The organism is Streptomyces rectiviolaceus, from assembly GCF_039533825.1.
Classification (GTDB): Bacteria; Actinomycetota; Actinomycetes; order Streptomycetales; family Streptomycetaceae; genus Streptomyces; species Streptomyces rectiviolaceus.
Window position 1 is genome coordinate 1 of the sequence record NZ_BAAAUG010000138.1, and the last position, 49530, is coordinate 49530.

Here is a 49530-nt window from a genome sequence, read left to right on the forward strand (position 1 = left end):
CCTGCTCGGCCCGGCTCCCGCCGCGCGCAGCTGGCCGTCCCTGTTCACCGCGGTAGGGCTCGCGGCGTGGGCGGCGGCAGCCGGGGCGGCGGCTTCCGCCATGTCGTCGGCGAACTCCGCGGTGACGATGGTCCTCATCCTGCACGCGGCCACCCCACTCTGACGGATTCGGTTTGCCGTTCCTTTACAGTGGCTGTAGAAGCACTACCGCTTCCACGCCACCGCCCTCGTACGACACTTCGTACGAGTACGAGAAGGAGCCACGGACCCGCAATGGGTGAGCCTCCCAGTACGAACCGTGCCATTTCCGGCCCGCTGTCCAAGCGTGAGGGAACGGGGGTGGCACGGTGACCGAGATCCTGCTTCTGCTCCTTGCCCTGCTCCTCACGCTCGCCTGCGCGCTGTTCGTGGCGGCCGAGTTCTCCCTCACCACCGTCGAGCGCGGTGACCTGGAGCGCGCCGCCGATGCGGGGGAGCGGGGTGCCGAGGGGGCCCTGAAGGCGGTCCGGCGGCTGACCTTCCAGCTGTCCGGCGCCCAGCTCGGCATCACCGTCACCTCGCTGGTGATCGGCATGCTCGCCGAACCGTCCCTCGCGGCGCTCCTGCGCGGCCCGCTGGAGGCCGCCGGACTCGGCGGCGCCGCCCCCACCACCGCCACGCTGCTCGGTGTCGCCCTCTCCACCGTGATCCTGATGGTCGTCGGCGAGCTGGTGCCGAAGAACTGGGCGATCTCCCGGCCCCTCGCCGTCGCCAAGGTGGTGGCGGCGCCGCAGCGCGGCTTCACCGCCGCCTTCGGTCCCTTCATCCGGCATCTGAACAACACCGCGAACCATGTCGTACGCCGCTTCGGCCTGGAGCCCGCCGAGGAGCTGGCCTCCGCGCGCACCCCCGAGGAGCTGGTCGCCCTGGCCCGGCGCTCGGCCGCGGAGGGCGCCCTGGAGGCGGACTCCGCCGAACTGTTCGTCCGCACCCTGCACCTGAGCGAGCTGACGGCGGAGAACGTGATGACCCCGCGCGTGGACGTACGCGCCCTGGAGGCGCACGCCACGGCCGCCGACGCCGCGAACCTGACGCACGCCACGGGCCTGTCCCGCTTCCCCGTCTTCCGCGACAGCCTGGACGAGGTCATCGGCACCGTGCACATCCGCGACGTGCTCGCCCTGCCCCCCGAGAAGCGGCAGTTCACCCCGGTCACCGATCTCGCCGCCGAACCCTTGCTCGTGCCCGACACCCTGCCCGCCGACCGGCTCCTCGAGCGGATGCGGGAGACCCGCACGATGGCCGTGGTCATCGACGAGTACGGCGGCACGGCCGGTGTGGCGACGGTGGAGGACATCGTCGAGGAAGTCGTCGGCGAGGTCCGCGACGAGCACGACCCCGTCGAGGTCCCCGACCTGCTGCCCGCGCAGGCCGCCCCGGACGGCCGCACCGTGTGGGAGGCCGACGGCGGCGTCCGCATCGACCAGCTCGCCGCGATAGGGCTCACCGCGCCCGAAGGACCGTACGAGACCGTGGCCGGTCTGATCGCCACCCGGCTCACCCGCATCCCGGCCAAGGGCGACGCACTCGACCTCGACGGATGGCAGCTGGCCGTCCTGACGGTCGAGCACCACCGTGCCGACCGGGTCCGCATCACCGAACCGGCGCTCCAGGTGCCACGCCAGGCCGTGGAGGAGGCGCGATGACCACGCTCCAGCTCGCCATCGGCGCCCTGACCCTGCTCACCAACGCGTTCTTCGTCGGCGCCGAGTTCGCCATGATCTCCGTACGGCGGAGCCAGATCGAACCCCGCGCCCAAGCGGGCGACAAGCGCGCCCGCATCACCCTGTGGGGCCTGCAGCACATCTCCGCGATGATGGCCACCGCACAACTCGGCATCACCGTCTCCTCGTTGGTGCTCGGCGCGGTCGCGGAACCCGCCATCGCACACCTCCTGGAGCCCGGCTTCGAGGCGATCCACATCCCGCACGCGCTCGTGCACCCGATCGCCTTCGTCATCGCCCTGAGCGTGGCGACGTATCTGCACATGCTGATCGGCGAGATGGTCCCCAAGAACATCGCGCTCGCCGCGCCCGCCAGGACCGCCCTGCTGCTCGGCCCGCCGCTCGTGGCCCTCACCCGCGCCCTCAAGCCGGTCGTCTTCGGCATCAACGCCTTCGCCAACACCCTGCTGAAGCTGCTCAAGGTCGACCCGAAGGACGAGGTCGATTCCGTCTACACGGACGACCAGCTGGCCCGCATGGTCGTCGACTCCAGCGCGGCCGGGCTCCTGTCGGCGGCCGACGGCGAGCGGCTGCGCGACGCGCTGGAACTGGGCACCCGGCCCGTCGGCGAGATCCTCGTGCCGACGGCCAAGATGCGCACCGTCGAGCACTCCGTCACCCCGGCGCGCCTGGAGCGGGTGGCGGCCGACGCGGGCTTCTCCCGCTTCCCGGTGACCGGACCCGACGGCACCCTGCTCGGCTACCACCACATCAAGGACACCCTGGGCATCGCCGAGCGGGACCGGCCCTTCCCGCGCAGTTCCCTGCACGTGGTCACGCGGGTGCACATCGACACCCCGCTCGACGACACCCTCACCGCGCTGCGAGCCGCGGGCAGCCACCTGGCCGCGGTCACCGGCGAGAGCGGCACGGTGCTCGGGTTCGTCACCATGGAGGACGTCCTGTCCGAGCTGGTCGGCCCTTCACCGGCGGCGCTCAGCTGATTCACAGGTGGCGTGGCTGTACGCGCGGGGGCTCCGATGGCTAGGGTGCCGGTGATGTTCTACACAGGTGTAGCAACCGCAGGGGACGTGAGACGGACGATGGCGGGCCCGAGTTCACCCGGGAGGTCCCGTGAGTGAGCCTGTCCGCTCGATGGACCGGGCCGGGGCACTGCGGGCGCCGCAGCCCGCCGCGCGCAGTGCCCCGGCGGCGGCGCCGTCGGCCCCCACCGTGGCGCCGAAGCCTCTGGTCAAGCGCCGGGACTCGTTCTTCGACAACGCCAAGTACCTGGCGATCGTGCTGGTCGCGATGGGCCACGCGTGGGAGCCGCTGCGCGGCGACAGCCGGGCGGCGGCCGCGCTCTACATCACCGTCTACACCTTCCACATGCCGGCGTTCATCGTCATCTCCGGCTACTTCTCCCGGAGTTTCGACGCGAGCCCCGGCCGCCTCAAGCGCCTGGTGACGGGCATCGCGGTGCCGTACGTGATCTTCGAGGTCGCGTACACCTTCTTCAAGCGCTGGGCGGGCGACGACCCGGCGTACCCGATCAGTCTGCTCGACCCCTGGTACCTCACCTGGTTCCTGGTCGCGCTCTTCGTCTGGCGGCTCACCACCCCGCTGTGGAAGCTGGTCCGCTGGCCCCTGCCGATCGCGCTCGCCATCGCGGTGCTCGCCTCCGTCTCGCCGGACATCGGTGACGACCTGGACCTGCAACGGGTGCTGCAGTTCCTGCCGTTCTTCGTCCTCGGCCTGTGCCTGAAGCCCGAGCACTTCCAGATCGTGCGCCGCCGGGAGGCGAGGCTCCTCGCCCTGCCCGTCTTCGCGGGAGCCCTGCTGTTCGCCTACTGGGCGGCGCCGCGCATGAACGCCGCGTGGTTCTACCGCCGGGACAGCGCACAGGAGTTGGCCGCGCCCGGCTGGTCCGGGGGAGTGATGACGCTTGCGATGTTCGGCTGCTCGGCGATCCTCGTGGCGTGCTTCTTCGCCTGGGTCCCCGGCCGCAGGCTCTGGTTCACCGCGCTCGGCGCGGGCACGCTCTACGGCTACCTGCTGCACGGCTTCATCGCCAAGGGCTCCCGCTTCTGGGACTGGTACGACCTCAACTGGCTGCACACACCGCTCGGCGAGATCACGGTCACGCTCGGCGCCGCGGCCCTCATCACCGTGCTGTGCACCCCGCCGGTGCAGCGGCTCTTCCGGTTCGCGATGGAGCCCGACATGGAGTGGGCGTTCAAGAAGGACGCGAAGGCGGTGGCGCGGGGCCGGGGAGCGCACCGGCGGCGCTGACGGGTCGTGCCTCTGCTCCCGGCGGCCGGACTGCCGCCGGGAGCAGAGCAGTTGTCGGTGCCGTGGATCAGGCGGTGGTCAGCTCGTAGAACCCCCTGCCGAACGTCGCGGCGACCAGGCGATGGTTCCCGGCGTCGTACTCGATGTCGTCCACCGGCACCGCGGGCATCCCACGGCCCAGGCGCGACCAGTGGCCTCCCTTGGCGCCGGAGGTGAACACCCCCTGGTCGGTGCCGATGTGGAGCTTGCCGCCCCGTGCGATGACGAGGTCGTTGACGGGCGCGTCCGGCAGGTTGCCCGACAGGTTCCTCCAGTGCTCTCCGCCGTCCGTGCTGCCGTATACGTGCGGTGTGTCGGAGCCGGAGCGGTAGGCGGAGTGGGTGGTGTAGACGCGGTCGGCGTCGCGCGGGTCGACGACGACGCGCGTCACCCAGGGGAGCCCTTCGGCGAGCTTGGTCCAGTGCGCGCCCAGGTCCTTCGTGACCCATACGCGGCCGTCGTCCGTGCCGGCGTAGATGGTGCGGCCGTCCGCGGCCGGGGCGATCGAGGTGATCGTGCCGTAGTTGGTGTAGATCGGGTCGGGGCCCGGGCCGCCCGACAGGTCGGGGCTGATGGCCTGCCAGGTGGCGCCGCCGTCCGTGGAGCGGTTGAGGACCTCGGAGCCGTAGTAGAGGACCTTCGGGTCGCGGGGGTCGAAGGCGACCGGCGTGAACCAGTTGCGGCGCTTGAATGTGGTCTTGTCCGCGAAGTACGTCAGGGTGTCGCCGCCGTCGGTGGAGCTGAAGCAGTTTCCGTACTGGTAGCAGGCGTAGACGTTGTTCACGTCGGTCGGGTTGATCAGGTTCTCCTCGCCGTCCCCGCCGAGGTACTCGTTGAAGCGGTCGCCGCCCCAGGAACGTATCGAGCCGTTGTCCTGCGCGCCCCCGGAGATCCGCGAGGTGTCCTGCGGGGATATCGCCGCGCTGTAGAGCTGGGTGTACGGCTCGTGGCGTGCCTTGACCCAGCCGCCGTCGCCGTTCGCGTCGGAGCGGTAGACGCCGCCGTCGTTGCCCAGGTAGACGCGGCCGGGGTGGCGCGGGTCCCAGACCATCGCGTGCTGGTCGACGTGGATGCTGGTGTCGTCGGCCGTCCAGGTGGCCGCGCCGTCCTTCGAGGTCATCAGCGGGACTCCGGCGACCTGCACGTGCTCGGCGTCGCGGGGGTCGGTCCAGATCTTCCCGAACCACCAGCCGAACGTGGACTGCGAGTCGGTGAGCTTCTTGTCGACGGGGGTCCGCTGCCAGGTGTCGCCCGCGTCCGTGGAGGCGTAGAAGCCCTCGAAGGGGCCGTCCGTCTTGTTGACGACGGCGTAGGCGCGCTCACCCGCGACGGCGAGACCGATCCGTCCCACGTCCGGGCCCTGCGCGGGCAGGCCACCGCCGAGCCGCTTCCAGGTCTTGCCGTCGTCACCGGAGCGGAAGACACCGGAGCCCTCGCCGCCGTAGGTGCGGCGCTCGGGCGTGCGGCGGTGGTCCCACAGCACGGCGTACAGCTTCTTGCCCTGGACGACGATCTCGGTGGCGCCGGTGAACTCATTGGCGCCGGTGAGGATGCGCTGCCACGTCTTGCCGCCGTTCTCCGAGCGGTAGACGCCGCGGTCGCCGCCGCCGTTGTAGAGCGATCCTGCCGCGGCCACGTAGATGCGGCGCGGATTGCCGGGGTCCACGGTAATGGCGCTGATCGCGCCCGAGTCGCGCAGTCCTGACGGCTTCCAGTGCTTGCCGCCGTCGGTGCTGCGGTAGAGGCCCGTTCCTTCGTACGTGATGCTGCCGCCGCCGGGATTGGGCTCCCCGGTCCCGGCGTACAAGGTGCCGTCGGGTCCGGTGGCGACCGCGCCCATCGCCTGCGTCCAGTCGTCGGGCCACGCGGACTTGAAGGTCTGTCCGGCGTCCGTGCTGCGCCAGATGCCGCCGCTGGCCGCGGCGGCGTAGAGGGTGTCCGCGCGCTTCGGGTCGAGCGCGAGGGAGACGATGCGCCCGCCGACGTTGGTCGGTCCGACGGACTTCCACCGGCCGCCGGTGGTGGGGAGCCCGCGGGCCTGCGCGGCGGCGTCCTCATGGGCGTGGCGCGGAATCGACTCCCCGGGGACGGTCTTTTGCAGGTAGCGGTACTCGGCGGGCGCGGCAGGACCGCGTACGGGGCGGTACACGTCCCCCGGTGGCGTGGGCGCCGCGGAAGCCGGCGCCGTGACCATCAGGACCCCCGCGAGCGGGGCGAGGACCAGGTGAAGCAGACGTCTGCGCATGGGCTCCCTCTTCTTCTTCGTCGTCCTTCTTCGTCATGGCCATTTCAAGCCGTGACCTTAGGAGACGGGATGGGGGAGCAGTAGGCCGCAAGTCGGCCGTTGTGGCGGGGCGGGACCGGTTCAGTCCGGCGCGGGACCGAACCGGCGTTGGTACGCCGAAGGCGTCAGTCCCGTCTCCCGGCGCATCAGGGCGCGCAGATTGGCGGTCGTGCCGAGCCCGCTGCGACGGGCGACCGTCTCGAACGGGCCCACCCCCCGCTCGATCAACCGGCAGGCCAGCGCGATCCGTTCGCCCGTGAGCCAGGCCAGGGGCGTGGTGCCGAGCTGGGCCTGGAACCGGCGGTGCAGGGTCGCGGGGCTGAGCGCGGCGCGCGCCGCGAGACCCGGTACGGAAAGGGGCGAGTCGAGCCGCTCCTGGGCCCAGGCGAGGACCGGGGCCAGGGACTCGTCCGGCACGTCAGGCACCGGCCGCTCCACGAACTGCCGCTGCCCGCCGTCCCGGTGGGCGGCGAAGACGAGCCGGCGCGTCACCGCGGTGGCGACCTCGGCGCCGTGGTCGCGGCGGACCAGGTGCAGTCCGAGGTCGAGCGCGGCAGCGCTGCCCGCGGCGGTGAGGATGTCGCCGTCGTCGACGAAGAGCACGTCCGGTTCGAGCTGTACGCGGGGGAAGCGGGCCCGGAAGTCGTCCGCCCACTGCCAGTGCGCCGTGGCCCGGCGCCCGTCGAGCACCCCGGCCTCGGCGAGCGTGAAGGCACCGCTGCAGAACCCGACGAGCCGGGCCCCTCGGGCGTGCGCCCGGCGGACGGCGTCCAGGACGGCCGGGCGCCGCGGAACCTCGATGTCGGGCCGATTGGGCACGATCAGGGTGTCCGCCGAATCGGCGGCGTCCAGCCCGGCAACGCCCGTGAGCGTGAAGAACCCGTCCCGCATCAGGGTGCGGGGCTCGGGCGAGCAGAGGCTGAACTCGTAGATCTCACGCCCGAGTTCGGGCCTGCGCAGGCCGAAGACTTCGGTGGCGCAGCCGAGCTCGAAGGGATTGGAGTTCGCGTCGACGATGACGACGACGCGGTGCAGAGCCTGCTCCTCGGCGGCCTGAGAGGATTCTTGCGGCATACGCTATTTCTACCACTCACGGAGGGGGCGGCGACCGTCGGAAGCTGGTCACATGAGCAACGAACCGATCGCCCTCAGCAAGGCCCTGGCCTCCTTCGACGCCCTGTGGAGCCCCCGTATCGTCACCCGCGTCAACGACTACGACGTACGCGTGGCCAAGGTCGAGGGCGACCACCTCTGGCACGTCCACGACGACACCGACGAGTTCTTCCTGGTCCTCGAAGGCGAACTGCGCATCGCCCTGCGCGAGCCGACCGGCGAACGCACGGTCACCCTCCCCAAGGACTCGGTCTTCACGGTCCCGCGCGGCACGGAGCACAAGCCGTCGGCCCCGTCCGGGGCCAAGATCCTCGTCATCGAGCCCACCGGCACCCCGACGGTCGGCGACCGCCATGACGAGATCCCGGCCCACGTCGACGCGACGACGGGACACAGGCTCGATCTCTGAGAGCGGCCCGTCCACCTCCTGGGCAGCGGCACGCGACAGCGGTATGCCATGGGGTGACTGTGTTGACCCGTCAACCACGAGAGGGTGGGCCAGACATGTGGACCGCTGGATTCTGGAAGGCCACCGCGGAGCGCGCACTCCGTACCTTCGCGCAGTCGCTCGGCGCCATCCTGGTCGCCGGGGCGACCACCCTCCTGGACGTCGACTGGAAGGCGGCGCTCGCCACCGCGGGGATGGCGACGCTGCTCGCCGTGCTCACGGCGGTCGGCGCCGCGAACGCCGGGGCGCGCGGGCCCGGCATCACGGAGACGCCCACCGCCCGCGGTCGTCAGGCCACACCGTGACCGGCCCGGGCTAGGGCCGGACCACTCGGCCGGCCTCCACCGAGACCCGTTCGCCCCGGAACCGCTCCCGCAGCCTCCGGTCGTGCGACACCACGACCAGCGTGCCCCGGTACCCGGCCAGCGCCTCGTCGAGCTCCTCGACCAGCGCGGGCGAAAGGTGGTTCGTCGGCTCGTCGAGCAGGAGGAGGTCGGCGGGGCGCGTCACCAGGCGTGCGAGCGCCAAGCGGCGGCGCTGCCCCACGGAGAGCCCCTTCACCGGCACCACCAGGTCCTCCTCGCGGAAGAGGCCGAGGGACAGGAGGGTCTGGGAGTGCTCATCGGGGAGCCCCGCCAGACCCGCCGCGAAGGCGTCGAGCAGCGGCCTCGCCGTGTCCTCGTAGGTGATGTACTCGATCTCCTGCGGCAAGTAGCCGACGCGGGCCGGCAGTTGGGCCTCCCCGCGGTCCGGGGTGAGCACCCCCGCAAGGACACCGAGCAGCGTCGACTTTCCCGCGCCGTTCACCCCGGTCACCAGCGTGCGCGACCCCGGATCGAGGGTCAGGCGGTCGACGGTGAGGCGCCCGCCCACTGCGATGTCGGTCAGCGCGACCGGGCGTACGAAGGGGTGGTCGCCGCCCTCGATGCCCTCACCCGGCGTGAAGTGCAGCGGGTCGGGCGGGCGTGGCACCGGATCCGCGTGCAGCCTGCGCAGCCGCTCGCGCGCGTTGCGCACGAGACCGGAGAGCTGGCCCTCCACGGACCGCTGGTGGCCCGCGAAACGAGGTCTTTCGCTCATCCGCCAGCCCACCGAGAGCCGGTTGGCACCGCCATCGGCGAGCCGCTCCTGACGCTCGACCTCGTCGCTCCACTCCCGGTAGCGCTCCTCCCAGCGGCGCCGGGCCGTGGCGCGCTGCTCCAGGTAGCCGTGCCAGCCGCCACCGAAGCGGGCCACGGACCTGCGGTCGCCGTCGGCCTCGACGATCACCTCGGCGACCCGGTCGAGGAAGACCCGGTCATGGGTGACGGCGACGACCGTCCCCCGGTGGGCGCGCAGGCGCTCCTCCAGCCAGCCGAGCGCCTGGTCGTCCAGGTGGTTCGTCGGCTCGTCGAGGAGGAGCAGTTCGGGCTGCGGGGCCAGGACGCAGGCGAGTGCCAGGCGCGCGGCCTCACCGCCGGAGAGGGAGCCCAGCGTGCGGGAGCGCTCCAGGTGCGGGACGCCCAGGCCGTGCAGCGCCGCGTCGATGCGCGCGTCGGCGCGGTAGCCGTCACGGGCCTCGAAGGCGGCGATGAGGTCGCCGTACGCGGCGAGCCCGTCGGGGCCCGCCGAGCCGAGTGCGTCCTCCGCCTCCCTGAGCCGCCGCTCCAGGTCCCGCAGTTCGGCGAGCGCGTCGTCCACCGCGTCCTGCACGGTGGCGTGCGGCGGAAGGCGCGGGGTCTGCGCGAGATAGCCGGTGCCGCCCGCCGAGACGACGGCCACCTCACCGTCGGCGGGCGCGAACTCGCCCGCCATCAGGCGCAGGAGCGTCGACTTGCCCGAGCCGTTCTCACCGATGACACACGCCTTCTCGCCGGGCCGCACCGACAGGGAGACCCGTTCGAGGACAGGCCGCTCCGGATATCCGTACGACACGTCGCGCAGGACGAGTTGACTCACGGTGCGCATCCCCCTCGGTTCACACGGGCTGACCGAACAGCTCCCGCAGTACGTCCTCCATCGTGACCATGCCGGCCAGCCTGCCGTCGGAGCCGAGCACCGCCGCCACATGCGTGCGGCTGCCGCGCATCGCGGTCAGCACGTCGTCAAGCGGCGTGGTCTCGCGGACCTGGGCGATCTTCCGCATGTCCGGCACCCGGAACGGCAGATCGCGCGGCATCCGGTCGAGCGCGTCCTTGACGTGGAGATAGCCGACGATGCGACGGCCGTCGTCCACGACGGGGAAGCGCGAGAAACCGGACTCCGCCGAGAGCCGCTCCAGCTCCTCGGGCGTCACGCCCACACGGGCGTAGACCACGCTCTCCAGCGGGAGCACGACATCCCTGACGGGACGGCGTCCCAGCTCCAGGGCATCGTGAAGCCGCTCCTGGGCGCGGTCGTCGATCAGACCCGCGTCACTGGAGTCCTTGACCATGCGGGCCAGCTCGTCGTCCGAGAAGGACGCGCTCACCTCGTCCTTCGTCTCGACCCTGAGCAGCTTCAGGAGGCCGTTGGCGAACGCGTTGATCGCGAAGATGACCGGGCGCAGCGCCCGCGCGATCGCGACCAGCGGCGGACCGAGCAGCAGAGCCGTGCGCACCGGCTCGGCCAGCGAGATGTTCTTGGGGATCATCTCGCCGAGCAGCATGTGCAGATACGTCGCGAGGGCCAGGGCGATCACGAACGAGATCGGGTGGACCAGACCGTGCGGCACCCCGACCCCGTCGAACAGCGGCTCCAGGATGTGCGCGATCGCGGGCTCGGCGACGATGCCGAGCACCAGCGTGCACAGCGTGATGCCGAGCTGCGCCGCGGCGAGCAGCGCGGAGACGTGCTGCAGACCCCACAGCACGCTCTTGGCGCGCCGGTCGTCTTCCTCGGCGTACGGCTCGATCTGGCTCCTCCGTACGGAGATGAGGGCGAACTCGGCGCCCACGAAGAAGGCGTTGACGACGAGCGTCGCCAGGCCGATCAGCAACTGGATGGCGGTCATCGCTCCTCCTCCTGGTGGTCGTCGTGCAGCGGCGCGTGCAGCAGGACGCGGGCCGCGCGGCGGCCGCGGGCGTCCACGACGTCGAGCCGCCAGCGGCCCACCTGGACGCTGTCGCCCTCGGCCGGGATGCGGCCCAGCTCGGTCGCCACGAGTCCGGCGAGCGTCTCGTACGGCCCGTCCGGCGCGCGCAGGCCGACGCGGGCCAGCTGGTCGATGCGGGCCGAGCCGTCGGCGGAGTACTGCGTCCTGCCGTCCTCGTCCGTGCCCGCGGGGGCGATGTCGGGTGTCTCGTGCGGGTCGTGCTCGTCCCGCACCTCGCCGACGACCTCCTCGACGATGTCCTCCAGGGTCGCGACGCCGGCCGTGCCGCCGTACTCGTCGATGACCACGGCCATCGTGCGCTTGCCGGAGAGCCGGTCGAGCAGGCGGTCGACGGTCAGGGACTCCGGTACAAGGAGGGGCTCGCGCATCAGCTCGGCGACGGGGAAGCGGGCCCTGCGCTCGGCCGGTATGGCCAGGACGTCCTTGATGTGCGCGACGCCGACGACCGAGTCGAGGTTGCCGCGGTAGACGGGGAAGCGGGACAGGCCCGTCGCCCGGGTGGCGTTCGCGACGTCCTCGCAGGTGGCCATCACGTCCAGTGCCATGACCTGGACGCGCGGCGTCATCACGTTCTCCGCGGAGAGGTCGGCGAGGTTCAGCGTGCGGACGAACAGCTCGGCGGTGTCCGCCTCCAGGGAGCCCTGCTTGGCTGAGTGCCGGGCGAGCGCCACCAGCTCCTTGGGGCTGCGCGCGGAGGCCAGCTCCTCGGTGGGCTGGATGCCGAAGCGGCGTACGGAGCGGTTCGCGGTGTTGTTCAGATGCGCGATGAAGGGGCGGAACAGGGAGCTGAACAGGCGCTGCGGTGTCGCCACCCGCTTGGCGACGGCGAGCGGCGAGGAGATCGCCCAGTTCTTGGGGACCAGCTCGCCGACGACCATCAGGAAGACCGTCGACAGGGCCGTGCCGATGACCAGGGCGATCGACGAGGACGCCGATGAGGGGATGCCCATGGCGCGCAGCGGGCCCGCGATCAGCTTGGCGATGGAGGACTCGGAGAGCATGCCGACGACCAGGTTGGTGACGGTGATGCCCAGCTGGGCCCCGGAGAGCTGGAAGGTGAGGTTCTTGACCGCCTTGAGGGCGCCGGCGGCGCCGCGCTCGCCGCGTTCGGCGGCTCGCTCCAGTTCGCTGCGCTCGACCGTGGTGAGGGAGAACTCCGCCGCGACGAAGACGCCGCAGGCCAGCGAGAGCAGCACCGCCACGAGGAGCAGGAGCACTTCGGTCATCGGGTCACCTCCGTCCCATGATCGGGCAGGGACCGGGGGAATGCGCGATGTCGGGTACTGGGAGGCTCGCCCATGGGCGGACGCTCACACCTTTCGTTGGCGTTCGAGTGGTCCGTCCATTTTAAAGGACCGGAAAAGCCACTCCGGCGGGCTGTCCGCGGGTACCCGCGGCCCGGCCGCTCAGTCGGTGAGGTGCTTGACCCAGCGGCTCCACTGCGGCTGGGGCGCGTAGCCGGCAGCGTGCCACGCGGGGTGGGCCTGCTCGTTGCGGTCCAGGACCATGGCGTCGCCGCGGCGCCCGCCGAGCCCCACGAAACGCTCCTCCGCCGCGGCGAGCAGCGCCGAGCCGATGCCCTGGCGGCGGTGGTCCGGGTGCACGGCGAGGCGGTAGAGGTGGCAGCGCCAGCCGTCGAAGCCGGCTATCGCGGTCCCGGCGATGTGGCCGTCGCGCTCGGCGAGCAGCAGGGCGTCGGGGTCCCGTGCGACGAGGCGGGCCACTCCGTCGTGGTCGTCGCTGATGCTCGTGCCTTCTGCGGCTTCGCGCCAGAACCTCAGCACGGTCTCGATGTCCGAAGGGGTCGCGGGGCGGATGTGGAGATCGCTCATGGGGCGATGTAAGCAGTGCGGCAGCCTGTCTGGCGAACGGTAAAAAGTTTTTCTAGAAAATAGCTCTAGAATGAGCGATGAGTGGTACAGAATCTCGTTCATGGTCAATCGTGAGTCCGAGCCGGTGCATCAGCCCGTGCCCGGCAACCCCTACGTGGAGCCGGTGCCCCCTACCGGCAGCAAGCGCAGATTCGGCGTCGCCCTCGGCGCCGGCGCCGTCGCCCTGATCCTGATCGGCGTGGGCTTCTACGCCGTCACGCAGAGAGATGGGGGCGGGAGCGGGAACGGTTCCCGCAAGCCTGCGGCGGGGCCGACACGGGAGTCGGCCGACCCGGACCCGGACCCGGACGCGGACGCCGAGGCCGACGCGAAGGACGACGGGTCGGCCGCCGTGATCGACGTCAACGCGGGACGCAAGCCCGGTGAGGCCAAGGCCTGGCTCGCCATGAACGACATCAAGCTGCCGGGCAAGGGCGCGCAACTCCTCGACCTCTGGCGCGTGCCCGGAATCGTGGCGCAGGCCGAGTACAACGAGGTCACCGGATACCGGACCGCCGACGGCTCGAAGGAATGGTCGGTGCAGCTGCCCGGCACCGTGTGCGACACCCCGGTGAACCCCACGCCCGACGGCAAGGTCGTGGTCGTCTACACGAAGCGGAAGTCCGAGGGGAACTCGCAGTGCGACCAGCTGCGGATGATCGACCTGAAGACCGGTGAGAAGGGCTGGCACAAGGAGCTCGTCGACGGCGGCTTCTGGGACGACACCAGCATGACGCACGTCTCCATCACGGGCAGCACCGTCATGGTCGACCAGAGCGCCACCATGCGCGCTTACCGGATCAGCGACGGCAAGCGACTGTTCACGACCGGGCGGGAAAAGAAGGGCGGCTGCTCCCTCGACGGTGTCGCGGGCGGCTCACGGCTGCTCCAGGTGGAGTCCTGCCAGCTGGGGAGCCCCAGCACGCACGGTCGGCTCAAGAAACTCGACCCCCGCACCGGCGACGTCAAGTGGAGCTACCGGACGAAGAAGGGCTGGAGCATCCAGAAGGTCTACTCCGTCGACCCCGCCGTGATCGCCGTCCAGAACCGCGAAGAGATGGACAAGTGGGCCGTCGTCGCCGTCGACGACAAGGGGGATCAGCGCTCCTGGATCAGCGTCGACAAGGGCCCGCACGCGTTCGCGATGTGCGCGGGGGCGGGAGACTCCGGCGAGGGCGTGCAGAACTGCCCGGGGGCCGCCGTCAGCGCGGACACGCTCTATCTGGCGAGTGAACCCAAGGACGGCATCCTCGGACCCAACAAGATCGTCGCCTTCGACCTCCGCACGGGGAAGTCCAAGTGGACCGGTTCGGCCGAGGGCGGACGGCAGATCACGCCCGTCGCCGTGGCCGGAGGCGACCGGCCCGGGGTGATCGCCTACGCGCGGGCGCAGGACGGCAAGAACGGGCAGACCCTGCGGTTCGCCCCGGGTGGCGGCAAGCCGGACGTGCTGCTGCGGCACACCTCGTCGGCCCAGAGCATGGAATCCGGGATGTTCGCGGGCAACACCTTGTACGCCGACGGGCGGTTCTTCGTGACCCCGACGCGCCTGGACGGCAAGGCGCACGGCGGCAAGGGCGAGGAGGGCAGCGCCCGCATGCTCTCCTTCGCCCGGTGAGGCCTCCGATCGAGCCGTACGCCCCCATATCCTCACCAGCAGTGGAGCCACGATGACGCAGCCGCCCCCCGAGCAGTCCCCGCAGCACCCGCAGGGCCCCATGCCTCCGCAGGGCTCCTTCGGCCCGCCCCCGCAAGGCGGCTTCGGCCCGCCTCCGCAGGCGCAGACCCCGGGCTTCGGCCCGCCCGTCGCCCCGCCGCCCAGTGGCTTCGGCCCCCATCAGGCCTACCAGCCGATACCGGCACCCGTCCCGCCACCGGGCGCAGGGGGCAGACGGCCGGGCCGCCGCACCGCGATCGTCGTCTCCGTCGTCGCCGCGATCGCCCTGATCGTCGGAGGCGGAGTCTGGTACGCCACCTCGGCAGGCGGCGGCTCGAAGGACAAGACGGCGGCCAAACCGGGCGGCGACGGCGCGGCGCCCACGTATGAGAAGCCCAAGGAGAAGGTACCGGCGGACCCCAAGGCCTTCTTCTCGACCAAGGCCGTGCAGCCCAAGTTGCCGAAGGGGGAGACCACTTGGAAGGCGCAGGGGTCCTGGCTCACCGACAAGGTGTACGCGAAGGCCTCGGTCGAGGCGATCGTCGGGGTCGACGCCACGTCGGGGAAGGGGCTCTGGCGCCTGCCGAAGCCGGGGGAGTCGTGCGCGGGCTCCCCCGACCTCGGCAAGGACAACATCGCCGTCGTCGTCACGGGGGCGAAAGTGCACGACGACAAGGGCTTCAAGGACGCGTGCACCGAGGTCACCGCCTTCGACGTGGACACCGGCAAGAAGCTCTGGACGAAGTCGATCACCGTCGGCTACCAGAAGGAGAAGACCGCGTTCAACCAGGTCACCATCAGCGGTGACACCGCGGCGGTCGGCGGTCTGTACGGCGGCGCGGCGTTCGACCTGCGCAGCGGGAAGATCCTGTGGGAACCGAAGCAGGGGGAGAAGTGCCGCGATGTCGGCTACGGCGGCGGCAAGCGGCTGGTGGCGGTCCGCTCCTGCGGTGAGTTCGGCTCGGAGCGCTACCGGGTCGAGGTCCTGGACCCGCGGACGGGCGCTTCGAAGGTGAGCCACAAGCTCCCCGACGGCGTCACCTCTCCCAGCGTGATCTCCGCCGATCCGGTGGTCGTCGCCGTCGACTCCGGAAAGATCAGCGGATCGGGTGCGACGGACGTCTTCGCCTTCGACGAGCGCACCGAGCGGCGTACGAGGATCGCGCTGCCCGACGACAAGTACCTGCACGAGTGCGGCACCGCGTCCATCGTCCAGGACTGCCGGGGCATCACGGTGGGCAACGGCAAGCTGTACGCCCCCACCGAGCAACGCGACGGGGCGAAGGAGTACTCCTCGACGAACGACATCGTGGTCTTCTCCCTGGCCACCGGCAAGACCACGGGGGAGCGGGTTTCGGGGGGCGACAACTCGCCGATCTTCCCGATCCGCATGGACGGCGGGAACGTCCTCGTCTACAAGAGCACCCCGGTCACGCAGGTGGTCTCCCTCGACGGCAGGACGCTGAAGCAGGAGAAGGTGCTGCTGGACGCCAAGACCCGGCCCAGCACGCTGTCGCCCCTGCGGTCCGAAATCGTCTTCACCCACAACAAGCTGTTCCTCAGCTCCGATCTGCTCGCCCAGTACTCCGGGAGCAAGGAAACGATCATGATGTACGGCTTCGCAGCCAAGTAGGCCGACGGGGCCTAGGCGCCCAGCTCTTCGATGACCGGGCCGAACGCCTCCATGCTCGGCTCCAGGACGGTGATGTACGAGAAGCCGTACCGCTCCCGCTGGGCGCGCAGTTGCTCGGCCATCTGCCGGACCGTGCCGAGCAGGAGGATCGGCAGGTCGAGGGCCTCGTCCTCGGTGAGGTCCGGGATGAGCGAGAGGGAAGGGCGGATGGCGGCGCGCCGGTCCTGGGTCACCTCGACCATCTGGACCAGCACATTCAGTTCGGCCGGTTCGGCCGGTTCGGCGCGGGCCGAACCGGCCGCTTCGGTGTGGGCCGAGGCGAAGCGCCGGTACGTGGCGACGCGCTCGTCCAGGTCCTCCGCCGTGATGGCGGACGGCTTGCCGTCCGCGCCCGCGCGTGCGCCGGAGAACGCGGCGATGTCGGCGTGCTCGGCGGTCAGCCGCAGCATGCGGTCGCCGTTGCCGCCGATCAGCAGGGGCGGCCGGGGCTGCTGCGTGGGATGCGGCTGGAACTCATCGGAGGCGAAGAGCCGGTCCAACTCCTCGATGGTGCGCCGGAGATGGGACACACGCTCACCCGGCGTCCCCCAGGGCAGGCCCGCCATGTCGTGCTCCGCCTTCACGTAACCGGTGCCGAGGCCCAGTTCGAGGCGCCCGTCCGTGAGCGCGTCCGTGGTGGCCACCTCGCGGGCGAGCAGGGTGGGGTTCCAGAACGCGGCGTTCAGGACGAACGTGCCGACGCGGGGCCGCTGGGTGGCCTCGGCCGCGGCGACGATCGCGGGGAACGGGGCGGGCATGCCGATGTGGTCCGCCACCAGGATGACGTCGTAGCCGAGTTCCTCGGCGCGGCGGCACTTCTTGCGCCATTCGCCGCCGGTGGAGGGGGTGATCATGCTGACGCCGAAACGGAACGGGCGGGCCATGAACTCTCCTCATGTGTATGGCGGTTGGGCACAGCGGTACAGGTAGGGAAAGCCGGGCGGAGTGGTCCCGGTCCCGGTCCATCACTCGTGCGCGATGGCCGCGAGCACATTCATGCGCGATGCACGCAGCGCGGGCAGCAGCGCCGCCGCGAGGCCCACGACCACCGATCCGATCACCACCGCGACAACGGTCGTCCAGGGGATCGCGAACGCCGTCATGCCCTGCAGCGCGAGCACCTGCTGCGCCGCGACGCCCCACACGAGGCCGAGCGCGAGCCCGAGCAGCGCGCCGAACACCGCGATCACCACCGACTCCAGGCGGATCATCCGGCGCAGCTGCCGCCGGGCGAGCCCGATGGCGCGCAGCAGACCGATCTCGCGGGTGCGCTCGACGACCGACAGGGCAAGGGTGTTGATCACGCCGAGGACGGCGATGATGATCGCAAGGCCGAGCAGCGCGTAGACGAGGTAGAGCATCACGGCGATCTGTTCGCGGATCAGTTCCTTGTAGTCGGCCTGGTCGCGGACCTGTACCTGCGGATACGGGTCCAGTGTCTTCTCGAGCCGGTCGCGCAGCGTGTCGGCGCCCGTGCCCGAGCCCGCGTTCACGTACAGCGCGGAGTCCTGCCCGCCCGGCACGAACTCCTCGACCGTCTTCATCCCGAAGAAGAGCCCGCCCTCGACGCCGAAGCCCTCGGCTCCCGGCTGGTCGGTGAGCGCGCCCACCGTCAGCTCCGTCTTGCGCCCGCCGGGGAACTCCACGGACAGCTTGGAGCCCATCCGGGCCTTGTGGTCCCGCGCGAAGTCCCGCTGCATGGCGATGTTTCCGGGTGCGAGCGCCTGCGTGGTGCCGCCCGCGACATACGTGACGCGGGCGACGTCGTCGAGGCGCGGGTCGTAGCCCGCCGCGGTCGTCTCCACGCTCTTGCCGTCCGGCATGGACACCTTCACGGGCGCGAACCGCTGGCGCACGACGAGCCCGGCGCCCTCGGTGTCCTTGACCTTCTCGGTGATCTCCTGCGAGAACGGCATGAAGTTGCTGTTCTGTACGACGAAGTCGGCGCCAAGGGTCTTGTCGATCTGTTCGTCGAACGACTTGGTCATCGACGCGCTCGCCACCGCCATGCCGCTCACCAGGGCGAGGCCCACCATCAGCGCGGCGGCCGTGGCGCCCGTGCGGCGCGGGTTGCGCAGCGCGTTGCGCTGGCTCATCCGGCCGATCGAGCCGAAGAGGGCGGGGAACGCGCCGCCGAGCACCCGGATCACCGGGCGGACGAGGAGCGGTCCCGCGATCACGGTGGCGATCAGGGTGAGGACGAGGCCGAGACCGAGCAGGGACGCCGCCGACGAGGTCTTCTCCGCGGTGGCGCAGCCGACGAGCGCGGCAGCGCCCGCCGCGCCGACCACCGCGCCGACCACGGCGCGGATCTTCAACGGCCGTCCCACACCCGCGATCTCCGCGTCGGCGAGCGCCGCCATCGGCGAGACGTGCGCCGCGCGCCGCGCCGGGAGATACGCCGCGACGAACGTGACGCCGACCCCGACGACGTACGAGGCGACGGGAGTTCCCCATCCGATGGCCATCTCGGTGGACTTCAGGTTCATCCCGAACAGGCCCATCAGCTCGATGAGCCCGACCGCGAGCCCGATCCCCGCCGCGAGGCCGACCGTGGAGCCGACCACGCCGAGCAGGACCGCCTCGGTCAGCACGGAGCGGCGTACCTGCCTGCGGTCGGCGCCGAGCGCGCGCAGCAGGCCCAGTTCGCGGGTGCGCTGCGCGATCAGCATCGAGAAGGTGTTGACGATCAGGAAGATGCCGACCAGGACGGCGATCCCGGCGAAGCCGAGCATCACGTACTTGATGACGTCCAGGAATCCGCCGAGTTCGGACGCCGCCGAGTCGGCCTGTTCGTCGGCGGTCTTCAGGTCGTAGCCCGAGCCGAGTTCGGCGGCGACACGTCGCTTGAGGTCGGTGTCGCTCACACCGGCCGCGGCGTCCACCGAGATGCCCGTCGCCGCGTCCTTGTCGCCCAGGAGCTCACGCTGGGCCGTCGGGGTGTCGAGGAAGACCAGGGCCGCGCCGGGGTTGGTGGTGGTGAAGGTGACGATGCCGACGACCTCGACCTTGAACGAGCCGGGCGCGGCGAGCACCGTGAGGGTGTCGCCGATCTTCACGTCCTTCTTGTCGGCGGTGTCCGCGTCGAGCAGAGCCTGGTCCTTGCCGCGCGGGGCGTGCCCCGAGGTCAGCTCGACGGGACTGCGGTCGGTGACGTACCAGTTGGTGGCGATGGTGGGGGCGCCCGTGGTGGCGCCCACCGGGTCGTTCTTGCTGTCGACGACCGTGATGTTCTCGACGGCCGCGTCGACACGGGTCCTGGCGACCCCTTCGACCCCGGCGAGGCGGTCGGCGAGTTTCGCGGGGACCGTCGGTGTCTGTCCCGATGGCACCGCCTCGTCGATGTCCTCCTTCGGCTCGACGGTCACATCGGCGGACGTCGAGGCGAAGAGCCGGTCGAAGGTGCGGGCCACCGTGTCCGAGAAGATGAGGCTGCCCGCGACGAACGCCACCGAGAGGATCACGGCGAGAGCGGAGAGCAGCAGCCTGCCCTTGTGCGCGAGGAAGCTCCTGAGTGTCGCCTTCAGCATGGCCGCGGACCGCCTCAGTCCCGGTCCGGCGCGCTGTCGGCGCGCTGATCGCCGTCGGCCTCGGCCTGGCTCTCCTGCGGCACCGCGTGGATCACGTCGAACCGTTTGAGGCGTTCCAGGACCGACTCCGCCGTCGGGCGCGGCATCTCGTCGACGATGCGGCCGTCCGCGAGGAAGAGCACCAGGTCGGCGTGGGCGGCGGCGCCCGGGTCGTGCGTCACCATGACGACGGTCTGCTCCAGCTTGTCGACGGCTTCGCGCAGGAAGCCGAGCACTTCGAGGCCCGCGCGCGAGTCGAGGTTGCCGGTCGGCTCGTCCGCGAAGATCAGCTCGGGGCGCGAGGCGAGCGCCCGCGCGCACGCCACGCGTTGCTGCTGGCCGCCGGAGAGCTGGGCGGGCCGGTGCTTGAGGCGGTCGCGCAGGCCGAGCGTGTCGATGACGTGCTCAAGCCACTCGCGGTCGGGGCGCTGACCCGCGATGTCCATGGGCAGCGTGATGTTCTCGAGGGCATTGAGGGTGGGGATGAGGTTGAAGGACTGGAACATGAACCCGATGCGGTCCCGCCGGAGCTGCGTCAGCTCCCGTTCCTTGAGGCCCGTGATCTCGGTGTCGCCGAGCCACACCTGACCCGCGGAGACCGTGTCGAGGCCCGCGAGCAGGTGCATGAGCGTGGACTTGCCCGAACCGGACGGGCCCATGACCGCCGTGAAACGGCCGCGCGCGATGTCCACGTCGACCGAGTCGAGGGCGAGCACGGTGGTCTCGCCGGAGCCGTACGCCTTGGTCAGACCGCGTGCCCGCGCGGCGACCTTGGTGGGCTCCGCAAGGCCTGTGGCCGGTGCCGAAGCAGGTGTGGACAAGGCCGCCTCCTGGGTTGTGGCCGCTCCAACTCCCGTAATCCTGCCGAGAGTAGAGGGTCGGGGCGGGCGTCGGTATCCCTCCAAGGTCGTGAACCGAAGACGTATGTAAGGGACACCGGCCCGGTGCTCGCCCGGCCCGTCCGTGCGCCCCCGCGCACTCCCGCTGCCCTCTTGCCGGTGCTAGCGCCGTGGCGCTAGCTTGACGGTATGGCGAAGACCCAGCTGAACGTGCGGGTGGACGAAGGCACCGCCCGAGCCGCGCGCGAGCGTGCGCTGGCCCGCGGGATGAGCGTGAACCGCTATATCGAGGAACTGGTCAAACAGGACGCCGGCGAGGTCGGCCACACCTTCGTCGAGGCCGCCGCCGACTTCATGAAGCAGTACGAATCCGTGTTCGCCGAAGAGTTCGGTGCCGAGCGCGAGGGTCGTCGTTGAGCTCTTGAACCTCAGAATCGATCTTGCCTGGCTGCTGATGATCGCCGAACACAAGACGCCCGGAGACCCGCAGGTCACCGACTGGGGTGCCCTGGTGGCCGCCGTCAGCCGGCACGAGGCGGAGATCTTCGGCGTGCCCGTCTACGAAAGCCCGCACGACCGCGCCGCCGCCCTGCTCCAGGTTCTCCTGCACATCCCCGCCCTTGAACGGTCCAACGCCCTCTTCGCCTCGTCCGCCGCGTACGCCTATCTGGTCGCGAGCGGCATGAAGGTCGTCACCTCGCCCGAGCAGGTGCGCGAGCTGGCCCGCCTGGTGAAGGAGGACGGGGCGAGCGTGCACGCCATCGCGGACGAGCTGCGCAAGTGGAGCCAGTAGCCGCGCGGGAAGCGCCGGACGAGCCGCCGGGCGATCCCGCCGGATGATCACGCCGTCCGGCGGGATGTCACAGGTCGGTGGCCCGCGGGTGCCGCGGCTCGTACAGGCCGACCTCGCCGCCGCCCGGCAGCTTGAAGCGGGTGAGCAGACCCCAGCCGGCGTCGGTGACCGGCTCGGTGAACTCCACACTCCTGGCGGTCAGTTCGCGCACCGTCGCCTCCACGTCGTCGCACATCAGATAGAGCTCGTGCGACTCAGGCCCCGGCGTGGGATGGACGGCGGCCTCGGCCGGCGGCAGCTTGAAGATCAGCCAGCCGCCGCCCGCGTCGACATGGGGGTACTCCAGTACGTCCCGGAAGAAGGCCCGGTCGGCTTCGGCGTCGTTGCTGTAGATGATGAGGTGCGCGCCATTGATCATGCGGCGAGGATAAGTTCGGTGGGAGAGAGCCGCACCCCAGGAGGACGCCCATGCCTGCCGCCATCCAGCCGATGATCATCACCCCTGATCTCGAGCTCCTGCTGAGGTTCTACCAGGAGCTGCTCGGGGCCCAGGAGGTGTCGAGGACCCCGGAGGAGGGGCCCGCGTTCTTCGTGGACCTGCGCATCGGCGACTCGGAGCTCGGCGTCGTATCGGACACGAGCGTACCGCTCGGCACGCCGCAGCGGATTCTGCTGAGCGTGGCGGTGGAGGCGGTGGACGACCTCCTCAAGCGGGTCGATTCCCTGGGCGGCGAGGTGCTCGGTCCGGCCAACGACATGCCGTGGGGGCAGCGCGTGGCGCACATCAAGGACCCGGACGGCAACGCGGTCAACCTCACGCAGTCGATCTGACACCTCTTCTGCTCTTCTGCGTGACGGGGGCCGATCAGTCGTTCTCCGGCCGCCGGGCCGCGCCGAGCACGCAGTACGAAGTGGGCAGCCGCGGGCCCCTGGCGGGAACCAACAGGCGGCGGTACGGGCCGATCTCGAAGCCCGCGGCGCGCAGGGCACCCAGTGTGTCCCGTGCGACGTGACAGCCGCCGAAGAGGAGCGGCCAGACCGTGCGGTCCAGGGCGCGCTGCGCGGTCGCCATCGCGGCGCCCGGAGCCACGCCGTGCTCGAAGAACCGCAGTTCGCCGCCGGGACGCAGGACGCGCCGCAGCTCGCCGAGGGCGCGGGGCACGTCGCGCACGCTGCACAGCACCAAGGAGGCCACGGCTCCGTCGAAGGCCTCGCTCTTGACGGGCAGCGCCTCGGCGGCACCGGGCACGACGTCGACCGGTACGTCCGCCCGCACGGCCGCGGAGGCGGCCAACTGACGCAGAGTGCGCTCCGGTTCGATGGCCACGACCTCGGAGACCGCCGTCGGATAGTGGGCGAAGTTCAGACCGTTCCCCGCGCCGACCTCGATGACGCGACCGGAGAGACCGGCGAGCAGCTCCTTGCGGTACGTCGCGATCACGCGCTCGGCGGCCACGCTCTGGCGGGCGTAGAAACGGGCGAAGACGGGGTGGTGCACGGCGTCACGGGACGCGGCCTTGGCGGAGCGAGGTGACATGGGACCTCCTCGACGGGGCGAGCGGATACCGCAATGGTGCCCCGGCACGGCCGGTTTCCCCCACGCCCACGCGCAAGACCCACCCGCGACGGCACCGGGCGGCCCCCGCAGACGAGGCCTCAGCGACAGGTGGGCGTCCGCCCGTGCCGTGGGGCAACCAAGTCGGCCCGTGCCGTGAGATCCGTCGGCCCGTGCCGCGAGGTATCCGCAAGCTGGCCGTGCCGTGGGGCACTCGCGCGTCAGCCCGTACCGCGAGGCGCCCACGTCGGCCCGCGCCGCGCGGCCCCCGCGCTCCCGGAGTTTGCCGTCTCGATATCAGCGGGGCGAAGCGAGCGCAGACCCCTCCGGGGCCTCGCGTGCGGTGAACTTCGCTGCGTTCCATGTGCCGCCCAGTTCCGGGCCGAGCCAGCTGGCTGCCCGGGTGCGGAAGTCGGCGCGTGTGAGGGAGCCCGCTCCCTCGGGCACCGCGCCGAGAAGCGGCGCGCCCGCCGACAGTGGCAGGTCCGCGAGGTTGCAGCGCGATGCCAGGTCCGGTGCGGCGGGCCAGCTGCCGACCGTCACGCCCAGCGGGGTCAGGCCGCGGGCTCGCAGCGCCTCCGCGGTGAGTGCCGTCGTGTTCAGCGTGCCAAGACCCGCCGACGCGACCACCAGGACCGGGGCCGCAAGGAGGCGGGCGGCGTCGGCGAGCGTGGCGCCTTCGTCGTCGTAGTGCACGAGCAGGCCGCCCGCGCCCTCGATCAGGACCAGGTCGTGCCCGGCCGACAGTTTCTCCGCCGCCTCTGCCACCTCGTACGGGCGGACCGGCGCCATGCCGGCCCGCCGCGCCGCGGTGTTCGGTGCCAACGGCTCGGGGAAGCGGGCGAGTTCAAGGGTGGTGATGTCGTCGCCCGCCAGACGCGTCACCTCTTGCGCGTCGCCCGGCTCGCCGGGCGCCACCCCCGTCTGCGCGGGCTTGAGCACCGCGACACTGCGCCCCGAGGCGAGCGCGAGGGCGGCCACGGCGGCCGTCGTGACCGTCTTGCCGATCTCCGTGCCGGTCCCGGACACCACGATGACCGTCATCTCAGCCCTCCTTCGCCGCCGCGCACACCGCGCGCCCGATCCGTGCCACGTCGTCGTCGCTCGTGATGAACGGCGGCATCGTGTAGATGAGGTCGCGGAACGGCCGTACCCACACCCCCTCGCGCGTCGCGGCACGCGTGGCCGCCGCCATGTCCACGTCGTGGTCAAGCTGTACGACGCCGATCGCGCCGAGCACGCGTACATCCCGTACGCCCGGCAGTCCGGCCGCCTCGGCCAGCGTGCCGCGCAGGCCCGCCTCGATGCGCTTGACCTCGGTCCGCCAGTCCTGTCCGAGCAGCAGCTCGATCGAGGCGCAGGCCACGGCGGCGGCGAGCGGATTGCCCATGAACGTCGGTCCGTGGGCCAGGACAGGCACCTCGCCCTGAGAGATGCCGTCCGCGACCCGCGGCGTGCACAGCGTGGCCGCCAGCGTCATATAGCCGCCGGTCAGCGCCTTGCCCAGGCACATCACATCGGGCGTGACGCCCGCGTGGTCCGCGGCGAACAGCGCGCCCGTGCGGCCGAACCCCGTGGCGATCTCGTCGAACACGAGCAGCACGTCGTGCTCGTCGCAGGCCTCACGCAACACCCGCAGGTAGGCGGGGGAGTGGAACCGCATCCCGCCCGCGCCCTGCACCACCGGCTCCACGATCACGGCGGCAAGCTCGTCCGCGTGGCGCCCGATGACCTCGCGCAGATGGTCGGCGTAGGCGTCGTCGTACGCCTCGTACCCCGATGGCGGCGCGTCCGCGAACACCTGCTGGGGCAGTGCCCCCTGCCACAGCTCGTGCATGCCTCCATCGGGGTCGCACACCGACATGGGCTGCCAGGTGTCCCCGTGGTAGCCGCCCCGCCAGGTCAGCATCCGCCGCTTCTCGGGGCGGCCGAGCGAGCGCCAGTGCTGCAGGCACATCTTGACCGCGACCTCGACCGACACCGAACCGGAGTCCGCGAGGAAGACATGCTCGAGGCCGTCCGGCGACATGTCGACAAGGTGCTTCGCCAGGCGTACGGCGGGCTCATGGGTGAGTCCGCCGAACATGACATGGCTCATCCGGTCGAGCTGGCCGCGGACCGCGTCGTTGAGCACGGGGTGGTTGTAGCCGTGGATCGCCGACCACCAGGACGACATGCCGTCGATCAACTCGCCCCCGTCGCCCGCGAGGCGGAGGCGTACACCGCTCGCCGACTCGACGACCAGGGGCTCCTGGCGGCCGGGCATGGGCCCGTACGGATGCCACACATGGCGTCGGTCCAGGTCGAGCAGTTCGGGCACAGAGAGGCCAGGGCGGCCAGGGAGGTCAGGGAAGTCAGGCATTGGGCGCCAGATCCGTTCCCGCGCCCCGGCGGCGTACCGCGACCAGGTCCGTGCGCGCCTCGGACGCCTCGCCCTCGGAGATTTCGGCCGGGGCCGATGCCGACGCCGGTGCCGACTCCGAAGAACCGCACGGCCCACAACCGCCCCCGCCCTCCCCGTGCGACCCGCACCCCGCAGCCGCCAACGCGTCCGCGCGGTGCTCCGGCAGCGTCACCGTGTCCGTGCCCTCGACCTCGAAACCGGCGTCCGCGATCATCTCCAGGTCGGTCTTGCCGGCCTGGCCCTCACTGGTCAGGTAGTCGCCCAGGAAGATCGAGTTGGCGAGGTGAAGGGCCAGGGGCTGCATCGTGCGCAGATGCACCTCGCGGCCGCCCGCGATGCGCACCTCCACGTCGGGGCAGACGAAACGGACCATCGCCAGGATGCGCAGGCAGCGCTGCGGGGTGAGGTTCCACTCCTTGGCCAGCGGGGTGCCCTCGAAGGGGATCAGGAAGTTGACCGGCACCGAGTCGGGGTCGAGGTCGCGCAGCGCGTAGACCACGTCCACCAGGTCCTCGTCCGTCTCGCCCATGCCCGCGATCAGACCCGAACAGGCGGAGAGGCCCGCGGCCTGCGCCTGCTGCACGGTGTCCACGCGGTCGGCGTACGTGTGGGTCGTGGTGATCTCGCCGTACGTCGCCTCGGACGTATTGAGATTGTGGTTGTACGCGTCCGCGCCCGCCGTGCGCAGTTTGTCCGCTTGTCCCGCGGAGAGAAGGCCGAGGCACGCGCACACCTCGACGCCTTCGTTGTTCTCCTTGATCGCCTCGATGGTCTTCGAGACCCGGTCGACGTCACGGTCGGTCGGACCGCGCCCGCTGGCGACCAGGCAGACCCGCTTGGCGCCGCCCGCCACCCCGGCCGCCGCGGCCTGCGAGGCCTCGTCGGGCTTCAGCCAGGTGTACTTGAGGATGCCCGCGGTTGAGCCCAGACGCTGCGAACAGTACGAGCAGTCCTCCGGGCAGAGCCCCGACTTGAGATTGACCAGATAGTTGAGTTTCACCCGGCGCCCGAACCACTGCCGCCGTACCTTCCCGGCGGCGGAAACCACGTCGAGAAGCTCGTCGTCGGAGGTGGCCAGCACGGCCAGCGCCTCTTCGCGGGTCGGCAGCTCGCGCCGAAGCCCCTTGTCCACCAGCGTGTTCAGCAGATCCATGGCGCTGATCCTTACGCACGAGAGCATCGCTTTCCAAGGAGAGTTCGCACAACAGAAACGCTGAGAGGTGTGGGTATTGCCACATCCTGGCCCGGTGGCCGGACGGCTAGGGTCTGTGCACTGTCTACAAACCGGCCAGTGCTGACGACCCGGAGGAACCCTCATGGCGAGCTCGCCGTTCGACTGGATCGACGAGCAGGCGAGCCTGCGCGCACAGGCCGGACTCGTCCGCACCCTGCGCCCCCGCCCCGCCGACGCCGACGGCCTCCTCGACCTGGCGAGCAACGACTACCTGGGCCTGGCCAGGCACCCCGAGATCACCGAGGGCGCGGCGGCCGCGGCCCGGCGCTGGGGCGGCGGAGCGACCGGCTCCCGCCTGGTGACGGGCTCCACCGAACTGCACGCGGAACTGGAGCGCGAGCTCGCCGAGTTCTGCGGCTTCGAGGCCGCCCTGGTCCTTTCCTCCGGATACGCGGCGAACCTCGCCGCCGTCACCGCCCTCGCCCCGTACGGCTCGCTGATCGTCTCGGACGCGGGCAACCACGCCTCGCTGATCGACGGCTGCCGCCTGGCGCGCGGTACGACGCAGGTGGTTCCGCACGCCGACCCCGAAGCGGTGCGCAAGACGCTGGACGCTCACGCGGGGCCCGCGGTCGTCGTGTCGGACACGGTCTTCTCGGTCGACGGCGACGCGGCTTCACTGACCGAACTCAGTTCCGTTTGTCAGGAGTTCGGTGCCGGTCTCGTCGTCGACGACGCCCATGGGCTCGGCGTGCTGGGCGACGGCGGGCGGGGCGCCCCGCAGGCGGCCGGGCTCGCGGGCACCGCCCACACGGTGGCCACGGTCACCCTGTCGAAGTCCTTCGGCAGCCAGGGAGGCGCGGTCCTCGGCCCCGCCAAGGTCATCGACCACCTGATCAACGCGGCCCGTACCTTCATCTTCGACACGGGGCTCGCACCCGCTGCCGCGGGCGCGGCACTCGCGGCCCTGCGGCTGCTGCGCAGAGAACCGGAGCGTGCCGCGCGGGCCCGCACGGTCGCGGCCGAGCTTCATGAACGCCTCATGGCGGAAGGTCTCTCGGCGGTACGTCCTGACGCCGCCGTCGTCTCCGTGCGCGCGCCGTCGCCGGAAGCGGCCGTGCGCTGGGCCGCCGACTGCCGGGGCGCGGGCCTGGCCGTCGGGTGCTTCCGACCGCCGTCGGTGCCCGACGGCATCTCGCGGTTGCGGCTGACCGCCCGGGCGGATCTCAGCGACACACAGATCGCCGATGCCGTACGAGTGATCAGCCGCTCCGCACCCCGGTAGTCACCGGAGGCCGTGGACGAAGGCCTCCCATGTGGCGGGTGAGAAGAGCAGGGCGGGCCCTGCCGTGTTCTTCGAGTCGCGCACTGCGAGCAGTCCCTGCTTCGGCCCTGAAGCGAGCGAGGCTGTCTCCACGCAGTTGTTCATGCCGTTGCTACGAGTGCTGCGGTGCCACCGTGCGCCTTGCAGAGAAGTGCTGGAAGGAACGTGCCGAGGCAGTGCAGTCATGGTGCCCCCTTACGCGCCGTCACCTATCCCGGCGATGTGATCCGTTGATTCCTCGGGTGAAAGTGCTTTTCCTTGAAGGGAGTTGAAGGCATCCGTATATGCCTTAAGGTCTTCTCTCCGTTCGAGGTAGAGGCTACTCGTCAAGTGGTCTAGAACAACCACATCCAGATCAGCAATGTTCGGAAATGAGAAGATAACGAAAGATCCAATGAGGCCCACGTGCTCTCCGGCGGCGAACGGCAACACCTGAAGTCGTACATGGGGCAACTGTGCTGCCTCCAGTAACCGTTTCAACTGTCCCGCGAGCACCTGACTCCCGCCCACCGGCCGGTGCAGCACCGCCTCGTCCAGGATTACGCTCAGTCGCAGCGGTGGAGCCGCGCGCAGCACGTCCTGGCGCGCGAGACGCACCTCGACCAGCGCGTCCACCTGCTCATCCGGCAGCCCGTCGAGCGCGGCCCGGGTCACCGCACGCGCGTAGTCCGGGGTCTGCAGCAGGCCGGGCACGACGGTGGTCTCCAGGGTGCGCATCCGGCAGGCCTGTGACTCCAGGCTGATGAAGTCGCGGTAGGCGGGCGGCAGCAGCTCGCGGTAGGCGTGCCACCAGTGGCGCCGTCCACCGTCGTCGTCCGAGCCCGCCAACGCCACCAGCAACTGGCGCAGTTGCGGATCCTCTACCTCGTACGCCTCGAGCAGCAGGCGTACGTCGGCCGCCTTGACGCTGCTACGCCCCGTCTCGATCCGGCTGACCTTCGACTGATGCCAGCCGACCCGGTCCGCCGCCTGGCCACTGGTGAGCCCGGCGTGCGTGCGCAGGGCACGCAGTTCGGCACCGAGCTTCCTGCGGCGCACCGCGGGACCGTACCGCATGCCCGTCTCCTTCCCGACGGAGCCTTCCTTTTCCGGCCTCTCCCCGGCCTCTCCCCGGCGACAGTAGAGGAAGCGCCGTCCTCGCGCCCAAATACGGTCTCTCGTAGCAGAGTTCACCGCTTTGAGCGACAGATATATGCACAACTTGGTGGATGGCCACCTCTGAGCGGCCCAGGAGTGGCAGGCTGGCGCAAAGCACCATTCCGGGACTGTCCTCGTGCCTTCCGCTACGAGTCGGAGCCGAGCCCCGGTGGGAAAGGGACACGTCGCCATGGCAGACCTTCAGGAAGCAACCGTCACCCTGCCGAGCGATCCTGCCTCGGTCTCCGCGGCCCGGAAATTCGTCTCGAACGTCCTCACCGAATGGGGGCTGCCGGGTGACACGGAAGTGGCCGACACGGTCCGGCTCATCGTCTCCGAACTGGCCACGAACGCCGTCCAGCACACCCGGGGCCAGTCGCCCACCTTCACGGTGGACATCGAGCTGGACCGGGAGGAGCAGCTGCGCATCGGCGTCACCGACAGCCACCCCCGCTACCCGAAGCGGCTGCCCGCCGCCGTCCAGCAGGACAACGGCCGCGGCCTGGTGATCATCCGCTGGCTGACCTTGGAGTGCGGCGGCAGGCTGTCGGTCACGCCCACCCCCGATGGCGGCAAGACGGTCTGGATCGCGCTGCCGTGGACCGCGCCGGTGCGCGACAGGACAGCGGCTCCCTCGGTTTCGCCGTCGCCCTCACCCCGTTGAGCGTCCGAAGGCCCCCCGGAGCAGGGCCCGGAAGGTGTCCGCCGCGGGATGCGACACATCAGTGCGGTGGACGACCGAGATCGTGCGGCGCAGATTCCCCGGCTCCAGCGGCCTGATCCCCACCGGGGTGGCCGCCGTCCGCGCCACCATCTCCGGTACGACGGCCACGCCGAGCCCCGCGCTGACCAGCGCACACACCAGCGCGTAGCCCGGGGTCTCGACCAGGACCGAAGGCGTCGCCCCGGCCCCGACGAGCGCGGACTCCACGCCCTGCCGGGGCGGATGCGTCGGCGCCATGCTGATCAGCGGCTGCCCGGCGAGCTCGGTCAGGGGCAGCCGCGAGGAGGCACCCGCGAGCGCGTGCCCGGGCGATGTCACCAGGACCAACTCCTCGACCAGGATCGGCTCCGCGGTCACGGAGGCGGGCAACGGCACCGGATCCGCCGGCTCGTAGGTGTGCGTGAGGGCCAGGTCGACCTCGCCCGCCGCCACGGCCGCGACGCCGAGCGGCGGTTCATAGCCCCGCACCGTCAGATCGATGTCCGGATGGGCGCGGCGGAACGCGGTCAGGGCGGGCGGCACCAGATGGATCCCGGCGGTGGTGAAGGTCCCCACGCGCAGCCTGCCGCCGGACAGGCCCGCGAGCCGGGCCAGTTCGTGGCGGGCCTGCTCCATCTCGTCCAGGACCCGGCGCGCCCGCGCCAGCAGCAGCTCGCCCGCGCCGGTCAGCCGAGCCCCGCGGTGGTGCCGGACCAGGAGAGCGGTGCCCGCCTCCCGTTCGAGCTTGGCCAGCTGCTGGGAGAGCGCGGGCACGGTGTAGCCGAGGCGCTCGGCGGCGCGGGTGATCGACCCGGCCTCGGAGACCGCCACCAGTGCGGCGAGCCGTGTCGGGTCGTACATGGCGTCTCCCGGTCCAGGGGCCGACGGGCGGCGGGGCTGTCCGACGGCGTGGGGCTAAACGTCTGCTTAAGGCAGACACAGGATATTCCACATACCTGCTGAAGGCAGAAGAACGGCAGGCTGGCGGTCATGGACGCACAACTGGTCGCCTTCACCGGAGTCGCCGCGGGCATGGTCGCCATGCCGGGCGCCGACTTCGCCGTCGTGGTGCGCAACTCCCTCGCATCCCGGCGCGCCGGAGTCAGCTGTGCGATCGGTGTCGCGGGCGGGCTCCTGGTGCACACGGCGCTCGCGGTGGCCGGGGTCGCGGCGGTCCTCGCGGCGGTTCCCACGCTGTTCCGGGCACTGCAGGTGCTCGGCGGTGCCTACGTGCTGTACCTCGGGTACCGCGCGCTGCGGTCGGCGGCGCGACCGCTGCGGAGCTTCTCCGCGCCGGACGGCGCGGAGATGCCGGCGGAGCAGCCTGCGGCCGGGGGCAGCCTGCGGCAGGGCTTCCTCACCAACGCGCTCAACCCCAAGGCACCCATCACCTTCCTCAGCGTGCTGCCCCAGTTCGTGCCCGCGGGCAGCCCCGCGATGCCCAGGACACTGCTGCTCGCGTCCATCATCGTGGCCCTTGCCCTGGTGTGGTTCCCGGTCGTCGCGCTCCTGGTCGACCGGCTCGGGCGCTGGCTGCGCAGGCCTCGTACGGCCCGTGCGATCGAGGGCGGCACCGGTGTCGCGCTCAGCGTCCTTGGCCTGGTGCTCCTCACCGAGGCCCTGATGGCGTGACGTCGTCCGGCGTGTCGCTGCCCCTGTCACTGCCCCTGTCCCTGTCTTTGTCCCTGCCCCTGTCCGAAGCGCGCACCAAGCGGGGAAGCAGACCCCAGAGGCCCGCACACATGACCAGCGTGCCCGCACTCGCGATGATCCCGCCGGTACGGCCCACCGCCACGTCCACGACCAGGAGCACGGAACCGGCGAGTGCGAACACCAGGACTGTCATGCCGATGCCGGCGAGGCGGGACGACACGCGCACGATCAGCGGCTTGGAGTGCTGCCCGAACAGGGTCCTGTGCACGGCGGCCGGGGCGGTGAACAGCGCCGCGGCGAGGACGGCGAGCAGCAGCGTGGTGACGTAGGTGGCGCGCTGCACCGTGTCGAGCGAGGGGAAGCGCTCGGTGAAGGCGAGGGTCAGCAGGAACGCGAAGAGGATCTGCACTCCGGTCTGCGTGACCCGCAGCTCCTGGAGGATCTCGGAGAAATTGCGGTCGGCGCGTTCGAAGCGTGTCTCGTTGCGCGGGGGCGGGTCGCCCGCGGTGGAACTGTTGTTTTCGGCCATGGCGCCCGAGTATCCGCGTCGACACCCTCCATGCCTGTCGGGCGCGCCGGTCAGCGGGTCGGGCTGGGGCCGGTCGAGCGGCGGAGGAGGCCGTGAGGCCCTCCTCCGCCGCCCTCCGACAGGCTTGCGGCCGACGGTCAGTGACGGGCGGTCAGTGACGGGCGGTCAGCGCACCCGGCCGTAGGAGACGCTCTTCGTCCAGATCTTCTCGAGCCGCACCACGGTGTTCGACTTGGGTGCGTGCCAGATCCGGCCCTTCCCGGCGTAGATGCCGACGTGGTAGACGCTCCGGCCGGAGCGGAAGAAGACCAGGTCGCCGCGGACGCGGTTGGACGCCGAGACATGGCGGGTCTTGTTGTACTGCTGTGCGGCGGTGCGTGGCAGCTTCTTGCCCGCGCGCTTGAACGAGTACTGGGTCAGGCCCGAGCAGTCGAACCGGTTCGGCCCCGTCGCTCCATAGCGGTACGGAGAGCCCTTCTTGGAGGCGGCGATCTTGAGCGCCTTCGTCCCGTGTGTCGCGGCCTCTGCTTCCGACGTGAGCCCTGGGGCCACGAGGGTGCCGCCTACGACGGCGAGTGTGAGGGCCGATACGGAACCGGCCCTGGTGAGCAGCGACGGAACATGATTCAGCGCGGTCATGCGCAACCCTTCGTCAGCCGCCTGTGAAGGATGACCTGTCGGATTCGGGCTGGCGAAGTTGCCCGGCCGCGATGTGCGGCTTCACCCCAAGGGTCGGCGTCCGGACCTTCCGGACCGACCCGTCATGCCTGGGTCCTCCACTCCTGCCGATGCACAGATGTCGACCGGTCATCCGGGTGGCGGCAGGACTCGGCGTCCGCCCGGACCGCCCCGCCGCTGTGGCGGGGGCTTGTCGTCGGAAGGGATCTTGACCCGTCAAGGGCAGAAATTCCGAGCCGAAACGGCGTTTTGTGAGGCTCCTCACGGCTGAACCGTTCGGGTGGACAAGGTCGGATTCGGGATCGGCCCGTGGAACCCGACGATCGTTCGACCAGCACCGGAACGAGGAATTCCGGCCATCGCGTACACATCTGACGCAACTGAAGACAGTCCAAAGAAGGACAATTGTCTACGCCGAACGAGGTAGCCCGTTTGGTTCGTTTGGAACCGGCCCCGGACGGTTCGGACTTCGGGTACGGAGATGAGGGGTACTCAGGAGGCCGATGGGGGCGGCACGGTGACCCGCCCGGCGCGCCGCTCGCCGTCGAGGACACGCAGCGCGCGGGCCAACGTCGGCGCGTGCACGGCGCTCTCGCCCCGCTGGTGCATGAGCGTCAGCGCGTCCCGCAGGGCGGTGGCGCTGGCGACCAGGGCCTGGGCGGCACGCAGGCCGCCATAGGTGTCCGAGGCGCGGGCGGGGTTGATCCGGCCCACCAGATCGACCACTTCGAGGTATCGGTCGATCAACTCGCCCTCGGCGCGGGTGAGTGCGGGCAGCGGGGGAAGTTCGGGCGGCAGCATCGGGAGGTTCACCCCGCGTCCGGGGTGCGCAGGGACGACTTGCGGGTCGCGATGATCCGGTCCACCAGGCCGTAGTCGACCGCCTCGGAGGCGTTGAGGATCTTGTCGCGCTCGATGTCGGCCGCGACGCGTTCCCGGCTCTGGCCCGTGTGTTGGGCGAGCAGTTTCTCCAGGTTCGCGCGGGTGCGCAGGAGTTCGTCGGCCTGGATTGCCAAGTCGGTCGCCTGGCCGTGGATCGGCTCGGCGATCGACGGCTGATGGATCAGTACCCGGGCGCCGGGCAGCGCGAACCGCTTGCCGGGGGTGCCCGCCGCCAGCAGGACGGCGGCCGCCGAGGCGGCCTGGCCCAGGCAGGTCGTCTCCACGTCGCAGGTGACGAACTGGATCGTGTCGTAGATCGCCGTCATCGCGCTGAACGAGCCGCCGGGGGAGTTGATGTAGAGCGAGATGTCGCGGTCGGGCGCCAGGTATTCCAGGTGCATGAACTGCGCCATCACGTCGTTGGCCGAGGTGTCGTCGATCGGCGTGCCCAGGAAGACGATGCGCTCCTCGAGCAGCTTCGAGTACGGATCGAGGGTCCGTTGCCCCGTGCTGGTGCGCTCGGTGAACTCGGGCAGGACATGGCGGGCGATCGGTCGGTTCATGGCACGTCTCTCCTCTGCCGGGGTCGGCTGCTCCCCAAGGCTTCCTGTAAAAAATGTACAGGACGTACGTAACGTCGTGGTGAGGAGCATGTTCGGGTGATCCGCCGGAGTCAACAGATGCGCCGTGTTTCAGCCGTTCGCTGAAAGTGGGGGCCGTGGCGCGCGGGAGCGGGTGGCAGCCGCGGCGACGTGGGCATACTCCGCCCCGTCGCGACCTCAGCCGCCACCACCAGCCACCAGCCGTAAGCCCGCCCGAGCCGAAAGCGACGTATGAGCCCTGAAGCCCACCGAGCACACAGCGCCTCCGAAGCCCCTGACGCGCACCGGCCTCCCGAAGCAGCCGAGCTCGTCCACCTCACCGCCCGCGACCTGGCCGCCAGGATCCGCGCCCGAGAGCTGTCCGCGCGCGAGGTGGTCCAGGCGCACCTGGACCGGATCGAGCAGGTCAACGGCGCCGTGAACGCCGTGGTGACCCTCGTGGCCGAGCGCGCGCTCGACGAGGCGCGCACCGCCGACGAGACCGCCGTGCGCGGCGGACCCCTCGGCCCGTTGCACGGGCTGCCCGTCGCCCACAAGGACACCCACGACACCCGAGGCATCCGGACCACCTACGGGACGCCGCTCCTCGCCGACAACGTCCCGGACCGCGACGAGCTGATCGTCGAGCGCATCCGCGCCGCCGGCGCGATCACCATCGGCAAGACCAACGTGCCCGAGTTCGCTGCCGGTTCGCACACCGTCAACCCGGTCTTCGGGGCCACCCGCAACCCGTACGACCTCCGGCGGTCGGCGGGCGGCAGCAGCGGGGGAGCGGCGGCCGCGCTCGCATGCGGCATGCACCCCCTGGCCGACGGCAGCGACATGGGCGGTTCACTGCGCAACCCCGCGTCGTTCTGCAACGTGGTGGGCCTGCGCCCCTCGCCGGGCCGGGTGCCGAGCTGGCCGGACATCGCTCCGTGGTCGACGATGGCCGTGCAGGGGCCGATGGCGCGCACGGTCGCCGACGCGGCCCTGCTGCTCTCCGTCGTCGCCGGGCCCGACCCGCGCTCGCCGATCGCCCTGGAAACGCCGGGGAGCGCGTTCGGCGGGCCACTGGAACGGGATCTGCGGGGGCTGCGGATCGCCTGGTCGCCCGACCTGGGAGGAGCGGTGCCGGTCGACCGTGAGGTCGGCGACGTGCTCGCGCCCGCCGTCACGGTCTTCGCCGACCTGGGGTGCGCGGTCGAGGAGACGTGCCCCGATCTGTCCGGCGCCGACGAGGTGTTCCGGACCTTCCGCGCCTGGCAGTTCCACCTGGCTCTCGGTGCACTCCTGGAGACCTCGGCGGACCGGATGAAGCCCAGCCTGGTCCGGAACGTACGGCAGGGGCGCACGCTCACCGGCATCGACCTGGCGCGGGCCACCGCGCTGCACGGTGAACTGTTCCACCGCGTACGGGAGTTCTTCGAGAGGTACGACGCCCTGGTCCTTCCGACCAGCCAAGTCGCGCCGTTCCCCGTCGAGTCGGAGTACCCGGCCGAGGTCGACGGGGTGCCGATGGCGGACTATCTGGACTGGATGCGCTCGGCGTACCTGGTCTCCGCGACCGGCAGCCCGGCGCTGTCCGTGCCCGCCGGATTCACCCCGGGCGGACTGCCGGTCGGGCTGCAGATCGTCGGGCCGCACCGCGGTGACCTACAGGTCCTGCGGATCGGTCACGCCTTTGAAGAAGCGACCCGGTACGGCGAGCGCAGGCCGGAGTGGCGCGTTACCCGCCCGGACGGCCGGGTACCCGGGCGCCATGAATCGTCTGGAGCATCTGGACAAGAGCCTCGTCGATGAGCTGACGCATGCAGCCCGCGAGGCCGTACGCGACGAACTGAGAGAGCAGACACGCAAGCAGCGCCGCAAGGCCGCGCTGTACGCGGGCGCGGGGGCGGTGGGCTTCTACGCGGGTGCCGCGCTGGCCCTCGCGTTCGGCCTCGCGCTCGCGCTGGGACTGCCCGACTGGGCTGCCGCGCTGATCACCGCGGTGGTCCTCGGTGCCGTGGCCTATCTGCTGCGTGGTGCTGCCCGCCCCTCCGCGGACCGGCCTTCCACGGCCAGTCCGTCCGTGGCCCCGCCGCCCGTGGCACCGCCGACGCCCGAACGGCCGTTGGCGCCGCCGACCGTGGACGCGACGCGTCCGGACGGCCTGCATGACGGCGTGGAACCTGAGGTGCCGCATCGTTGGGGCCAGTGAGCCGAGGCACCTGGCCTGAGATGTTTGGCCAACGGCTTACGGGCCACCCGGAGGTTCGAGGTGGCCATATTGAACACATCGCCGGACCCAGAGAAGAAGAAGACGAGTTCACGGAACTCGAGCAATTCAACCGAACACGCGGAAAGCGGCGGGGCGAAGCGCCGACCGGGCCCCATGGAGGTGCTGCGCTCGGCGCGCGCCCAGCTCACCGAGCTCACCGGGATGGCCGTCGAGTCCGTGTCGTCCGTCGAACAGACCGATGACGGCTGGACGTTGGACATCGAGGTCCTGGAACTCAGCCGGGTGCCGGACACGATGAGTCTCCTCGCGAGCTATCAGGTGGAGTGCGACCCGCAGGGCGAGCTGCTCGGCTACCGGCGCATCCGCCGCTACGAACGCGGGCGCGCCGACTCCCACAAGGCCGGCGGCCGTTAGAGCCCGTTCCGCACGGGCTCCCGCAGTTCATTCCACAGACTTCCCAGACAAGGAGGGCCGGTCGGCATGACCGTTGTCCCTGCACAGCAAGCCGGCGGATCGGGCGGCACCAGTGGCCTGTACGACGTCCTGGAGCTGGTACTCGACCGCGGCCTCGTCATCGACGCCTTCGTGCGTGTCTCGCTCGTCGGCATCGAGATCCTGAAGATCGATGTGCGTGTGGTCGTCGCCAGCGTCGACACCTACCTGCGCTTCGCCGAGGCGTGCAACCGCCTCGACCTGGAGGCGGGCCCGCGCAAGAACCCCGGACTCCCCGACCTCATGGGCGAGATCACCGAATCCGGCGCGCGCGGCAAGTCCAAGGGTGCGCTGTCCGGCGCCGCCGAGACCATCTCCGACGCGTTCAAGCAGTCCCGTGAAGAGGGCCAGTCGGAGCCCCGCCCGCGCGCCCGCAAGAGCACGTCCGCGCGCAGGAAGGAGGAGCAGGAATGAGTACGTACGTATATGGCATCACCGCGAGTTCGCACCCTTCGCTCCCCGAAGGCATGGAGGGCGTGGGAAAGCCGGCGCGCCCCGTGCGCATCGTCAAGGAGGGCGACCTGGCGGCGATCGTCAGTGACGCGCCCGAGGGCCTGCGCGCCAAGCGCAACGACCTGCTTGCCCACCAGAACGTCCTGAACGAGGCGGGCGCGGCGGGTCCGGTCCTGCCCATGCGGTTCGGCAACGTCGCCCCCGACGACGCGGCCGTCACGAGCGTGCTGGCCGAACGCGCCGAGCACTACCGCGAGCGGCTCTCGACGCTGGCGGGCAAGGTCGAGTACAACGTCAAGGCCAGCCATGACGAGCAGGCCGCGCTGCACCGCGTGATGGCCGACAACCCCGAGATGCAGGCGCTCGCCGAGGCCAACCGTCAGGCAGGTGGCGGCAGTTACGAGCAGAAGCTGCAGCTCGGCGAGATGGTGGTGGCCGCACTCCAGGGCCGGGAGGCCGAGGACGCGGTGGAACTGCACCGTGCGCTTGAGCCGGCGGCACACGCCGTCAGTGTGGGCCCCGAGTCCACGGGATGGCTGGCCAACCTGTCGTTCCTGGTGGAGCGCGAGTCCGCCGAAGTGTTCCTCGCCGCGGTCGAGGATGCCCGCAAGTCGCATCCGCACATCGAACTGCGCGTCAACGGTCCGCTGCCGCCCTACAGCTTCATCGAACCCGGGCCCTCCGAGCCGACGGGAGCCGCGCCGGAGTCGGCGGGCTCGCAGGCCGGCCGGGAGTAGCGCATGGGACTGATCGGCGAAGTACTGATGCTGCCGTTCGCCCCGGTGCGCGGCAGCCTCTGGGCGGTGAGCCAGGTACTCGCCGAGGCCGAGCGCCAGTACTACGACCCGGCCACCGTCCGGTCCGAACTCGCCCGTCTCGAGGAGCTGCTCGAGTCGGGGGAGATCGGCGAGGAGGAATTCGACCGCCAGGAGGACGAGTTGCTCGACCGACTGGAAGTAGGCCTGCGCACCGGCGCGGGAACTGACAACGGGACCACACGATGAATCGACTGGGACTGGGCCTCGCCGTAGGGGCCGGATACGTCCTCGGGCGTACGAAGAAGATGAAGCTGGCGTTCGCCGTCGGCACGATGGTGGCCGGCAAGCGGATGAATCTGAGCCCGCGTGCCCTTGGCGACCTGGTGTCCCAACAGCTGCAGAACAACCCGCAGTTCAAGGAGATCGGCGACCAGCTGCGCGGGGACCTGCGCGGGGTCGGGAAGGCCGCAACCGGGGCGCTGGTCGAGCGGCAGATCTCGGGCCTGGCCGACCGGCTGCACGGACGGACGGCCGATGTGCGGGACCAACTCGCGGGCGTGACACCGGACATGCCGGGGCGCGGCAGCGAGGACGAGGGTGATCCGGACGACTCGTACGAGGAGTCCGCGGAGGCGGAGCCTGAGGACGAGCCCCAGGACGAGCCCCAGGACGAGCCCCAGGACGAGCCCCAGGACGAGCCCCAGGACGAGCCCCAGGAGGAGCGCCGGCCGAGGAGGAAGGCTCCCCAGCCGAAGGCCGCCCCCAAGAAGGCGGCAGCCAAGAAGAGCCCCGCCAAGAAGACGGCGGCACACAAGAGCCCTGCGAAGAAGACGGCGAAGAAGACGCCGAAGAAGGCCCCCGCCAGGGCCGCGGCGAAGACCTCCGCGCGCCGCGCCACCGGGGCCCGGCTGCCGAAGGAGGGTGGCCGCGATGAGTGACACGCTGGGGCCCGCGACGGACCGGGCGAAGGACAATCCGATCACCGGCGTCGCGCGGAGCGAGGCCGCCGACCGGCTCAAGGCGGAGGTCCAGGAGTATCTCGCCGCCCAGGCCCAGCGCCTGCTGGTCGGCGTGGGTCACAAACTCGGCGAGACGACGGTCAAGCTCAACGACATCGCCGAGGGCAACAGCCCGGGCTTCGCCAAGCTCGCCCTCGACGGCGGCCGCAAAGTGGCCGAGGGCAAAGGACCGCTGCGGTCCGCGCTGGAGGTCGGCGCGGGGCGGGCCAAGGACAGTGTGGTCGACGCCTTCAAGAACATGACCGAGGGCAAGGGCCGCCGCAAGGGCGGGGCAGGCAAGAAGCCGACGGTCATCATGGAGTTCGTGGACGTCGGCGTGCCGCTGCGCACGGCGTACGACCAGTGGACCCAGTACCAGGAGTTCAGCACCTTCGCCAAGGGCGTCAAGAGCGCGAACCGCGCCGACGACACCACATCCGACTGGCAGGCCAAGGTCTTCTGGTCCAACCGGAGTTGGAAGGCGCACACCACCGAACAGGTGGCGGACGACCGGATCGCCTGGACCTCCGAGGGGGCGAAGGGCACGGCGAAGGGGGTCGTCTCCTTCCACTCCCTCGCCGACAACCTCACGCGCGTCCTGCTGGTCCTGGAGTACTACCCGAAGGGTCTCTTCGAGAAGACCGGCAACATCTGGCGCGCCCAGGGCCGCCGGGCACGGCTCGACCTGAAGAACTTCGCCCGCTTCATCACCATCAAGGGCGAGGCGGAGGACGGCTGGCGCGGGGAGATCCGCGACGGCGAGGTCGTCCACAGCCACGAGGACGCGCTCGCGGAGGAGCAGGGCGAGTACGAACAGGATGAACAGGACGAACGGGACGACGAAGAAGAGGACGAGCGGGACGCGCACGGCGAGTACGAGTACGAGGACGACGAGGAAGACGAGGGAGACGAGGGAGAGGACGAGGCGAAGTACGAGGAAGAGGCCGTAGCGAGCGGGAGCCGCCGATGACCACCGCAAGCCGGCTCCCCGAGCCGTACGGGCAGGGCGGCGGCGCGAACCTGGCCGACATCCTGGAGCGAGTGCTCGACAAGGGCATCGTGATCGCGGGGGACATCAGGATCAACCTGCTCGACATCGAACTGCTCACCATCAAGCTGCGGCTCATCGTCTGCTCCGTCGACAAGGCCAAGGAGATGGGGATCGACTGGTGGGAGGACGACCCCGACCTGTCCTCCCGCGCACACGGCAAGGAACTCACGCGTGAGAACGCCGAGTTGCGTGCCCAAGTCGCCGAACTGGAGCAGCTGGAGCAAGGCAGGACGGAGCAGGGCAGGACCGAGCAGGGCAGGACCGAGCGAGGCAAGGTGGAGCAGGGCGGGCCGAGGCGCGGCAAAGCGGAGCAGGGCAAGACGGAGGAAAGCTCATGAGCGGACTGCGATACGTCTACGCCATCTGCCGGCCCTTCGACGCGGCGCTCCAGGCGCAGGTGACCGGGGTGGACGGCGTGCCCCCCGGTCAGCTGGCGCACCACGGACTGATCGCCGTGGTCGGCACCGTGCGGGAGGAGGACTTCGCGGAGGAGTCCCTCCGGCGCCATCTGGAGGACCTGGACTGGCTGAGCGCGACCGCGCGTGCCCACCAGGCGGTGATCGACGCGCTCACGGCGGTCACGACGCCGCTGCCGCTGCGGCTCGCCACCGTGTTCCGGGACGACGCGGGCGTGCGCGCGATGATGGAGGCGCGGGAGGACTCCTTCAGGCGGACGCTCGACCGGCTCGACGGCCGCGTGGAATGGGGCGTCAAGATCCATGCCGACGCGGAGGCCACCCGCCCGGCGGTGGAGCCGCAGAAGGCCGCGTCGGGCCGGGACTACTTGCGTCAGCGCCGACAGCGCAGCAGGGCTCATGAAGAGATGTGGGAGAGCGCCGAGAAGTTCGCGCGCAGGCTGCACGACATGCTCTGCGGGCAGGCGGAGGACGCCAGGCTGCACGCGCCGCAGAACTCCGCGCTCTCCCGGGAATCGGGCCGCAACGTACTCAACGCCGCCTATCTGGTGCCGCGTTCGGACTCGGAGGCCTTCGCGGAACTGGTGGAACGCGCGAAGGGCGAGGAGCCTGGCCTGCGGGTGGAACTCACCGGGCCGTGGGCCGCTTACTCGTTCGCGGGCCTGGAGACGGACGGGGGCGACGCGGCGGACGGCGCGACGGGGGAGGCGGGACTGTGACCGTCGTCGAACGCCGGGAAGTGGCCTTGGTCGACCTGCTCGACCGGCTGCTCGCCGGCGGGGTCGTCATCACCGGGGACCTCACCCTGCGCATCGCGGACGTCGATCTCGTCCGTATCGACCTGAACGCACTCATCAGCTCGGTGAACGAGCAAGTGCCTTCGCCCTTCGAGGAGTTGCTGTGAGCGAGCGGACTCCCGGAAAGAACCGGCTTGAACTCGAACCGGACACGGTGGAACGCGACCTGATCAAGCTCGTCCTGACCGTCGTGGAGCTGCTGCGTCAGCTCATGGAGCGGCAGGCCGTGCGCCGATTCGACACCGGGGACCTTGACGAGGACCAGGAGGAGCGCATCGGGCTCACGCTGATGCTCCTCGACGACCGCATGGCCGAGCTGCGCGAGCGTTACGGCCTGCGGCCCGAGGACCTGAATCTGGACCTCGGGCCGCTGGGGCCGCTGCTTCCGAGGGAGTAGTCCGGCAGCAGTTCTTCTCGGCCAGTGGCTCCTCCCAGTGGCTCCTCTCGGCTCTCAGGGGCCTCTCGGCTCTCAGGGGGCAGCCGACTTCGCGAACTCCGTCAGGAACGCCTCGCAGAACGCCTTCAAGTCGTCCGGCTTGCGGCTGGTGATCAGCGTGTTGGGCCCGTCGTGGCAGATCTTCACCTGCTCGTCGACCCAGGTGCCGCCCGCGTTGCGGATGTCCGTACGAACGCTGGGGAACGAGGTGAGCCCGCGGCCCGAGACGACATCCGCCTCGACGAGGACCCACGGGGCGTGACAGATCGCGGCCACCGGACGGCCGCTGTCGACGAAGTCGCGTACGAAGGACACGGCCCCCTCGTCGAGGCGCAGCGCGTCCGGGTTGGCCACGCCGCCCGGCAGGACGAGCCCGTCGAAGGAATCGGCCGACACTTCGCCGACGACCTCGTCCACGGGGAACGTGTCGGCCTTGTCCAGATGGTCGAAGGCCTGGACGTGGCCCGTCCGCGTCGAGACGAGGACGGGCTCGCCGCCCGCGTCGGTCACCGCCTTCCAGGGGTCGGTGAGTTCGATCTGCTCGACGCCCTCCGGCGCCATCAGGAATGCGATACGCATGGTTGCTCACTCTCCTCGCCTGGCCCCGGGCGGTCACGTCCGGGGCCGTTTCTACGGTGTTCGACGGTGGTGGATCAGGGGTTCCCTGGTACCGCGAAGGTCAATCAGAGTGACTGACCTGTGGCCTGATGGGTACTCAGAGTCACATGCGAATGAGTGTGATGGACGTGGGTTCGAATGCGGTCCGGCTGGTCGTCGTGGACGCCGAGGACGGTGTGCCCTTGCCGGTGCACACCGCCAAGTGGAAGGTGAGACTCTCCGAGGAGGTCGGACCGAGCGGGGCGATCCCCGAGGATTCCGTGGGGCAGCTCGTCGCGGCGGTCTCCGCGGCCGCCGGGACCGCCCGGCGGTGGGGCTCGGCGGAGCCACTGGCCTTCGGGACGACGGTCGTACGCAGTGCGCCCAACCGCCTTGACGTGCTGCGGACCATCAGCGAGGCGACCGGTGTACGGCTGTGCACGCTGCCCGGAGAGGTGGAGGCCGAGCTCACCTTCCTCGGGGCCCGCCGGTGGATGGGCTGGCGAGCCGGGCCTCTCGCGCTGTTCGACATCGGCGGCGGCTCGCTCGAGGTGGCCTTCGGGCGCGGACGGCTGCCGGATTACGTGGCCTCGCTGCCCCTCGGCGCGCGCCGGCTGACCCGGGAGTTCTTCGAGGGCGAGGACCCGCCGAGCGAGCAGAGCGTGAAGGAGCTGCGGCGCAAGGTGCGCCACCAGCTGCGGGACGTCGCCGCGCGGATCCGCTGGGAGGGGCCGCGCACCGCCGTGGCGACCTCGCGGACGTTCCAGCAGCTCGCACGGCTCGGTGGCGCCGCGCCGGGCCGCCAAGGGCCTTTCACGGCACGGCAGTTGAGCCGGGCGGAACTGCGCCATTGCCGTGACCGGCTCGCGGCGCTGCCGACGGCCGAGCGCGCCCTGCTGCCGGGGGTCTCGGCGCCGCGGGCCGCGCAGAGCCTGGCAGGAGCGATCGTGGGGCACACGGCGATGAAGCTGACGGGGGTCAAGACGGTCACCATCTGCCCCTGGGCCATCCGGGAAGGCGTGCTTCTGCGGCACATGGAGGACGGCGGGGCATGGTGGGCGGAGGTCAGTCGGCAAGGCGCGGTCGCGGCGCTCGGCGCGCAGCCGGTGGCGCTGCGGATCGCGGCCCTGCAGAACTGAGACGCGGGCGTGCGGAGCTTTCGGGCTGCTGCCGGCGCAGTGCCGCACGCTCCTCCGCGCTGGCCCCGCCCCACACGCCGTAGGCCTGACCGCTGTCCAGAGCCCAGGTCAGGCAGGGCCGGAGCACGGGGCAGCGCACGCAGATCCGCTTGGCGGCCAGCTCCTCGCGCAGCGCGGGGCCTGCCGCGCTGACGGGGAAGAACAGCTCGGGGTCCACTCGCGCGCAGAGCGCGCTTTTCATCCATTCCATCAAGGCCTCCCCTCAGAGGTGGAGTTCGCCTGTGTCCGGTCCGCTCCCCTCCGGTCCAGAACTGGGGCACGGGTGCCCACGCCGCGCGTACGGAAACCGGTGAGTGCCGGGGTACGGGACGGGCCGATGTTCCGTCGGGCTCATCCCGCGTCGGACGGGGGTGCTGCCGGTGCTGTCTCGAGCTGGGAGATGGTCGCGGCCAGTTTCTGGCGCAACGGCTTCGGGACCTGTCCTCCCGTGGCAGCGGCGACCAGCTCGTCAGCCACGACATGCAGCTTGGTGTTCGAGTTCTGGGAGACCGCGACCAGGACGCTCCACGCGTCCTCGGCGCTCAGGCCGAAAGAGGCCATCAGGACTCCGCGCGCCATGTCGATGACGGGGCGCGTCTGCATGGCCCGTCGCAGGTGACCGAGTTCGACATGCGGGTCCTGCTCCACATCGATGTCCTCCGCGAGTTGCGTGGGAGGTGCGGGTTCAGTCATGGCGGCCACTCCGTAGGCGTCCGTGCGTCATCACCTCACCCAGAGTCGGCCCGACGAGGTTCACCCGTCAAGAGATACCGGAAATCTGGTTCGTCCTTTTGAATACGTGAATCAAACGGCCTATCTTGTAGGGATGGCTGCAGTACCTGAATCGCACAGCGGTTGGACGTTCCTCACCAATCACGCTCGTGTGCTGGCCGCGATCGCCGATGATCCCGCCACCCGCATCCGGGACATCGCCGCGCGCTGCCGGCTCACCGAGCGAGCCGTACAGAAGATCGTTTCCGATCTGGAGGAGGATGGATACCTCTCCCACACGCGGCAAGGCCGCTCCAATGCCTACCGCATCGAAGCGGGGACCATCCTGCGGCACCCCGCCGATTCAGGGCTCGCCGTGGCGGAACTCCTCACGCTCCTCGCCCAGCACGATGCCCAGCACGACGCCGATCGCGGCGAGGGATCACGCCAGTTGGAATCGTCGCCGCCGCAAGCGCGCGGCCCGCGGTCCGATCCGTGACGTGAAGGAGCACGCGGCGCGGCCCGCCGTTCGCCAGATGTCGACAGCGGGCCCCTGACCTGCGGCGGATGCGTTTCGCGCGGACCGGATGGCCGTGCCGGGCGGCGGTTAAGCTGGGGAGCATGGCCTACGAGATTCCGGTGACGCAAGCCCGAGCAGAGCTCGCGGATCTGATCAACCGCGTCGTCTACGGCGGCGAGCGGGTGGTCGTCACCCGTCATGGCAAGCCACTCGTGGCCCTTGTCTCCGCCGCCGACCTGGAACGGCTCGAGGCGCTGCCGGACGCGGACGAGGAGCAGGTGGTCAGTTCCGTCTCGGCGTTGCGCTCCACGTCGTCCCCGGCGCCAGGTGCGGGGGAACGGCAGCGCTTCGGTATCGCCGCCGAACACCGGGGCCCCGACGCGACGTAGCCGTAAGGCAATTGAGCATGGTCAGGGCCGTACGCCCCCGTCCGCTACAGCGGAGGCGTACGGCTGTCTCTGGGTGCCGCCCGGGTGCCGTCCGGGTGCCACCGGGTCAGGCGACCGGCGCCGCTTCCCGCACCGCCGGCGCCTCGGCGTGTGCCGCCGCGGCGGGGCGGCGGCGGAGCGCGCCGAGCAGTACGGCCGTCAGGCCGAGCAGGGCCCAGGCGCCGAGGGTGACGAGCGGGCCCGTGCTTCCCGCGCCGTCGAAGAAGGACACCGAGCGCAGCAGCGTGCCTCCGGCGCCCGGCGGCAGCAACTGGCCGACGAATCCGACCGGTTCGGGCAGCAGTTGCGGCGCGGACGTCACGCCGGAGAACGGGTTGCCGAGCAGCACCATCGTCAGTGCGCCGACGCCGATGCCCGCCGGGCCGAGGAGTGCGGCGCACCCGGCGACGGTGCCGCCGACCGCGAGCGTCAAGAGGCTCAACACCCCCGCTTCCGCCCACCAGTTGCCCGTGAGGATGCCGAGCCAGCTGTGCGTCACGGCGGCGGCGACCACGCCGACCAGCGCGGCGGCCAGGACGAGGGAGGCCACCGCGCGGATGCCGCGCAGGCCGAGCATCCTCACGATGGCGCCGGCGGCGACACCCGCGATCGCCATCGGCAGGATGCTCGCCCCGAGGGCGGAGCCGCGCGGGTCGTTCGCGGGGGCGGCCACCACGTCGGCGGTGGTCACATCGGCCCCCTGCGGGGCCTGACCGGCCACCGCCTGCTCCAGGAGCTGCGCGACCACCGGTCCTGCCGCCGTCGCGGTCAGCAGTTTCATTCCTCGGGGCGTGACGACGACCGCCCCGTACACGGCCCTGTCCTCGATGGCGTCGCGGGCCGCGGCCTCATCGGCGTACTGGTGGACCTCGAACGCGCCCTTCTTCTCCCTGAGTTGGTCCTTGAGGGGAGCCGTCGCCGCGGCGGGTCCCGCGACGCCGAGCGGCAGGTCGCGGGGGGCGGTCCTGGCGGCGGGCCAGGCGAAGGCCCACAGGGCGAGGGCCACGAGAGAGGAGACCAGGATGGCCACCGCCACCATGCGGCGGCCCTGCGGAGTCGGGGTGGTGACCGACGTGGACATGAGCTGAGCTCCTTCGGGGATGGGTGTGGTGTGCTGCGGGCTCTACGGAGATTAAAGAGAAGGATCGTTCGTTTTACGTGATGCCCACACTGTGCTTCTGGCTGTGGTGCTTGTCAAGAATGAATGTTCGTTCTATTTTTGACGGTATGGCCCGCGTATCCCAGGAGCACCTCGACGCACGCCGCCGCCAGATCATTGACGGCGCCGCCCTCTGCTTCGCCCGCAACGGCTTCCACGCCACCTCGATGCAGGACGTGCTCAAGGAGGTCGGCCTCTCGGCCGGAGCGGTCTACCGCTACTTCCGGGGTAAGGAGGAGCTGATCGGGGCGATCGTAGGTGAGGTCCTCGAGTGGCTCCAGGCGACCTTCGAGGAGGCCGCGAAGCAGACCCCGCCGCCACCGCCGGACGTACTGGTCGGCCGCGCGCTCGCCCAGGTGCTCAGCCGGAGGTCGGGGGTCGAGGAGGGGGAGGCCTCGTACTTCCCGCGGCTGATCGTCCAGGTCTGGGCGGAGACGCTGCGGAACAAAGAGCTCGCCGCCGTGATGAACGAGGGATACGCCAAGGTGCGGGTGGCCTGGGTGAAGATCGTCGAGGGGTATCAGGCGGCGGGCATGATGCGGGACGACGTCCCGGCCGACCGTGTCGCGCGGGTGATGGTCGCCGCGGCTCAGGGCTTCGTCGCCCAATTGGCGCTGTTCGACGAGGTTCCGGTCGAGGCGCTGCAGGACGGCCTGCGCGGCCTGATGAGTATGGGGAAGCCCAGCTGATGGTCATGAAGGAGTCAAGCGCTGGTTAACCTCGTTGAAACTCCCCCCAACTAGCCTGCGATGCCACGCCACCAGGGGTTTTCGTAACCGGGGTGCGCAAGATCAAGCGTACTGCCTGTGTGTTACATCTATATCCGTCGCGGTGGCCGCGGCAGCCGGACCCCGCACGGTCCGGAGCGAGGACTGTGAGGTGGGACGCGTGCAACTGACCCCGCACGAGCAGGAGAGACTGCTCATCCATGTGGCCGCGGACGTGGCCGAGAAGCGAAGGGCGCGGGGGCTGCTGCTCAACCACCCCGAGGCGATCGCGCTCATCACGTCCCACATCCTCGAAGGTGCCCGCGACGGCCGCACCGTCGCCGAGCTCATGTCGTCGGGGCGCAAAGTCCTCACGCGTGACGACGTCATGAGCGGCATCCCGGAGATGATCCACGACGTCCAGGTCGAGGCCACCTTCCCGGACGGCACCAAGCTCGTCACCGTCCACGACCCGATCGTCTGACGGGGGCGGCCAGATGAGTCCCACGCAGCCCGTGATACCCGGCGAGTTCCTCTTCGCCGACGAGCCCGTCGCCTACAACGTAGGCCGCGAGGTCACCTCCCTCACCGTCCTCAACGCCGCCGACCGCCCCGTCCAGGTCGGCTCCCACTACCACTTCGCCGAGGCCAACCCCGGTCTCGACTTCGATCGTGGCGCCGCGCACGGCAAGCGGCTCAACATCGCCGCCGGCACCGCCGTGCGCTTCGAGCCCGGAATCCCCGTCGACGTCGAACTCGTCCCCCTGGCCGGTCTGCGGATCGTGCCCGGACTGCGCGGCGAGACCGGAGGTGCCCTCGATGCCTGAGCTGTCCCGCGCCGCGTACGCCGATCTGTTCGGCCCCACCACGGGCGACCGGATCCGGCTCGCCGACACCGACCTCCTCGTCGAGATCGAGGAGGACCGCTCCGGCGGCCCCGGACTCTCCGGCGACGAGTCGGTGTTCGGCGGCGGCAAGGTCATCCGCGAGTCGATGGGCCAGTCGCGCACGACACGCGCCGAAGGGGCCCCCGACACCGTCATCACCGGCGCCGTGATCATCGATCACTGGGGCATAGTCAAGGCCGACGTCGGCATACGCGACGGTCGAATAACCGGCATCGGCAAGTCCGGCAACCCGGACACGATGGACGGCGTACACCCCGATCTCGTGATCGGCCCGGAGACCGAGATCCTCGCGGGCAACGGCAAGATCCTCACCGCGGGCGGCATCGACACCCACATCCACTTCATCTCGCCGACCATCGTCGACGAGGCGCTCGCCTCCGGGGTCACCACCCTCATCGGCGGCGGCACAGGACCGGCCGAGGGCAGCAAGGCGACCACCATCACCCCCGGCTCCTGGCACCTGGCCCGGATGTTCGCGGCGATGGAGTCCAGCCCCGTCAACATCGGCTTCCTCGGCAAGGGCAACACGGTCTCCAGTGAGTCCATGCACGCCCAACTGCGGGCCGGAGCCGTCAGCTTCAAGATCCACGAGGACTGGGGCGCGACGCCCGCCGTCATCGACGCGTGTCTGAACGTCTGCGAGGACACCGGCGCCCAGCTCGCCGTCCACACCGACACGCTCAACGAAGCGGGCTTCGTCGGCGACACGTTCAAGGCCGTCGCGGGCCGCACCCTGCACGCCTTCCACGTCGAGGGGGCGGGCGGCGGGCACGCACCGGACATGATCACGGCGGTGTCGCTGCCGAACATGCTGCCGAGCTCCACCAACCCGACCCGGCCGCACACCGTCAACACCATCGAGGAACACCTCGACATGCTGATGGTCTGTCACCACCTCAACCCGGCGGTCCCCGAGGACCTCGCCTTCGCCGAGTCGCGGATCCGGCCCACCACCATCGGGGCGGAGGACATCCTGCACGACCTCGGCGCCATCTCGATCATGTCGTCGGACTCGCAGGCCATGGGGCGCATCGGCGAGGTCGTGATGCGTACGTGGCAGACCGCGCACGTGATGAAGCGACGGCGCGGCTTCCTGCCGGGGGACACCCGGGCGGACAACCGGCGCGCGCGCCGCTACGTCGCCAAGTACACGATCAACGCGGCGGTCGCACAGGGCATCGACCACGAGATCGGCTCCGTCGAGACGGGCAAGCTCGCCGACCTGGTGCTGTGGAACCCGGCGTTCTTCGGCGTCAAGCCGCAGGTGGTCATCAAGGGCGGGCAGATCGCGTACGCGCAGATGGGCGACGCCAACGCCTCCATCCCCACGCCGCAGCCGGTGCTTCCGCGGCCCATGTTCGGTGCCCGGGGCGCGGCGCCGGGGCTCAACTCGGTCAACTTCGTGACGCAGTCGGCGCTGGACGACGGGCTGCCCGAACGGCTCGGTCTGGCCAAGGAGTTCACCGCCATCCGCTCGACGCGCGGGCGCACGAAGGCGGACATGCGTGAGAACGACGCCCTGCCGAGGGTGGAGGTCGCTCCCGACAGCTTCGCCGTCACCATCGACGGGGAGCTCGTCGAGCCGTCGCCCGCCGCCGAACTGCCGCTCGCGCAGCGGTACTTCCTGTTCTGACGGGCGCTGTCATGTCCAGAGCCGCACTACTCGTCCTGGCCGACGGCCGGTTCCCCGCCGGAGGGCACGCGCACTCCGGCGGAGCCGAACC

At 70.6% G+C, this 49530-nt stretch carries 57 protein-coding genes, 2 pseudogenes and 1 riboswitch; of the genes and pseudogenes, 34 read left to right on the forward strand and 25 right to left on the reverse strand.

Going from position 1 to position 49530, the window contains the following annotated elements:
- The 4 genes and pseudogenes from ABD378_RS32590 to ABD378_RS32605 form a co-directional block, all read left to right on the forward strand.
- A pseudogene (locus ABD378_RS32590) lies at positions 1-163 on the forward strand (M56 family peptidase); the annotation flags it as partial.
- Between the two features lie 184 nt (positions 164-347).
- On the forward strand, positions 348-1685 hold the full coding sequence (locus ABD378_RS32595) for a hemolysin family protein (RefSeq protein WP_344526813.1): 1338 nt from the start codon (positions 348-350) through the stop codon (positions 1683-1685).
- Complete coding sequence (locus tag ABD378_RS32600) at positions 1682-2707, forward strand: hemolysin family protein (RefSeq protein ID WP_344526815.1); 1026 nt, start codon at positions 1682-1684, stop codon at positions 2705-2707. Before ABD378_RS32595 ends, ABD378_RS32600 begins: the two co-directional genes overlap by 4 nt.
- A 151-nt stretch (positions 2708-2858) precedes the next feature.
- On the forward strand, positions 2859-3995 hold the full coding sequence (locus ABD378_RS32605) for an acyltransferase family protein (RefSeq protein ID WP_344526919.1): 1137 nt from the start codon (positions 2859-2861) through the stop codon (positions 3993-3995).
- A 67-nt stretch (positions 3996-4062) separates the two neighbouring features.
- Here the strand turns inward: ABD378_RS32605 and ABD378_RS32610 are convergent, their stop codons facing one another.
- Both ABD378_RS32610 and ABD378_RS32615 read right to left on the reverse strand, forming a co-directional pair.
- Positions 4063-6279 carry a WD40/YVTN/BNR-like repeat-containing protein gene (locus ABD378_RS32610; RefSeq protein ID WP_344526817.1) on the reverse strand — a complete coding sequence of 739 codons (2217 nt, stop codon included), beginning with the start codon at positions 6277-6279 and terminating at the stop codon, positions 4063-4065.
- A 120-nt stretch (positions 6280-6399) separates the two neighbouring features.
- The gene (locus ABD378_RS32615) at positions 6400-7392 is read right to left on the reverse strand and encodes a GlxA family transcriptional regulator (protein ID WP_344526819.1); all 993 of its coding nucleotides are present in this window, start codon (positions 7390-7392) and stop codon (positions 6400-6402) included.
- Positions 7393-7444: 52 nt separating this feature from the next.
- Here ABD378_RS32615 and ABD378_RS32620 point away from each other — a divergent pair, with 52 nt between their 5' ends.
- Together ABD378_RS32620 and ABD378_RS32625 are read left to right on the forward strand one after the other, a co-directional pair.
- Positions 7445-7840, forward strand: a complete 396-nt coding sequence (locus ABD378_RS32620; RefSeq protein ID WP_344526821.1) for a cupin domain-containing protein — start codon at positions 7445-7447, stop codon at positions 7838-7840.
- A gap of 95 nt (positions 7841-7935) precedes the next feature.
- On the forward strand, positions 7936-8184 hold the full coding sequence (locus ABD378_RS32625; protein WP_344526823.1) for a holin: 249 nt from the start codon (positions 7936-7938) through the stop codon (positions 8182-8184).
- 10 nt (positions 8185-8194) lie between these two features.
- On the opposite strand, the gene ABD378_RS32630 is transcribed toward ABD378_RS32625, so the two are convergent.
- The 4 genes from ABD378_RS32630 to ABD378_RS32645 all read right to left on the reverse strand — a co-directional run bounded on the left by ABD378_RS32630 (position 8195) and on the right by ABD378_RS32645 (position 12784).
- The gene (locus tag ABD378_RS32630; RefSeq protein ID WP_344526825.1) at positions 8195-9826 is read right to left on the reverse strand and encodes an ABC-F family ATP-binding cassette domain-containing protein; all 1632 of its coding nucleotides are present in this window, start codon (positions 9824-9826) and stop codon (positions 8195-8197) included.
- Between the two features lie 10 nt (positions 9827-9836).
- Positions 9837-10850 (reverse strand): hemolysin family protein, encoded by a 1014-nt coding sequence (locus ABD378_RS32635; protein ID WP_344526827.1) that lies wholly within the window; start codon positions 10848-10850, stop codon positions 9837-9839.
- A complete protein-coding gene (locus ABD378_RS32640) occupies positions 10847-12178 on the reverse strand; it encodes a hemolysin family protein (RefSeq protein ID WP_344526829.1) in 1332 nt (443 codons plus the stop codon). Before ABD378_RS32640 ends, ABD378_RS32635 begins: the two co-directional genes overlap by 4 nt.
- Before the next feature lie 180 nt (positions 12179-12358).
- Entirely contained in the window at positions 12359-12784 is a 426-nt protein-coding gene (locus tag ABD378_RS32645; RefSeq protein WP_344526831.1) for a GNAT family N-acetyltransferase, read from the reverse strand.
- A gap of 100 nt (positions 12785-12884) precedes the next feature.
- On the opposite strand from ABD378_RS32645, the gene ABD378_RS32650 reads away from it, so the two are divergent.
- Positions 12885-14441, forward strand: a complete 1557-nt coding sequence (locus ABD378_RS32650; RefSeq protein ID WP_344526833.1) for an outer membrane protein assembly factor BamB family protein — start codon at positions 12885-12887, stop codon at positions 14439-14441.
- A gap of 52 nt (positions 14442-14493) precedes the next feature.
- Complete coding sequence (locus tag ABD378_RS32655; protein WP_344526835.1) at positions 14494-16113, forward strand: outer membrane protein assembly factor BamB family protein; 1620 nt, start codon at positions 14494-14496, stop codon at positions 16111-16113.
- 11 nt (positions 16114-16124) lie between these two features.
- On the opposite strand, the gene ABD378_RS32660 is transcribed toward ABD378_RS32655, so the two are convergent.
- The 3 genes from ABD378_RS32660 to ABD378_RS32670 all read right to left on the reverse strand — a co-directional run bounded on the left by ABD378_RS32660 (position 16125) and on the right by ABD378_RS32670 (position 20542).
- A complete protein-coding gene (locus ABD378_RS32660; RefSeq protein WP_344526837.1) occupies positions 16125-17036 on the reverse strand; it encodes an LLM class F420-dependent oxidoreductase in 912 nt (303 codons plus the stop codon).
- A gap of 81 nt (positions 17037-17117) precedes the next feature.
- A complete protein-coding gene (locus ABD378_RS32665; protein ID WP_344526839.1) occupies positions 17118-19682 on the reverse strand; it encodes an ABC transporter permease in 2565 nt (854 codons plus the stop codon).
- Positions 19683-19696: 14 nt separating this feature from the next.
- Positions 19697-20542, reverse strand: coding sequence for an ABC transporter ATP-binding protein (locus ABD378_RS32670; RefSeq protein ID WP_344526841.1), 846 nt, complete (start codon positions 20540-20542; stop codon positions 19697-19699).
- 207 nt (positions 20543-20749) lie between these two features.
- On the opposite strand from ABD378_RS32670, the gene ABD378_RS32675 reads away from it, so the two are divergent.
- Both ABD378_RS32675 and ABD378_RS32680 read left to right on the forward strand, forming a co-directional pair.
- The gene (locus ABD378_RS32675; protein ID WP_344526843.1) at positions 20750-20977 is read left to right on the forward strand and encodes an antitoxin; all 228 of its coding nucleotides are present in this window, start codon (positions 20750-20752) and stop codon (positions 20975-20977) included.
- Between the two features lie 4 nt (positions 20978-20981).
- Positions 20982-21353 (forward strand): fic family toxin-antitoxin system, toxin component, encoded by a 372-nt coding sequence (locus ABD378_RS32680; RefSeq protein WP_344526845.1) that lies wholly within the window; start codon positions 20982-20984, stop codon positions 21351-21353.
- A gap of 67 nt (positions 21354-21420) precedes the next feature.
- On the opposite strand, the gene ABD378_RS32685 is transcribed toward ABD378_RS32680, so the two are convergent.
- Positions 21421-21771, reverse strand: a complete 351-nt coding sequence (locus tag ABD378_RS32685) for a VOC family protein (RefSeq protein WP_344526847.1) — start codon at positions 21769-21771, stop codon at positions 21421-21423.
- A gap of 50 nt (positions 21772-21821) precedes the next feature.
- Between ABD378_RS32685 and ABD378_RS32690 the strand changes: the two genes are divergently transcribed.
- Positions 21822-22184: a VOC family protein gene (locus ABD378_RS32690; RefSeq protein WP_344526849.1), complete on the forward strand. Its 363-nt coding sequence runs from the start codon at positions 21822-21824 to the stop codon at positions 22182-22184.
- Positions 22185-22218: 34 nt separating this feature from the next.
- On the opposite strand, the gene ABD378_RS32695 is transcribed toward ABD378_RS32690, so the two are convergent.
- The 4 genes from ABD378_RS32695 to bioB all read right to left on the reverse strand — a co-directional run bounded on the left by ABD378_RS32695 (position 22219) and on the right by bioB (position 26465).
- Complete coding sequence (locus ABD378_RS32695) at positions 22219-22890, reverse strand: class I SAM-dependent methyltransferase (RefSeq protein ID WP_344526851.1); 672 nt, start codon at positions 22888-22890, stop codon at positions 22219-22221.
- 315 nt (positions 22891-23205) lie between these two features.
- Positions 23206-23952 carry a dethiobiotin synthase gene (bioD, locus tag ABD378_RS32700; protein ID WP_344526853.1) on the reverse strand — a complete coding sequence of 249 codons (747 nt, stop codon included), beginning with the start codon at positions 23950-23952 and terminating at the stop codon, positions 23206-23208.
- Between the two features lies 1 nt (position 23953).
- Entirely contained in the window at positions 23954-25270 is a 1317-nt protein-coding gene (locus ABD378_RS32705) for an adenosylmethionine--8-amino-7-oxononanoate transaminase (RefSeq protein WP_344526855.1), read from the reverse strand.
- Positions 25263-26465, reverse strand: a complete 1203-nt coding sequence (gene bioB, locus ABD378_RS32710) for a biotin synthase BioB (protein WP_344526857.1) — start codon at positions 26463-26465, stop codon at positions 25263-25265. The genes ABD378_RS32705 and bioB overlap by 8 nt, the downstream gene beginning before the upstream one ends.
- Before the next feature lie 163 nt (positions 26466-26628).
- On the opposite strand from bioB, the gene ABD378_RS32715 reads away from it, so the two are divergent.
- A complete protein-coding gene (locus ABD378_RS32715; RefSeq protein ID WP_344526859.1) occupies positions 26629-27771 on the forward strand; it encodes an 8-amino-7-oxononanoate synthase in 1143 nt (380 codons plus the stop codon).
- Here ABD378_RS32715 and ABD378_RS32720 read toward each other — a convergent pair whose 3' ends face one another.
- Entirely contained in the window at positions 27772-27996 is a 225-nt protein-coding gene (locus tag ABD378_RS32720; RefSeq protein ID WP_344526861.1) for a DUF397 domain-containing protein, read from the reverse strand.
- A 9-nt stretch (positions 27997-28005) separates the two neighbouring features.
- Positions 28006-28866: a helix-turn-helix domain-containing protein gene (locus ABD378_RS32725; RefSeq protein WP_344526863.1), complete on the reverse strand. Its 861-nt coding sequence runs from the start codon at positions 28864-28866 to the stop codon at positions 28006-28008.
- Between the two features lie 271 nt (positions 28867-29137).
- Between ABD378_RS32725 and ABD378_RS32730 the strand changes: the two genes are divergently transcribed.
- Complete coding sequence (locus ABD378_RS32730) at positions 29138-29611, forward strand: ATP-binding protein (protein WP_344526865.1); 474 nt, start codon at positions 29138-29140, stop codon at positions 29609-29611.
- Here ABD378_RS32730 and ABD378_RS32735 read toward each other — a convergent pair.
- The gene (locus ABD378_RS32735) at positions 29600-30511 is read right to left on the reverse strand and encodes a LysR family transcriptional regulator (RefSeq protein ID WP_344526867.1); all 912 of its coding nucleotides are present in this window, start codon (positions 30509-30511) and stop codon (positions 29600-29602) included. The genes ABD378_RS32730 and ABD378_RS32735 overlap by 12 nt on opposite strands.
- Before the next feature lie 129 nt (positions 30512-30640).
- Here ABD378_RS32735 and ABD378_RS32740 point away from each other — a divergent pair, with 129 nt between their 5' ends.
- Positions 30641-31282 carry a LysE family translocator gene (locus tag ABD378_RS32740; protein WP_344526869.1) on the forward strand — a complete coding sequence of 214 codons (642 nt, stop codon included), beginning with the start codon at positions 30641-30643 and terminating at the stop codon, positions 31280-31282.
- On the opposite strand, the gene ABD378_RS32745 is transcribed toward ABD378_RS32740, so the two are convergent.
- From ABD378_RS32745 to ABD378_RS32760, 4 genes are all read right to left on the reverse strand, one after another.
- On the reverse strand, positions 31260-31832 hold the full coding sequence (locus tag ABD378_RS32745) for a DUF6328 family protein (RefSeq protein ID WP_344526871.1): 573 nt from the start codon (positions 31830-31832) through the stop codon (positions 31260-31262). The genes ABD378_RS32740 and ABD378_RS32745 overlap by 23 nt on opposite strands.
- A gap of 165 nt (positions 31833-31997) precedes the next feature.
- The gene (locus ABD378_RS32750; protein WP_344526873.1) at positions 31998-32471 is read right to left on the reverse strand and encodes a C40 family peptidase; all 474 of its coding nucleotides are present in this window, start codon (positions 32469-32471) and stop codon (positions 31998-32000) included.
- 3 nt (positions 32472-32474) lie between these two features.
- Positions 32475-32647, reverse strand: a riboswitch (cyclic di-AMP (ydaO/yuaA leader).
- Positions 32648-33002: 355 nt separating this feature from the next.
- Entirely contained in the window at positions 33003-33311 is a 309-nt protein-coding gene (locus ABD378_RS32755; RefSeq protein WP_344526875.1) for a hypothetical protein, read from the reverse strand.
- Between the two features lie 8 nt (positions 33312-33319).
- Positions 33320-33955, reverse strand: a complete 636-nt coding sequence (locus ABD378_RS32760; protein WP_344526877.1) for an ATP-dependent Clp protease proteolytic subunit — start codon at positions 33953-33955, stop codon at positions 33320-33322.
- A gap of 270 nt (positions 33956-34225) precedes the next feature.
- Between ABD378_RS32760 and ABD378_RS32765 the strand changes: the two genes are divergently transcribed.
- The 12 genes from ABD378_RS32765 to ABD378_RS32820 all read left to right on the forward strand — a co-directional run bounded on the left by ABD378_RS32765 (position 34226) and on the right by ABD378_RS32820 (position 41559).
- Complete coding sequence (locus tag ABD378_RS32765; RefSeq protein ID WP_344526879.1) at positions 34226-35776, forward strand: amidase; 1551 nt, start codon at positions 34226-34228, stop codon at positions 35774-35776.
- Positions 35736-36176 (forward strand): phage holin family protein, encoded by a 441-nt coding sequence (locus tag ABD378_RS32770; protein ID WP_344526881.1) that lies wholly within the window; start codon positions 35736-35738, stop codon positions 36174-36176. The genes ABD378_RS32765 and ABD378_RS32770 overlap by 41 nt, the downstream gene beginning before the upstream one ends.
- Positions 36177-36242: 66 nt before the next feature.
- Positions 36243-36611: a gas vesicle protein GvpO gene (locus ABD378_RS32775; RefSeq protein ID WP_386546562.1), complete on the forward strand. Its 369-nt coding sequence runs from the start codon at positions 36243-36245 to the stop codon at positions 36609-36611.
- A 66-nt stretch (positions 36612-36677) separates the two neighbouring features.
- Positions 36678-37103, forward strand: coding sequence for a gas vesicle structural protein GvpA (locus tag ABD378_RS32780; protein ID WP_344526883.1), 426 nt, complete (start codon positions 36678-36680; stop codon positions 37101-37103).
- Complete coding sequence (locus tag ABD378_RS32785; RefSeq protein ID WP_344526885.1) at positions 37100-37879, forward strand: GvpL/GvpF family gas vesicle protein; 780 nt, start codon at positions 37100-37102, stop codon at positions 37877-37879. Before ABD378_RS32780 ends, ABD378_RS32785 begins: the two co-directional genes overlap by 4 nt.
- 3 nt (positions 37880-37882) lie before the next feature.
- Positions 37883-38146 (forward strand): gas vesicle protein GvpG, encoded by a 264-nt coding sequence (locus ABD378_RS32790; protein WP_344526887.1) that lies wholly within the window; start codon positions 37883-37885, stop codon positions 38144-38146.
- A complete protein-coding gene (locus ABD378_RS32795; RefSeq protein WP_344526889.1) occupies positions 38143-38838 on the forward strand; it encodes a DNA primase in 696 nt (231 codons plus the stop codon). The genes ABD378_RS32790 and ABD378_RS32795 overlap by 4 nt, the downstream gene beginning before the upstream one ends.
- Entirely contained in the window at positions 38831-39868 is a 1038-nt protein-coding gene (locus ABD378_RS32800; protein WP_344526891.1) for an SRPBCC family protein, read from the forward strand. The genes ABD378_RS32795 and ABD378_RS32800 overlap by 8 nt, the downstream gene beginning before the upstream one ends.
- Positions 39865-40287, forward strand: a complete 423-nt coding sequence (locus ABD378_RS32805) for a gas vesicle protein (RefSeq protein WP_344526893.1) — start codon at positions 39865-39867, stop codon at positions 40285-40287. The genes ABD378_RS32800 and ABD378_RS32805 overlap by 4 nt, the downstream gene beginning before the upstream one ends.
- Complete coding sequence (locus ABD378_RS32810; RefSeq protein WP_344526895.1) at positions 40284-41084, forward strand: GvpL/GvpF family gas vesicle protein; 801 nt, start codon at positions 40284-40286, stop codon at positions 41082-41084. The genes ABD378_RS32805 and ABD378_RS32810 overlap by 4 nt, the downstream gene beginning before the upstream one ends.
- The gene (locus tag ABD378_RS32815; RefSeq protein ID WP_160509195.1) at positions 41081-41269 is read left to right on the forward strand and encodes a gas vesicle protein; all 189 of its coding nucleotides are present in this window, start codon (positions 41081-41083) and stop codon (positions 41267-41269) included. Before ABD378_RS32810 ends, ABD378_RS32815 begins: the two co-directional genes overlap by 4 nt.
- Positions 41266-41559, forward strand: a complete 294-nt coding sequence (locus ABD378_RS32820; protein WP_344526899.1) for a gas vesicle protein K — start codon at positions 41266-41268, stop codon at positions 41557-41559. The genes ABD378_RS32815 and ABD378_RS32820 overlap by 4 nt, the downstream gene beginning before the upstream one ends.
- A 72-nt stretch (positions 41560-41631) precedes the next feature.
- Here ABD378_RS32820 and ABD378_RS32825 read toward each other — a convergent pair whose 3' ends face one another.
- On the reverse strand, positions 41632-42177 hold the full coding sequence (locus tag ABD378_RS32825; protein ID WP_344526901.1) for a type 1 glutamine amidotransferase domain-containing protein: 546 nt from the start codon (positions 42175-42177) through the stop codon (positions 41632-41634).
- 146 nt (positions 42178-42323) lie between these two features.
- Between ABD378_RS32825 and ABD378_RS32830 the strand changes: the two genes are divergently transcribed.
- Complete coding sequence (locus tag ABD378_RS32830) at positions 42324-43334, forward strand: Ppx/GppA family phosphatase (protein ID WP_344526903.1); 1011 nt, start codon at positions 42324-42326, stop codon at positions 43332-43334.
- Here ABD378_RS32830 and ABD378_RS32835 read toward each other — a convergent pair.
- Complete coding sequence (locus tag ABD378_RS32835; RefSeq protein WP_344526905.1) at positions 43261-43584, reverse strand: WhiB family transcriptional regulator; 324 nt, start codon at positions 43582-43584, stop codon at positions 43261-43263. The genes ABD378_RS32830 and ABD378_RS32835 overlap by 74 nt on opposite strands.
- A 140-nt stretch (positions 43585-43724) precedes the next feature.
- Entirely contained in the window at positions 43725-44066 is a 342-nt protein-coding gene (locus ABD378_RS32840) for an ANTAR domain-containing protein (RefSeq protein WP_344526907.1), read from the reverse strand.
- 133 nt (positions 44067-44199) lie between these two features.
- On the opposite strand from ABD378_RS32840, the gene ABD378_RS32845 reads away from it, so the two are divergent.
- Entirely contained in the window at positions 44200-44583 is a 384-nt protein-coding gene (locus ABD378_RS32845; RefSeq protein WP_344526923.1) for a helix-turn-helix transcriptional regulator, read from the forward strand.
- Positions 44584-44705: 122 nt separating this feature from the next.
- Positions 44706-44993: a type II toxin-antitoxin system Phd/YefM family antitoxin gene (locus tag ABD378_RS32850; RefSeq protein ID WP_344526909.1), complete on the forward strand. Its 288-nt coding sequence runs from the start codon at positions 44706-44708 to the stop codon at positions 44991-44993.
- Between the two features lie 106 nt (positions 44994-45099).
- Here ABD378_RS32850 and ABD378_RS32855 read toward each other — a convergent pair whose 3' ends face one another.
- Positions 45100-46113 (reverse strand): ABC transporter permease, encoded by a 1014-nt coding sequence (locus tag ABD378_RS32855; RefSeq protein WP_344526911.1) that lies wholly within the window; start codon positions 46111-46113, stop codon positions 45100-45102.
- Positions 46114-46259: 146 nt separating this feature from the next.
- Between ABD378_RS32855 and ABD378_RS32860 the strand changes: the two genes are divergently transcribed.
- The 5 genes and pseudogenes from ABD378_RS32860 to ABD378_RS32880 all read left to right on the forward strand — a co-directional run.
- Positions 46260-46880 (forward strand): TetR/AcrR family transcriptional regulator, encoded by a 621-nt coding sequence (locus tag ABD378_RS32860; RefSeq protein WP_344526913.1) that lies wholly within the window; start codon positions 46260-46262, stop codon positions 46878-46880.
- Positions 46881-47079: 199 nt separating this feature from the next.
- Entirely contained in the window at positions 47080-47382 is a 303-nt protein-coding gene (locus tag ABD378_RS32865) for an urease subunit gamma (RefSeq protein WP_266873899.1), read from the forward strand.
- 31 nt (positions 47383-47413) lie between these two features.
- Complete coding sequence (locus ABD378_RS32870) at positions 47414-47725, forward strand: urease subunit beta (RefSeq protein WP_344526925.1); 312 nt, start codon at positions 47414-47416, stop codon at positions 47723-47725.
- The gene (locus tag ABD378_RS32875) at positions 47718-49439 is read left to right on the forward strand and encodes an urease subunit alpha (protein ID WP_344526917.1); all 1722 of its coding nucleotides are present in this window, start codon (positions 47718-47720) and stop codon (positions 49437-49439) included. The genes ABD378_RS32870 and ABD378_RS32875 overlap by 8 nt, the downstream gene beginning before the upstream one ends.
- Positions 49440-49450: 11 nt before the next feature.
- Positions 49451-49530 (forward strand): annotated as a pseudogene (locus ABD378_RS32880) (urease accessory protein UreF); the annotation flags it as partial.

Coding starts and splice junctions, on each gene's coding strand:
- ABD378_RS32685 (WP_344526847.1), bottom strand. CDS start 21,771: ATGATCAATGGCGCGCACCTCATCATCTACAGCAACGACGCCGAAGCC.
- ABD378_RS32695 (WP_344526851.1), bottom strand. CDS start 22,890: ATGTCACCTCGCTCCGCCAAGGCCGCGTCCCGTGACGCCGTGCACCAC.
- ABD378_RS32860 (WP_344526913.1), top strand. CDS start 46,260: ATGGCCCGCGTATCCCAGGAGCACCTCGACGCACGCCGCCGCCAGATC.
- ABD378_RS32730 (WP_344526865.1), top strand. CDS start 29,138: ATGGCAGACCTTCAGGAAGCAACCGTCACCCTGCCGAGCGATCCTGCC.
- ABD378_RS32805 (WP_344526893.1), top strand. CDS start 39,865: ATGACCACCGCAAGCCGGCTCCCCGAGCCGTACGGGCAGGGCGGCGGC.
- ABD378_RS32760 (WP_344526877.1), bottom strand. CDS start 33,955: ATGAACCGACCGATCGCCCGCCATGTCCTGCCCGAGTTCACCGAGCGC.
- ABD378_RS32725 (WP_344526863.1), bottom strand. CDS start 28,866: ATGCGGTACGGTCCCGCGGTGCGCCGCAGGAAGCTCGGTGCCGAACTG.
- ABD378_RS32615 (WP_344526819.1), bottom strand. CDS start 7,392: ATGCCGCAAGAATCCTCTCAGGCCGCCGAGGAGCAGGCTCTGCACCGC.
- ABD378_RS32715 (WP_344526859.1), top strand. CDS start 26,629: ATGGCGAGCTCGCCGTTCGACTGGATCGACGAGCAGGCGAGCCTGCGC.
- ABD378_RS32735 (WP_344526867.1), bottom strand. CDS start 30,511: ATGTACGACCCGACACGGCTCGCCGCACTGGTGGCGGTCTCCGAGGCC.
- ABD378_RS32630 (WP_344526825.1), bottom strand. CDS start 9,826: ATGCGCACCGTGAGTCAACTCGTCCTGCGCGACGTGTCGTACGGATAT.
- bioD (WP_344526853.1), bottom strand. CDS start 23,952: ATGACGGTCATCGTGGTGTCCGGGACCGGCACGGAGATCGGCAAGACG.
- ABD378_RS32655 (WP_344526835.1), top strand. CDS start 14,494: ATGACGCAGCCGCCCCCCGAGCAGTCCCCGCAGCACCCGCAGGGCCCC.
- ABD378_RS32740 (WP_344526869.1), top strand. CDS start 30,641: ATGGACGCACAACTGGTCGCCTTCACCGGAGTCGCCGCGGGCATGGTC.
- ABD378_RS32835 (WP_344526905.1), bottom strand. CDS start 43,584: ATGGAATGGATGAAAAGCGCGCTCTGCGCGCGAGTGGACCCCGAGCTG.
- ABD378_RS32755 (WP_344526875.1), bottom strand. CDS start 33,311: ATGCTGCCGCCCGAACTTCCCCCGCTGCCCGCACTCACCCGCGCCGAG.
- ABD378_RS32675 (WP_344526843.1), top strand. CDS start 20,750: ATGGCGAAGACCCAGCTGAACGTGCGGGTGGACGAAGGCACCGCCCGA.
- ABD378_RS32640 (WP_344526829.1), bottom strand. CDS start 12,178: ATGACCGAAGTGCTCCTGCTCCTCGTGGCGGTGCTGCTCTCGCTGGCC.
- ABD378_RS32850 (WP_344526909.1), top strand. CDS start 44,706: ATGGCCTACGAGATTCCGGTGACGCAAGCCCGAGCAGAGCTCGCGGAT.
- ABD378_RS32810 (WP_344526895.1), top strand. CDS start 40,284: ATGAGCGGACTGCGATACGTCTACGCCATCTGCCGGCCCTTCGACGCG.
- ABD378_RS32780 (WP_344526883.1), top strand. CDS start 36,678: ATGACCGTTGTCCCTGCACAGCAAGCCGGCGGATCGGGCGGCACCAGT.
- ABD378_RS32745 (WP_344526871.1), bottom strand. CDS start 31,832: ATGGCCGAAAACAACAGTTCCACCGCGGGCGACCCGCCCCCGCGCAAC.
- ABD378_RS32790 (WP_344526887.1), top strand. CDS start 37,883: ATGGGACTGATCGGCGAAGTACTGATGCTGCCGTTCGCCCCGGTGCGC.
- ABD378_RS32785 (WP_344526885.1), top strand. CDS start 37,100: ATGAGTACGTACGTATATGGCATCACCGCGAGTTCGCACCCTTCGCTC.
- ABD378_RS32875 (WP_344526917.1), top strand. CDS start 47,718: ATGCCTGAGCTGTCCCGCGCCGCGTACGCCGATCTGTTCGGCCCCACC.
- ABD378_RS32800 (WP_344526891.1), top strand. CDS start 38,831: ATGAGTGACACGCTGGGGCCCGCGACGGACCGGGCGAAGGACAATCCG.
- ABD378_RS32705 (WP_344526855.1), bottom strand. CDS start 25,270: ATGCCTGACTTCCCTGACCTCCCTGGCCGCCCTGGCCTCTCTGTGCCC.
- ABD378_RS32845 (WP_344526923.1), top strand. CDS start 44,200: ATGGCTGCAGTACCTGAATCGCACAGCGGTTGGACGTTCCTCACCAAT.
- ABD378_RS32625 (WP_344526823.1), top strand. CDS start 7,936: ATGTGGACCGCTGGATTCTGGAAGGCCACCGCGGAGCGCGCACTCCGT.
- ABD378_RS32840 (WP_344526907.1), bottom strand. CDS start 44,066: ATGACTGAACCCGCACCTCCCACGCAACTCGCGGAGGACATCGATGTG.
- ABD378_RS32620 (WP_344526821.1), top strand. CDS start 7,445: ATGAGCAACGAACCGATCGCCCTCAGCAAGGCCCTGGCCTCCTTCGAC.
- ABD378_RS32660 (WP_344526837.1), bottom strand. CDS start 17,036: ATGGCCCGCCCGTTCCGTTTCGGCGTCAGCATGATCACCCCCTCCACC.
- ABD378_RS32825 (WP_344526901.1), bottom strand. CDS start 42,177: ATGCGTATCGCATTCCTGATGGCGCCGGAGGGCGTCGAGCAGATCGAA.
- ABD378_RS32765 (WP_344526879.1), top strand. CDS start 34,226: ATGAGCCCTGAAGCCCACCGAGCACACAGCGCCTCCGAAGCCCCTGAC.
- ABD378_RS32770 (WP_344526881.1), top strand. CDS start 35,736: ATGAATCGTCTGGAGCATCTGGACAAGAGCCTCGTCGATGAGCTGACG.
- ABD378_RS32600 (WP_344526815.1), top strand. CDS start 1,682: ATGACCACGCTCCAGCTCGCCATCGGCGCCCTGACCCTGCTCACCAAC.
- ABD378_RS32750 (WP_344526873.1), bottom strand. CDS start 32,471: ATGACCGCGCTGAATCATGTTCCGTCGCTGCTCACCAGGGCCGGTTCC.
- ABD378_RS32650 (WP_344526833.1), top strand. CDS start 12,885: ATGGTCAATCGTGAGTCCGAGCCGGTGCATCAGCCCGTGCCCGGCAAC.
- ABD378_RS32610 (WP_344526817.1), bottom strand. CDS start 6,279: ATGCGCAGACGTCTGCTTCACCTGGTCCTCGCCCCGCTCGCGGGGGTC.
- ABD378_RS32605 (WP_344526919.1), top strand. CDS start 2,859: ATGGACCGGGCCGGGGCACTGCGGGCGCCGCAGCCCGCCGCGCGCAGT.
- ABD378_RS32830 (WP_344526903.1), top strand. CDS start 42,324: ATGCGAATGAGTGTGATGGACGTGGGTTCGAATGCGGTCCGGCTGGTC.
- ABD378_RS32855 (WP_344526911.1), bottom strand. CDS start 46,113: ATGTCCACGTCGGTCACCACCCCGACTCCGCAGGGCCGCCGCATGGTG.
- ABD378_RS32645 (WP_344526831.1), bottom strand. CDS start 12,784: ATGAGCGATCTCCACATCCGCCCCGCGACCCCTTCGGACATCGAGACC.
- ABD378_RS32665 (WP_344526839.1), bottom strand. CDS start 19,682: ATGCTGAAGGCGACACTCAGGAGCTTCCTCGCGCACAAGGGCAGGCTG.
- ABD378_RS32690 (WP_344526849.1), top strand. CDS start 21,822: ATGCCTGCCGCCATCCAGCCGATGATCATCACCCCTGATCTCGAGCTC.
- ABD378_RS32795 (WP_344526889.1), top strand. CDS start 38,143: ATGAATCGACTGGGACTGGGCCTCGCCGTAGGGGCCGGATACGTCCTC.
- ABD378_RS32635 (WP_344526827.1), bottom strand. CDS start 10,850: ATGACCGCCATCCAGTTGCTGATCGGCCTGGCGACGCTCGTCGTCAAC.
- bioB (WP_344526857.1), bottom strand. CDS start 26,465: ATGGATCTGCTGAACACGCTGGTGGACAAGGGGCTTCGGCGCGAGCTG.
- ABD378_RS32720 (WP_344526861.1), bottom strand. CDS start 27,996: ATGACTGCACTGCCTCGGCACGTTCCTTCCAGCACTTCTCTGCAAGGC.